The organism is Pseudoalteromonas sp. TAP-3C, assembly GCF_059888565.1.
This window is the reverse complement of record NZ_CM187618.1, coordinates 519,045-576,715: the sequence shown is the minus strand read 5'-3', so window position 1 is coordinate 576,715 and position 57,671 is coordinate 519,045. Positions and strand designations below refer to the sequence as shown.

The window sequence follows — 57,671 nt, the reverse complement described above, 5'->3', positions numbered from 1 at the left end:
TTAATCGGTAAGTAAAATACTGATCTCCCACAGATCAAAAAAGCCAGTGCATACGCAACTGGCTTTTTATAATAAATGCGATAGATCGCTATTATAGGCTCATTATTTTATTTTTGGATTTAGCTCACCGCTTAAGTATTTAAGGTGCATTTCATCCAATGAAATTGGCTTAATTTTACTTGCTTGACCCGCTGTGCCAAACGCTTCGTAACGGGCGATACAAATATCAGTCATCGCTTGTGTTGCAGCCGCTAAAAATTTGCGAGGATCGAAGTTAGATGGGTTCATCGCTAAATGACGACGAATTGCACCGGTAGAGGCTAAACGTAAGTCAGTATCAATATTTACTTTACGTACACCGTATTTAATCCCTTCAACAATTTGCTCTACTGGCACACCATACGTTTCAGGAATTTCGCCACCGTATTGGTTTATCACTTCTAACCACTCTTGCGGTACAGAAGACGAGCCATGCATAACTAAGTGGGTGTTTGGAATACGTGCATGGATTTCTTTGATGCGATCAATCGCTAAAATATCATCGGTTGGTGGGCGCGTAAATTTGTAAGCACCGTGTGATGTACCACAGGCAATAGCCAGTGCATCAACATGGGTTTTATTTACAAAATCAGCCGCTTCTTCTGGATTCGTTAGCATTTGCTCTGTGGTCAGTTTACCCTCAGCACCAACGCCGTCTTCTTCACCCGCTTCACCGGTTTCAAGTGACCCTAATACACCTAGCTCACCCTCAACTGAAACACCACATGCGTGTGCCATTTCAACTGTTTTACGTGTTACATCAACGTTGTAATCGTAGCTTGAAGGTGTTTTACCATCGCTCATTAACGAGCCATCCATCATCACTGATGAAAAACCTAACTGAATTGAACGTTGACATACACCCGGTGACGTACCGTGATCCTGATGCATAACAACAGGAATATGTGGCCATTCTTCAACTGCCGCTAAAATCATATGACGAATAAAAGGTGCACCGGCATACGCACGTGCGCCCGCAGAACCTTGCACAATAACAGGGCTGTTTGTTTTATCAGCCGCTTCCATAATTGCGCGCATTTGCTCTTGGTTATTTACATTAAACGCGGGTACACCATAACCATGCTCAGCGGCATGGTCCAGAAGTTGTCGCATACTGATTAAAGCCATTGGGTATTCTCCAATTTATCGGTAGTTATTTTACTACCTAGTTTGAACGGATTTGTTAGTTTGGCGCAATCACTGCGCCATGAATTAAAAGGCAAATGACCTAAAATTCATATGATTAACGACTAAATAAAAGTGAGAGGTACTTACTCGTTAATTGTAACCGATGCGCTATTAACGCATCGGCTTTACGGCTAGCTAATACCCAAAAGTATTATTTAGCGCGTGATTCTAACATGGCAACTGCCGGTAATTTTTTGCCTTCTAAAAACTCTAAGAACGCACCACCACCAGTTGAAATGTACGATACTTTATCACTAATGCCGTACTTATCAATTGCCGCGAGCGTGTCACCACCACCAGCAATAGAAAATGCGTTTGAATCAGCAATGGCTTTTGCAATAGCACGTGTGCCATTACCAAACTGATCAAATTCAAATACACCTACAGGGCCATTCCATAAAACGGTGCCTGCATTTGCAATAATTTTTGCAAGTTTGTTTGCGGTATCAGGGCCAATATCAAAAATCATATCGTCGCTGGTCACTTCGCTTACATCTTTAAGTGTAGCTACAGCTGATTCTGAAAACTCATTCCCCACAACCACATCAGTGGGTACCGGAATTTCACCGTTGTTAGCTTTAGCTGCAGCGCACAAGCGGTTTGCTTCAGCCATTAAGTCAGCTTCATAAAGTGACTTACCGACAGGATGACCCGCAGCGGCAATAAACGTATTAGCAATACCACCACCGGTAACAAGTTGGTCAACAATTTTAGATAACGAATCTAATACGGTTAATTTAGTTGACACCTTAGAGCCCCCCACAATCGCCACTAGCGGGCGTGCTGGGTTATTAAGTGCTTTACCTAGCGCTTCAAGCTCAGCTGATAATAGCGGACCAGCACACGCCACATCAGCAAATAAACCCACACCATGAGTCGATGCTTGCGCGCGATGTGCCGTACCAAAGGCATCCATTACATATACGTCGCATAATGCAGCTAATTGCTTTGATAATGTCTCGTCGTCTTTTTTCTCGCCTTTATTAAAACGCACGTTTTCAAACACAACCACTTCATTATCTGCAACATCTACACCATTTAGGTAATCTTTTTCTAGCCGAACGGTTTGCTCAAGTGCATCATTTAAGTAATCGACAACGGGTGCCAATGAAAACGCTTCTTCGTATTGCCCTTCCGTAGGACGGCCAAGGTGTGACATAACCATCACTTTTGCGCCTTTCTCTAACGCTAGTTTGATAGTAGGTAACGCAGCACGAATACGTGCATCTGACGTCACTTTTCCTGCTTTAACGGGTACATTTAAATCTTCACGAATTAATACGCGTTTGCCGTTTAAATCTAAATCTGCCATTTTTATGACCGACATGAACATCTCCTTAGTTAACGATACTGAACCTAAAATATACGTTTAGAATATTACTTAAATGCCATCATAGCACGCGCGGTGTCAATCATGCGATTTGCAAAGCCCCACTCGTTATCACACCAAACTAATAACTTTATCAGCCGTTTATGACTAACACGTGTCTGTGTGCCATCTATAATACAAGAATGGGGGTCATGATTAAAATCAACCGATACCAACGGCTCTTCGGTATAACTTAAAATACCTTCAAGGCGATCTTTAGCTTGTGCTTTAAGCGCGCTATTAACCGCACTTAAATCAACATCTGTATTTACCGTTACACTTAAATCCATTGCGGTCACATTAATGGTCGGAACACGCACAGCAATGGCCTCAAAGCGGCCTTTAAATTTAGGTAAAATTCGGTCGATACCTCGGGCTAATTTTGTATCTACCGGAATAATAGACTGGCTGGCAGCACGCGTACGGCGTAAATCATGATGATACGCATCTATCACTTGCTGATCGTTCATTGACGCATGAATAGTAGTAATAGCGCCTGACTCAATGCCAAAGGCATCATCAAGTACTTTAATTACAGGCACAATACAATTCGTTGTACACGAACCATTAGAGACAATAGTATGCTCGGATTTAAGCTCATCGTCATTTATACCGTAAACAATTGTGGCATCTACATCATTATCAGCAGGATGTGAAAACAATACTTTTTTAGCCCCTGCTGTTAAATGCAGCTGCGCATGTTCACGGGAGTGGTATACACCGGTACATTCAAGTACTACGTCAACATCAAGGGTATGCCAAGGTAACTCCAGCGGATTTTGTTCACAAAATAATGCAATGGTGTCATTGGCAACCACTAGGGTGTCTTCACCTAAGGTTACAGGGTAAGCAAAACGGCCATGAGAAGTATCGTATTTTAATAAATGGGCAATAGCGTCAGGGTCGGCTAATTCGTTAATCGCAACAATTTTAATCTCGTCACTCAAGCCTGATTCGTATAGTGCACGGACAATATTTCGACCAATACGACCAAAACCATTAATTGCAAGTTTGATTGCCATGAAATATAAGATCCACTCTAGTTACGTTCAGAGAAAGGCCATGTCGCCTTTAGATGGCGGTATTGTAATCGACCTTGCCTGTGATTATAAGAGCCAAGCATTAGAAACTTTAAATTAACGTCGTAAATAACCACATCGTACTTTATCGTTGGGTTTTGCTTCGCTCTACCCAACCTACGTCAAGACGGCTACTTTTAGTGCTTTACCAACACTTATTCGATGGCACTGGGCTAGTAGCAATTCAGCAGTTGCTTGTGCATCGGTTAGAGCATGATGACAATGATAACTCGGTAAATCGTATCGTTTACGGCATTCATGAAGGGTTAAATCGTCTAGTTTTATATCGCTACCTTGTTTGAGTAGGCGCTTTTTTTCTATTTGTAAAGTATCGAGAATTAGCTTAGGACGCTGACTAATACCCGCATTTTTAAGTGCTAATTTTAAAAAACCCCAATCGAGCATGGCATTATGAAACACTAAAATGCAGTCACTAAAATGAGCACTTAAAGACATTAAAATACTTTTCAGGCTTTGTCCTTGCGTAAGTGAATTACTGCTGATGCCGTGAAAAACGGGGCTTTGCTCTAAACTTTTTACCTCTTTATTAACTAAATGCTGCGACTGACTGTTTTTAATACATTGATTATCAACCACTACCCAGGCAACCGATACAATTTCATGCAATTTAGGATCAAGCCCAGTTAGCTCTAAATCAATCACCAGATAACGCTGCTTTAGCGCGTTTTGCGCAAGCGCGTGGCGGCGTTTTAAATAACGAGTAATTAATTGCTTAATCATTATTTTACAAACTCCCACGCGCAAATTTAAACGCCGCGCCCTGCTGTGCTTGTTTTACTAAATAAAACGCCTCTTTAAGTTGGTGACGCTCTAACGAATTGAGTTTATCTGGGTTAATACAGTTACTGGGTAAACCTTCCTCATTTATTTGTGTGCGCAAACGCAACTGAGTTAAAAATCGCCAGCAATCTTTTAAATTGTAAATGTCTTCTTTGCTCAACAGCGAATATTTTAATAACGCATCAAGGCGCTCTTGTGTGTTAGCGCGGCGAATACCTACTTTTAATGCATAAAGCCGCGCTAGATCGTTAATGATCACCACTCCGCGTTTTTTAAGATCAATGTATTTGTGATGTTGCTGCGTTTTTTCGGTTTTAAAATTATTAAATAAGCCAATTGGCGCACTATTGGTGTTTACATCGCTGGCCATTGCCGCATAAAAAAGATCATTGCGAGAAATATCGGTTAACGCTTCACAAAACTGACTGTATAACGAGTTTGATCCTTCAATAAAGCGCAGATCAAAAAATATTTTACAATTGAGCATCGCTTGGGGTGTCGGGCTGGTGATCCAGCTTAAAAAACGCGCACGCCAATCACTGATACTCATTCTGCATGAATCACTACTGGCCATAATATTACCTGGGCAACGGCGAATACCGCATTCAACTAAGTTTTCACAAACAAATTCACCCATGTGTTTAAAGTAGGCGTGCTGCTCATCATTTAGGTCATCGGGTAGTAATAATCCGTTATCTTGATCAGAGTGCAGCGTTTGCTCTTCGCGTGCTTGCGAACCAAAGCAAATAAAACTAAAACTCGTGGGCGCAATGCCATGCGTTTGTTGAAATAAAAAAATGAGCCGTGAGGTCAATGCATCGGTTAAACCACTGAGTAATTTTCCAATCAGCGAAATATCGTCAATATTATTTGAAAAGCCTCGTAATAAATCAGGGATCTCTTTCGCATAACGTTTTAAATCAGCCACATTATGGGCTTTATAAATGCGACCAATAAGCTGCACCGGATCGCTTTTTTGTTGGCGTAACAAATCGTTACTCGTAAGCATTCCCAGAGGTTTATGGTTCTCGTTGAGCACTGGTAAGTGATGTATATTGTGTTTTAGCATTAAGTGCAATGCTGAAAACACGCGGTTATTCTCAAATATAAACTTAGGCTTGGTGGTCATAATGCTGTAAACCGCTTTGTCGGGGTCAACGTCATCAGCAAGCACTCGATTACGTAAATCACGATCAGTCACCACCCCCACAAGATGATCATTTTCGATGATCATCATCGATGATACGCCCTGTTCTTGCATTTTTTTCGCACAATAGCGAATACTAGTATCAGGAGAAAGCGTAATCGCTTTACGGCTCATGATCTGTGATATTTTTCGCTCTGACCAAGTATCACTGTTGCTTTTATAATGCGATGACAACAACCTATTTGCGTGAGCGCGAACAAAATACTGCTCAAAGGCTTTGTATTCTCGGCGTAAATAATCAAAGTGCGTTTGGTCGAGCATATACACTATGCCCTCTTTTTGTACTTCTAAGTGATTTTGTATTGCATCTCCCGTTAATAAACACGGGTAACCAAAATAATCGCCTTGAGTTAATCGCGTGACTGTATCGCCTTTACCATCCACTAAATCATATAATCCAGAGCGAATTAAAAATAATTTAGGGTGTTCACTATTAAGCCATTGCGTTTGGTTTTCTCGGGTTAAATAAATACTGTCGAGATGGTTTACATAATAATTGCAGGCGCTGTCTTGAAGTGCAGCAAATGGTGCTTGCTTAGATACAAATTGTGCGACTTCCTGTTGCTCTTTACTCATAAATCACCTTTATTAATATATTTAATTAATGTAGTCATTTTTTGAACAAATAAAAAGCCCGACTAAAGTCGGGCTTTGATGTGTAGTTTCATAATGTGTGAAGATTAATGAGCATGCGCTTCACTAGACCCTAAAGGGTTACGAATGCCTTCCACCATTTCTTGAATTTCTATTGGTGTCGGTTTGGTCATTTTCATAACAACCGCAGCTACTACAAAGTTAATTACCATACCGACTAAACCAATACCTTCAGGAGAAATACCTAAGAACCAGTATTCTGGGCTGTTTAGCTCAGGGCTAACAAATTTAAAGTAAATGATGTAAACCGCAGTAAAGGTAATACCGGTTACCATGCCTGCAATCGCACCAAATTTGTTCATTGATTTAGAGAAAATCCCCATAATAATCGCTGGAAAGAAGCTTGCCGCAGCAAGGCCAAAGGCAAAGGCAACAACCGAGGCCACAAAACCTGGCGGGTTAATACCAAAGTAAGCCGATATTACAATGGCAACCATTGCTGCTAACCTCGCTGCAAGTAATTCTTGCTTGTCGGTTATATCAGGTTTAAGTGTTCGTTTAAGTAAATCGTGCGATACCGAGGTTGAAATAACCAAAAGTAAGCCTGCCGTTGTAGAGAGCGCCGCGGCAATACCACCAGCAGCAACTAAGGCAATAACCCAGGCTGGTAAATCAGCGATTTCAGGGTTTGCCAGTACCATAATATCGCGGTCAACGTTAACTTCATTAGCGCTGTTTGGATCATCAATCTTACCCGCCGTATAAAACATTTTGCCGTCACCGTTTTTATCATTAAAGGTAATTAGACCTGTACGCTCCCAGTTTTTAATCCATGTAGGTGCCTCAGCATACGCTGTGCCACTGCCATCTTTACCGTTAATTGTGTCAATCATGTTTACCCGTGCAAACGAAGCAACAGCAGGCGCCGTTGTGTAAACAATCGCAATAAACACCAGTGTCCACGCCGCTGAAATACGCGTGTCTTTTACGCGAGGTACAGTGAAAAAGCGAACAATTACATGGGGTAAACCGGCGGTACCGACCATAAGTGCACCTGTGATTGCAAATACATCAATCATGCTCTTAGAGCCTTCAGTGTACTGTGCAAAACCAAGTTCAGTACTTAAGCCATCAAGTTTATCCAGTACATACACACCAGAGCCATCACTTAGGGTGGCACCAAAACCTGTTTGTGGGAAGAAATGACCTGTTGCCATCATTGAAATGAAAATAGCCGGTACTAAATAAGCAAATACTAGTACACAATACTGCGCAACTTGCGTGTAAGTAATCCCTTTCATGCCACCGAGTACAGCATAAAAGAAAACAATAATCATGCCTATGTATACACCCGTTTCAATTTCAACTTCTAAGAAACGAGAAAACACCACCCCTACCCCACGCATTTGGCCAGCAATATAAGTAAAGCAGATAAAGATAGCACATAAAATAGCAACCATACGGGCAGTACGTGAGTAGTAACGATCACCAATAAAATCAGGGACAGTAAATTTACCGAATTTACGCAAGTAAGGCGCTAAACACATAGCAAGTAATACATAACCACCTGTCCACCCCATTAAGTAAACACTTCCATCGTAACCCGCAAACGAGATAATACCTGCCATTGAAATAAATGAAGCAGCGCTCATCCAATCTGCAGCGGTTGCCATACCATTAGCCAGTGGCGGTACACCCCCACCAGCAACATAAAATTCATTTGTAGACCCAGCACGGGCCCAGATTGCAATGCCAATATAAAGCGCAAAGCTTAAACCGACAATTATAAATGTGAGTATTTGAACATCCATTGCTTAGCTCCTATTCGTCTACGCCATATTTTTTATCTAACGTATTCATTTTGAAAACGTACACAAAAATCAAAGCTACAAAGGTATAAATCGCGCCTTGCTGGGCGAACCAGAAGCCAAGTTTAAACCCAAAAAAACGTACCTCGTTCAGTACATCAACCAGTAATATGCCAAAGCCAAAAGAGACCACAAACCAGACTGCTAATAACTTAAACAGTAATGAAATGTTCTCGGCCCAATAAGCTTTTGCTTGTTCTTCATTTTTAAAAGCCATTTTATTTTCCCCTTTAACCATCGCAGTATTACGATGGGTGGTTTTTTATATTCGTTTATCAATTTAGCAACGCTAAACAAATATTGAATTGCGACGATGGTCGTAACAACCTATTAACGTTTACGTAAACTGTGAGCAGGCAATTAATAAAAAATCAATGAACTACTTTATTTTCAGTAAGTTAATTAATTTATTGGCGAGGTGAGCACGTTATTTTTTGAATAAGCGGTGGGAATAAGACATTAGTCTAACTAAATAACTAAAATAAAATAAAGTAATATAAATCATAAACTTAATTTTATTTATAGATAATATAAATAAAATGTATACCCCCCGACTTAATCCACAGCAAGATTTGTAAATAGGGTATAGTGTATAGTTGCATGTAAATTATAAAAACACTCCACAAGGTTAATGAACATGACGGCTATATTACTCATTGTTGCTTTTGGCTACATAGGCGTGCTGTTTTGGCTGGCAAATTGGGGGGATAAAACCACGCCACTTGCCAAGCGTATTAGCCATCACCCATTTGTATATTCATTTGCACTGGGTATTTACTGTACCTCATGGACTTACTATGGCTCGGTAGGCACTGCAGCCACCAGCAGTTGGAGTTTTTTGCCTATTTTACTTGGCCCCGCCCTGCTGTTTTTTTTCGGCCAAGGTTTTTTACGTAAACTGGTATTGGTAAGTAAAAAGCAAAATATAACCACTATTGCTGATTTTATTTCAGCCCGCTACGGCAAGCGCCAAACCACGGCGGTAATGGTCACTATTATTGCCTTATTAGCCACCATTCCCTATATTGCGCTGCAATTAAAAGCGCTCAGTTCTAGTTTTTTACTCCTGCAAAATAGTAATCAAATATCGGGGGATATTTTAGCGCTATCGGCCACCTTAATGATGGCACTATTTGCTATCTTTTTTGGCACACGCAAAGTCGATGTAACCGAGTATCGCTCAGGATTAATGTTGGCTGTGGCGTTTGAATCGCTGATAAAACTGCTTGCCTTAGCCGCCGTGGCTGGGCTTGCAATAGTCAGTTTATTTAATTTACCCAAAGAAAGTGCCGCCCCAGTCAGCGAATCAATTTGGTTACATTGGGCGCAGTTCGATTTTTTTAGCTTTAACTTTATTGGCCAGTCACTAATGGCAGCCGCGGCTATTATTTGTTTACCCCGTCAATTTCATGTAACCGTGGTGGATAACCTAGATAAACGTCATTTATTTACAGCTCGCTGGGCTTTTCCACTGTATTTGTTATTAACCGCGGCCATGATTTTACCAATTGCTACCGCCGCAATTCATCCAGAAATAGGCCGTAGCTTTTCACCAGACAGCTTCGTTCTGGCCTTACCTATGCTGCATAGCAACGCCTTTTTAACCACCTTTGTATTTATTGGCGGGCTTTCTGCTGCTACCGCTATGATAGTAGTAGCAACGCTTACCCTCAGTACGATGATCTCAAACGATGTAGTATTGCCTTTAATGTTACGCCGTAAATTCAAACGTAATTTAATTACCAGCAGCTACAAATCTCGCATTTTATTAGTGCGCAGATTTACCATTGCAGGGGTGCTTATATTGGCGTATTTCTATCAGCAATGGTTTGGTAATGGCAGTGCACTGGCCAGTATGGGATTAGTGGCTTTTTCACTGGTATCGCAATTATTGCCTGCTATTGTCGGTGGATTATATTGGCGTAAAGGTCATGCCTATGGTGTTTATGCTGGGCTACTCGCTGGAATTATTTGCTGGGTATTGTTTTTAATGTTGCCCATTTTAGAGGCCCCTAATCCACTTAACAGTGAGCTACAACAAACCCTAATAACCCGAGGCACGTTAATAGCCCTATTCGCCAACATAGGCTGTTACATTAGCTTTTCGCTTGGGGCTGAAGAGCGCTTAATTGATAAAATTCAAGCAGCCGCATTTGTTAATCCAAAAGATCAAGCGATTTTATCTCGCCGCTTAAATAAAAATGTTAAAGCCACGGTTTACGACTTCAAAATTTTATTACAAACCTTTTTAGGCATTCAACGCAGCCAGCAAATTTTATCCCATTACGCACTACATCATGATTTAAACGATGATAACGCACATCCTCGGGCCGACTTTATTGCTTACTGCGAGCGTGCGCTTACTGGGGTATTAGGTGCCTCTTCTGCGCAAGCACTTATTCATACTGTGTCATCTGGTAAACGAATGGCGTTTGAAGAAGTGGTTAACTTTTTTGATGAAACCACACAAGCGCTACAGTTTAATCAAAACTTACTATTTACCTCGTTAGAAAACTTAAGCCATGGGCTATCGGTTGTCGATAAAGACCTAAAGCTGGTTGCTTGGAATAAGCGCTACAGCGAAATGTTTAACTACCCGGAAGGGTTTTTACAAGTAGGTCAACCGATTGAGGAAATAATACGGTATAACGCAAAGCGTGGTGAATGTGGCCCCGGCGAAATTGACCGCCATGTTGATAAACGCGTGCAGCATTTAAAAAATGGTAGCTCACATCACTTTATTCGTCATCGTCGTAACGGCCAAGTGTATGAGATGATAGGCAACCCACTTCCTGATGGCGGCTTTGTAACCAGCTTTTCTGATATAACCAACCACATTAGTACCCAAAACGCGCTCGAAGAAATTAATATGGACTTAGAAAACCGCATTGAAGCACGCACTCAAGAAGTACAAACGATTAATACTAATCTACAAGCGCAAATAGATAGCCGCGTCCAAACAGAGCAAGCACTCACTTTAGCCAAACGTGAAGCAGAGCAAGCTAATGATAGCAAAACCCGTTTTTTAGCACTGGCCAGTCATGATATTTTACAGCCGCTAAATGCAGCACGTTTATATCTCGCGGCGATTGATGAAACTAAGTTAGATGACACTAATAAAAATAACTTTAATAAACTGGGTGATAGCCTAGATTCAACCGTGCATTTAATGTCGGCCTTACTCGAAATAGCAAAATTAGAACAAGGGGCAATGACCCCAAGCCCTCGTCATTTTTGTATTGATGATATTTTAGACCCCCTTAAAAGTGAATATGCGATTTTATCAAGCGATAAAGGGCTGATATTCAAAGTGCGTTCAAATAAACAAATAGTACACAGCGACATCACTTATTTACGCCGAATACTACAAAACTTACTGTCAAATGCGATTAAATACACCGATAGTGGCCAGGTGTTAATTGCCTGTAGAAATAGAAAACATAGCTTGCGTATTGAAGTATGGGATACCGGCCCAGGCATTAGCGATAGTGAGCAGGCAAAAATATTCAACGACTTCTATCGAATTGAAGCGAGCGACAACAAAGGTGTGGGCTTAGGTTTAGGGGTGGTTAAACGTATGGCCGATTTACTGAGCCTACCAATTGATGTGCGCTCGTTACCCAATAAAGGCAGCCGATTTAGCATTGAAGTTCCCTATGGTGATGCTCAATTAGTACAACAAAAACAAACCAGCCAAAATATAGTCGACAACCGCGCCGCTATTAATATTATTGCTGTTGACGACGACCCAGAGAATCTTGCCGCCATGGCCAGCTTATTGAAAAAATGGCAAGCAAATTACACGTTATTTGATAACGTCAATGCGGTGTTAACTCATGCAAAGACACAAAATGCACCTGATGTTATTTTAATGGATTATCAATTAGGTAACGAGTGGGATGGTATTACCTTAATTAAAACACTAAGAGAGATTTGGCAAAGTGATGTTCCGGCTATTTTAATTACCGCAGTGCGTGACACTGAACTAAAACAAACCACCAAAAATGAAAACATTCATTATCTGAGTAAACCGATAAAGCCAGGCAAACTCAAGGCCCTGCTTAATCACAGTACGTAAAAGAGGTTAAACCATAAACCCGCAATTATTGGTAGGCTTATGGTTTTAAAAAACGTCAAGACGATCACATGCGTGAATTCATAATTATTATTTGCAAAACTATACTATAAGTGTACTAATAATCCAGCCAGCAACAACGAGTATTGTTAACGTAATCATCGCTTTTATTTTATGTTTACTAATAAGTCTCTCAGCTTGATTGCCAGCATAATACACCACTAACGCTAAGCCAAAATAACGTATAGAGCGAGAAATGGCAGAAGCAATTAAAAACAAGAGCAGTGAGTATTTAGTGGCGCCGGCAGCCAACATTGCAATTTGAAACGGAATAGGCACTATACCTAAGCTCAATACAAACCAAAAACCTTGGGCTTGCATTTTTTGCTTTACGTTTTCAAATTGCTCGGGGGATGAAAAAGTAGCAATAATCCAATCACCAATTACATCAAATAAATAATACCCCAAAGCATAACCAAATAATGCCCCCACAATACAACCAAGCGTTGCCATAAGTGCAATTTGCCATAGTTTTTCACGTCGTGCTTGCATTAATGGCACTAACACAGCCTCTAACGGAATGGGCACTATGGTAGATTCTAAAAACGAAGCAGCAGCGATACCACCTAACATATTTTTAGATTCAATAAATTGACGCGTTTTTTGTTTTAGCCTTTTTCGTATTGCCATAAACACTCTGTTTGTAACGAGGAAAGTGCATTATCATGCCACAATTAAGTTAATGCTACCTGAAAAGCTTGAGGTGCGCCATTAGCCGATTGCTTTGAATAAATTGCTATCTCATTCAAATTTAGCCAAAAAAACAATAAAGCAGCTGATAATACAGCTGCTTTATTGTCAGCGTTAAGCTAATTCAGATTGTGGTTTTTTATTAAACCTCAAGTGCACTAATTTATATAACGCAGGCAAGATTAATAAGGTTAATAAAGTAGATGAAATAATGCCTCCTACAACCACGGTAGCCAAAGGCCGTTGTATTTCAGCACCCGTGCCAGTATTAAGCGCCATAGGTATAAAGCCTAAACTGGCCACAAGTGCGGTCATCAGCACTGGGCGTAATCGCTGTAATGCCCCGCTGTGTATTGCATCGTATAAGCTTAACCCTTCGTTTCGTAACTGCTTAATAAACGACAGCATCACCACACCGTTTAATACTGCAACACCACTGAGCGCGATAAAACCCACACCAGCAGAAATAGATAACGGCATATCCCTAATTAATAAGGCAAGCACGCCACCGGTGAGCGCCAAAGGTACGCCACTAAAAATAATTAATGAATCACGTATTGAACCAAAGGCGCTATAAAGTAAGCCAAAAATAAGCAGCAGTGTAAATGGCACAACAATGGATAAACGTTGGCTCGCTGATTGTAGCTGCTCAAATGTACCGCCATATTCAAGCCAATAACCACTAGGTAGGTTAAGTTGTGCGTTCATTTTCGCTTGGGCATCACTTACAAAGCTGGCTAAATCGCGCCCTGTTACATTGGCCGTTACTACCACATTACGCTTACCACTTTCGCGATTTATTTGATTCGGGCCTTTTTCAATGCTGATTGTAGCCACTTCTCCCAGCGGTACAAATGCAAGCTCAGGGTTACTACTTTGAGGTAATGCGACAGGTAAACGCGCAAGCGCAGTTACATCACTTGACCAACGCTTATCTAAGCGTACTAATAACGAAAAGCGCTTATCGCCCTCATAAATGAGTCCTGTTTGCACCCCTCCAACGGCAGCGGCAAGAGTTTGTTGAATGTCGTTTACCGTTAATCCCAATAACGCCATATGGTCACGCATTGGGGTAACAGAAAGTGTAGGCAGCCCTTGTATTTGCTCTAAACGCACATCGGTAGCACCGGTAATATTTCGCATTAAACCGGTGGCTTTTTCGCCAAACTGTTTAAGTATGGCTAAATCGTCACCGTAAATACGCAGCGCTACATCGGCACGCACACCGGCAATTAACTCGTTAAAGCGCATTTCTATAGGCTGGGTAAATTCATAGTTATTACCCGGTACTTCATTCACGCGATGACGAATTTGCTGCACTAACGCGTCTTTACTGAGTGATGGATCAGGCCATTGCTCACGCGGTTTTAACATTAAAAAGGTGTCGGCAACATTTGGCGGCATAGGATCGCTGGCTACATCCGCAGTGCCAATCTTTGAAAATACGTTCGCAATCTCAGGTTGCGCTAATAAGGCCTGCTCCAACTGCTTTTGCATTTGCACCGATTGTTCAATACCGGTGCCGGTAATACGCAGCGCATGCATTGCAATGTCACCTTCATCTAGCTGCGGTAAAAATTCGGCGCCCATATTTTTAACTTTAAAACCAAGCACTAACACCAAAGCAGTGGCAATACTCACCATTACCCACGGTAATTTAAGCGATAAGTTAAGCAGTGGTTTGTAGATTTTTTTAACGCCACGCATTACTGCGTTTTCGCTTTCATCTACTTTACCACGCACAAATACGGCAATAGCCGCTGGCACAAAGGTGACAGCAAAAATGAGTGCACCTATTAACGCGGCAACCACGGTAAACGCCATGGGCTGAAACATTTTGCCCTCAACACCACTGAGCGCAAATAGCGGTAAATACACCAACATAATAATTAAAATACCAAATACCGCAGGGCTAAACACTTCTTTGGTGGCTGAAGTTACAACCTCTAAACGCTCACTGAGCGTAAGTAAGCGGCCATGTTTATGTTGAGCCATCCCTAATTGACGAAGGCAGTTTTCAACCACAATCACCGCACCATCTACAATTAATCCAAAGTCGATTGCACCTAAGCTCATTAAGTTACCTGAGACTCGATTGCCCACCATGCCAGTAATAGCAAATAGCATGCTTAGCGGAATAACCATGGCAGTAATAAGTGCACCGGTAACATTACCCAGTAACAACAGCAAAATAACGATGACCAATACCGCGCCTTCAAACAGGTTTTTTTGTACTGTGGCGATGGTTTTATCAACCAAATTGGTACGGTCATAGACAGGCTCAACGATAACCCCTGCAGGTAAGCTTTTTTGTACCTCTATCAGTTTATCTGCCATGGCTTTGGCAACCATACGGCTGTTTTCACCAATTAGCATCATCGCCGTGCCTAATACGGTTTCTTCGCCGTTATAGGTAGCCGCGCCGGTTCTGAGCTCTTTTCCTAAATACACATTTGCCACGTCTTTAATTCGCACGGGAGCATCATCTCGCTTGGCGATAACGGTGTTTGCTATATCCGCTAAGGTTTTTAGTTGCCCTGGCGAGCGCACCAAATATTGGCCGTCAAAGCGCTCTATATAACCGGCTCCACGGTTGCTGTTATTAAGCTCAAGTGCACTAATAACATCCTTGATTGTCAGCTTATAAGCGATGAGCTTTTCTGGCATGGGCGCCACCTGGTATTGACGCTCGAACCCTCCTTGGCTGTTTATTTCGGTTACCCCTTTTACTTTTAAAAGCTGCGGACGAATAACCCAATCTTGCAAAGTACGTAAGTCTTCGGCGTTATACGCCGTACCATCGCTTTTTAACGCATCTGGTTTTGCATGCACGCTATAGGTAAATATTTCACCCAAACCACTGGCAATAGGTCCAAGGTTTGGCTCAATATTATTAGGTAAATCGGCGCGAATACTTTGAATACGTTCACCAATTTGCTGACGCGCCCAATAAATATCGGTCCCTTCATCAAAAATAACAGTAACTTGCGAGAGCCCATAACGCGAAAGCGAACGGGTGTAATCAAGCTTAGGAATACCCGCCATCGCCGTTTCGACTAAATAAGTGATGCGCTGCTCGACTTCAAGCGGTGTAAAACCAGCCGCTTTAGTATTAATTTGCACTTGCACGTTGGTAATATCAGGTACAGCGTCTACCGCTAAGTTTTGGATGTTATATACACCAAACCCAGCAAATAAAAATGTCAGTGCCAGCACCATCATGCGGCGTTTTACCGCAAAAGAAACAATCCAGTTAATCATAATAACTCCTAGTGTGCGTGACTTGCGCCGCTTTTTAAAATATCGGCTTTGATCACATAACTGTTGGCAGTGACGTACTCGCTACCGGGACTTAAACCCGCGACAACTTCGACCCACTCGCTACTTTTCGCACCTAAAATAACCGGGCGTACTTCAAACACACTATTTTTACGCACAAACACACTCGCTATGCCGTTAAACTCCTGTATAGCCTCAGGCTTTATACGCACGCGAGCATTAACCTTATCGATACTGACATCACTATTAACATGCATGCCTGGACGCCAATGACCATCAGGGTTATTAAGCGCTATACGGGCACGTGCAATGTGCCCGCCGGTCATCATTGGCGCAATGTAAAATAACTTTCCCTGGGCGGTTAAATGATGGTGTAAATCGTACACTGTGGCGCTTTGACCAATGGCTAGATTTTCAATGTTTTCGGGAAAGGCTGAGAGCTCAACCCATACTTTATCAAGGTTCACGACCTGCATAAGCGCGCGGGTACTTGCCAGTTCGCCACGCTTTAAATATTGCTCGGTTACCACACCGCTAATGGGGCTTTTAATGCTGTAGTTTTGCAATGTTTCACGGTTGGTGACACTGGCCAGTACCTCACCTTTTTGAACGGTTTGACCAATGCTGACAAAAATATCGCTGATCAATCCGGTATATGGCGCCATAACTTCTACTGTGCCGTGCTGTGTCGGTGCAATAACACCAAACAGCGTGTCGGAAATATCAACCTCGCCACTTTGTGCTATCTGCGTTTTAATACCCGCACCTCTAATTGCTCGTTCGCTAAGTATCGTGCGGCCTTCATGTTGAGTGTATTCAAAGCTGACGCGTTCACCTTTGTAATTGGCAGTAATGAAAAGCGCAAACGAGTGTGGCTCATTTATGGATTGCGTGCTAACAAGGTACTCATTCTCACGCGTAAATTGTATTTTTTGCGGTGCTTCTACTAGTCGCTTTAAGTTCATTTCGATGCTTAAATCGTTTATATCTACCGGCTGATTTTGCTCAAAACCATATACGCGCAGCTCAACTTTATCAGCAAACTCTTGCAGCTTTAACTCAAGGGTTAGCTTTGCGTTTGTTAATAAAAAGCCGCCATGTGGCCCTTGTTTTTGGGATTGCTCTGTTTGTGCATGCTCTGCTGAGGCAAATACAGGCGTGCTTGTTAAGCTAGCTACAAACGAAATAAATATTAATAATGTGATAAACGTGTTGTTCATGATTGAAAAGTCTCAGTTAAAGATTGGCCAGTTAAACGCTCAAGAGTAAGGTGCGTCTGATATAACGCTGCATAGGTCTTAATAAGTGCGCGTTTAGAATCAAAAAGGGCTTGTTGAGCATCGAGCAATTGCAACACCGAAATTTGTCCGCGTTGATAGCTTTTTAAACTTTGCTCAATCAGTGTTTGCGCTTGTGGAATAACCTGCCCAGATAACAACTGCACCTGTAACGTTTTGCCTTGGTAATAGGCGTACAAGGTACGAACTTGTTGACGTAACTGAATCCGTAATTGCCCTTGCTGCTCACGTAACAATGCCAACTGACTGTTAGCGGCTTCAATATTACCGCTATTTGAGTTACTCAATTGCAACGGCATAGAAAACGAAAACAGCAACGAACTGGTATCGCTTTGCTGGTTGTAGCGCAAGCCTGCATCTACATTAATGTCGCTTTGCCCATTGGATTTTTGCAGCGTTAAGTTGGCCGCTTGCTGTAAGTATTGTTGCTGCAACATAGCAAACTCAGGTGCTTGGTTAACTGCATCAAGTAACCCTTGCTCAGATTTAAGCGGTATTAAGGTAGTCATATTCCCTGCTAAATTCGTGTAGTTATGTTGCTCATTCCACAGCTCATTAAGCGATAAACGCGCTCGCTCAAATTCGCTATTTAGCTTAGCTTTATCAAGCTCTACTTGGCTAAGCGCATAACGCATACGGGTAACATCGGCTTGCGATACAGCGCCGGCGTTAGCTCGTTGCTTTATTGCTTTAAGAGCTTGGCTTACAACCTGGTGTCGCTCGCTGTTAAGCGTAAGTAAGGTTTGAAATTTAAGCGCCTCGTAATATCGCTCACCAGTGGTCGCTAATAAAGCTAACCGAGTATTTTGATACTGTATTGCTTGGGCTTTAATGTTCGCCGTTGCATAATTGATGCGGCTTTGGCGTTTATCTCCAAGCTCTATAAGCTGGCTAAATGCTAAGGTTATTTCAGCGTCTTGCACACCACGCGCATCGTTTGTTCCTAATAGGTTTTCGGCTTTTACATTTAATACAGGATTAGGCGAAAGTGCCGCTTGAGATTTAAGCGCGCTGAGTATTTTTTGATGATAAGGGTAGCGCTTTAATAGCGGATTTTGTTGCTCGGTATTTATCAACGCTTGTTTTAGGGTTAATGTTTTAACATTTGCAAACGCACTAAAAGCAGGCAGCGCGCACAGCATAGCCACCAGCATAATTGTTTTTTTATTCATATAGCTTGTCCGTTTTAATAAACAGAGTTCACTTGCAAACCATTTACAACCTACGCAAAAAAATAGCGACGGTGTAAAATGCTCAGCAATCTAAACATGCCTATAACAGCCCATTAAACACTTATGTGTAGGCAGCTAAAAGCACAGTAATTAATTGAAATTAAATTAAAAACTAGCTAAATGAATTCGGTGGCGGTACGTCGGGTGGATAATGTAAGCCGTGATAGCAGTTCGCTAAAGTTGGTTTACTTTTCTCGGGAGTTATTGAGTAACTTGAGATATAGCTATAGCCACTATGGCAATGCTGATGGGCATGTATTTCTGCTGTTGGGGCGCTATCGCTATCATCAGCAGATGAATCTAGTTGCGATAATGAGCTATTTACGTGGTCAACGTCTTCTTGTAAATGGTACGCAGCACCATCACAGCTAATAAAGCTGTGCACAAGCACCAACAACATTACAATTAAAAAACGATTTGAACGCACAGTTAAGCGACTTTCCGATAATAAGATTTATAGTTACTTTCCAACAATAACATTAATCGGATATTTATTAAATAACACAACTGAATAAATATCCTAAGGCGTAATCATTAAAACTTCATATTAATTGTAAATCTATTGATTTATTCTACGTGATAATAGCGACGTTGATGTTCATCTCGTCGCCCTTTTGAAAACGCTGATACTCGCTTTAAATAGCCAATAACCCGAGTGCCATGGTCAATATTCTCGCTGTTGCAATGTTTACAGCGTTGACGGGTTACTTTATCTATTTGCTGGCAGTCATTACAAATGGTGCATTTAACGTTTATGCAAAAATAATTGCAGCCTGTTTGTGCTGCTATATCTAGGAGTTTTTCGTTTTGTTGTATGTCGAGCTTTTCAGCTAAATTTAAATGCAGTGCCGAACCACCATCTAAATATTGAATTATTTCTTTACCGTGTAAAACAAACTTATCAAGATGATTTACCTCCTCATCTTCAACAATATAAAAATACGAGTTATAGCAATCGCGGTTTACTTGATAGCCATCATCTTTATCCCATTTTGCGTTTTTTATACCGAGATTTTCAGCAGGCACAAATTCGGTGTTAAATAAGTAGCCGTAGTGTTGTTTTGCTTGTTTATTTGCGCTGTAAATTGTTTTTAAATGATTACTCACAAACGCTTTATATTGCGGGTTATTGCCCACTTTAATACCTTTAAATTCAGCCGCTTCAGCCATACCATTAATACCAATGGTTAAAAACTGTTTATCCATATTGATAAAACCAGCGTCATAAACACTCAAAATATTACTGTCGAGATAGTCTTGCATCAGTGCCCGATACGCAAGTTGGTAACGTTGCAGCTTTTTTATTTCGGTTTTTAATTCTCGACCATCTTGCTCTAAGCGATTCATATTTATGGTGATCACGTTAATCGATCCGGTTGATATTCCTCCTGCTCCTAAGGTGTACGAAAATTGATTATCGCTCATTTCACTGCGCAAACGACAACATGAGGCCAGTGAATCCGGGTCGTCACTCACATACATAAAAAAGGAATTACCTTTACTGAGCTGTGCAGCACAGAAGGTTTTAAACTCAGGGTCTTGAAAACCATGTTGTTGGGTTAATAATGCAGCTGTAACAACAGGAAAAGTAAGTACGGCTTTTTCGCGCTCTGTACCAAACCAATCCATAAAATACTGTTGTAATGCATTGATGCTGCAGTATTTAGGCCGACTACCATTAGGAAAAACAAAATCGCCAAATAAAGCCTGAAAATACGCAGCATCATATAAAGAAATATTCCAAAATACACTTTGATAACCCCGAGCGGCGGCTGGTTGATTAAGTGCATACACCACATGCTGTAAATGGTTGGCGATTTCGTTTGAGTGCTCTGTTAGGTAGTTATCGCCGTAATCTCTGCGAGCAAAGTGATCAAAATAGGTTAAAAATTCCACTGTCGCAATTGCGCCTGCAAATTGTGCACTAATAGCAAATACAAGGTTCACAAATGAGCCACAAAATGAGGCTAAATGCCGTGGGGCTTTCGATTCGCCTCCTAATTTAGTGAGACCGTCGAGCAAAAAAGGATACAGCGTTATTGAAGCGCAATACGGTTTTAGACTGGTTTCATCGTGTACATAAATTTCATGATTTGTTATTTGCCGTTCATACTCTTGTGCTAACGCTTTACCAAACATATCTGTTATTTTTTCTTTTATTACCGCTCTGTTTATTTGGATCAGCAGATCTTTACTGATCTCAGACTCCAAAGTCGCAATATTTTTACTGCTAACATTGGCGTTGCTATCAAAAACTGAGCCGTCAGCTGCATTGTCTGCTTTTAGATAATCATTAATGAAAGATGTTTTTTGTTGTAACTGCTGTGCATTTAACTGCAACATAATTAATCCTTAATAAAAAGAGTGTTAAGTATTTTTTGTTGGCCGAGGTTGATAAAGCGCTGATTGGTTTTTGGGTTATCTAAACCTCCTAGTTCGCTTTTCCAAGGGCCGGTTTTTAAATAAGTTAGCTGTGATTTTATGTGCCAATTCACATCATTACAGCCTGTGTAGAGACAGGTTTTTAATCCGGCTTTTTTACACTGAGATAAAAATAGCCTTAAGGTGTTTGCCTGCCATTCACCACCAAAAAACACCACACAACTGATCATGCCCTTATATTGATTTAGTAATGTAGCTAACCAACTACGAGTGAGTGGTTTGCCATTGTTAGCATCCCATATTTCAGGGCTGTGGCAGCCTTTACAGCCTAATTGACAGCCTGTAACCGTCAGTGCAAGCGATACTTCGCCAGGAACTTCTTGAAAAACAATAGTGGGTTCTAAAATATTAAACATACTATATATGGTGCTTTTTGTTTTATTTTAATCAATATATAGTGTTTATTGTTGAGGCCGCAATACCAATGAGGAGGTATAATATGAAATGTAAGCAATAAAAAACCGACATGCAATGTCGGTTGAAGTTGTTTAGTTAGAGGTTGTTTACTTAGAGATAATTAAATTAATTGGGAAGTAATTCGATTGGGTTATCTTGACGGTCAAATATAACGTAGCGAGCAATATTTTGCCCTGAGGTAATATCGTTGGTCATTTTATTTAAATAAGGGTCGGCATCTTCGGTGCTCGGTGGTTGCCCTTTTACACCTGATAAGCTCGAAATAAATACAAAATCCCACTCTTTAGAAATACCGTCAGCTTCTTTGATCAATGCTGAGTAATCGGCTATTTCGCTAGGTAATTTATCAACACACATGGTCGGCGTTATTGTACCTTTGGCATTTTTTTTGCTTTTTTTAGGGTTTTCTAATTCTGTTTTCGCGAATAAAAACAATAAGCGCTGCGGATCTGGCTGTTCTTTTGCGTAGCTCAATAAATCTTTAAAACGAGTGATCATAGTATATTCCAAAGTAGTAATGTAATACGTTTATTGTATGGGTATAAAGCGTGCTTACTATCCCTCTAAATAGGTAGAACACCTTTAAATTTTTGAATGCGGCCTTACATACAACCGCCACAACTACCACAGCGCCAGTCATCTTCATCAACTGCTTGATAAAACCAGCGCATATTTTGCTCACTCACCTCTATATTATGGGCAATAAACACATCAACGAGCCAATCGGCATTAGCGATGATCCAATCATCTTCAAGTTTTCCTTCGCAAAATTCAGGATCATCATCATAAATGGGATCGTAAACCCCCCATGTGCCCATATCGTTATTGAGCTGTTTATCGGGTAGCTCTAACGGTGTATCCAGGTAGCTGATGAACCAATGACCAAGGCACAACGAGTGCCCTTTTTTACTCCACTGGGCTTTAAATGGATTAGTCATTAGCTGCCTCCTTTATTGGATCAACGGTGACTCATTGGCTTTAAAAGTAAAGCCTTCAATACAGGCTTCATCCGCAAGTAATTGAATATATTGTGCAATTGCTTTATGTCTTACTTTTTCATTTAAATAGTCAGTGATTTTTTCTTGGACGTGTTCATAAGGTAATGCCCTACCGTCAATTTTACGGGCTATTTTAACTATATGATGGCCATAGCGGGTTTCGACTGGGTAATTGATCAACCCTTCTTTGGCTGCAAAAATGGCTCGTTCAAATTCTGGTACAGTTTGCCCTGTACTAATTTGCCCTAAATTACCCCCCTGCTCTTTTGATGGGCAAGCCGATAGTGAGCTAACAAAGTGCTTAAATTGGTTAGGATCGTCAGCTAATTGCAGTAAAAGCTGTTTAGCTTGCTCTTTACTTTCTTCGCGTTGCTCAAAATCCTTTGGATCTGATGCAATAAGAATATGGTTTACTTCAACAATTGGGCTTGAACAAAATTTTTGCTGATTGGCTGCAAAGTAACGTTGGCACTCTTCATCACTGGCTTCGGGTATGGCAACTTCTAAATCAATTAAACGGGTGATGTATTCATCATTTTCATCACTGACTGCAATTAAATCTAGCTCGCTTGCGCGTTGTTTAAATAGCGCTGCAATAATGAGTGCTTCGGTTGCGTGGATCATTGCTTCGCGGCGTGTTGCCGCCGGATGATATTGAATTTCGGCATCTATTAATGACGTCGGGATTTTTACTTTATTTACATAAACATCTGGTGTATTTAATAAGCTCATAAACGGCCCCTTGCAGTTCGGATAAACACGAATAAAGGCGATAGAGCTTAAGAGCTCCATCGCTGTGTTGGTGGTTTTATTTGTGGCGAACCACTTGATAGTTACGTTTTATATACCCTACTGGTACGCTCCAAATATGCACTAGGCGACTAAAAGGAAATATAACCAGAAGAGTAAGCCCGAAAAATATGTGGGCTTTATAGATAAAACCAACTGAGGATATTGCTTCAGTGGCTTCTTTGAGATCAAACGTGACAATGTTCTGTGCCCAACTCATCATTTTAAGCATTTCACTGCCATCTAAATGAGAAAACGAGAAGAAAATACTAATTAAACCTAAGATTAATTGAATATAAAGACTAATTAAAATAAGAATGTCCATAGTTGAACTGCTTGCTCTAACGCGAGGGTTTGTTAAACGACGTTTGATCAAAATAGTTAAACCATAAAAACAAATTAAACCAAAAAAACCACCTAAACCTATGGCTATTTTTTGCTTCAATGCAACTGTGACGTTTAAAAACTCCCACACTTGATGAGGCGTTAAGAGTCCCACAAAATGACCCATTAGCACCATGATGATGCCAATGTGAAAAGCTCGAGAACCTTTTTTCAACTGTTTACTTTCAAGTAACTGACTGGAGCCGGTTTTCCAAGTATATTGTTCGCGGTCATAGCGCACCAAGCAACCAACAAATAATACTGCAGCAGCAATATAGGGATATATCCCAAATAAAAGCGTGTCTAAATAACTCATAAATTCCCCCTTACGTGTTTATTTAAGTGACTGTTAGCTGTCGCATCAATAAATGAAATAGGCATTTCGTTACTGCGATTTTGTTCAGCTGATGGGCGACTTTGTGTTGTTGGACAGCCGCCATTGACGGCATCGCCGCCAAAGGTAACGGCTTCTTCTTCCCACACCTTATCGATGGCTTCTTTAGTGTCATCGCGTTTTTCATTGGCAATTTGTTGGTGAATTTCGTCAAGTTCAACGACTACGCCACTCAATGCTAATGTTGCAGAAAATACAGCTTCATAGTTGTTTTCGCGCTTTTGCAAACGAGCCGTTAACAGCGCCATAATATGCGCCACATCTTGTAACCAGCCTGCTTGTGCATCTATAGGTTGAGTAGCTACAAACTCTAAATATAACGGCACGTAATCAGGTAGTTCACGTACGTCAATATTTAAACCGGCCAATTTATATTGCGCAATTAAGTCAATCATGGCTTGGCCACGATCACGTGACTCGCCATGTACGTGTTCAAAAAACAATAATGATAATGAACGACCACGTTCAAATAGGCCGTCATATTCTGCCTGCCAATCAAGTAAATCCATTGATAAACGTGCTTCAATAAACTTACTTAGTTGTGCTTTTATGTCCTCTGGTAAACGTTCTTCATTTGCAACTAAGGCTAAAAAATCAGCTTTATGCTCATGCAATTGCTCACTGGGATAATCTATGAGTCGAGATAATAAACGTAAAATCATAATATTAGTCCTGTACTTCTACCGGAATGACTTGGCGAACACCTTGGCTTTTAGCGCCAAATAAGTTGCTTTCGCTGCTGCCATTACTACAGCCATTACCAAAGGTGAAACCACAGCTGTTTTTCATATCGTAGGCATCTGCGGCATAGGCTTTATGACTAGTTGGGATCACAAAGCGATCTTCGTAGTTTGCCAGTGCCATGATTTGATACATGTCTTCAACTTGTGCTTGGGTTAAACCCACTTGTTTAAGCACCTCTAAATCCTCTACGCCATCAACTTGCTCAGAACGTTTATACGCGCGCATTGCGAGCATACGTTCAAGTGCGATGATCACGGGGCCTTCTTCACCTGCGGTGAGTAAGTTTGCAAGATACTTAATTGGAATGCGCAACGATTTAAGATCTGGGATCACGCCGTTTACACCAATATGCCCTTGTGTTGCTACACTTTGAATTGGACTAAGTGGCGGGATATACCACACCATAGGCAGTGTTCTGTATTCTGGGTGCAGTGGTAGTGCTACTTTCCATTGCATCGCCATTTTGTAAATTGGCGATTGTATTGCTGAATCTAACCAGTTTTGTGGAATACCTTCTTTACGTGCAGCTGCTTGGACTTCTGGATCATGTGGATCTAAGAAAATATCACATTGTGCTTGATATAAATCTTGTTCGTTTGCAACTGATGCTGCCTCTTCAATACGGTCCGCGTCATACAACATAACTCCTAGGTAACGTATACGCCCAACACAAGTCTCTGAACATATCGTCGGTTGCCCACTTTCGATACGTGGATAGCAAAAAATACATTTTTCTGATTTGCCGGTTTTCCAGTTGTAGTAGATTTTTTTATACGGGCAGCCACTAACACACATCCGCCAACCACGGCATTTGTCTTGGTCAATCAGTACGATGCCATCTTCTTCACGTTTGTAAATTGCACCACTTGGGCACGATGCAACACACGCAGGGTTTAAGCAGTGTTCACATAAACGAGGAAGATACATCATGAAGGTTTTTTCAAACTGGCCATAAATATCGGCTTGAATATTATCGAAGTTTTTATCACGACGACGCTCTTCAAATTCAGTGCCTAAGATATCTTCCCAATTTGGTCCCCAATTAATTTTTTCCATCCGCTGGCCCGTTATTAACGAACGAGGACGTGCCACTGGCTGATGCTTACTTTCACCCGCGGTGTGCAAATGTTGATAATCAAAATCAAATGGCTCGTAGTAATCATCTATTTCTGGCAAATCTGGATTAGCAAAAATATTAGCTAATATACGGTGTTTACCCCCTTGTTTAGGGGTGATTTTTCCGCTTCTATGGCGCTGCCAACCGCCATTCCATTTCTCTTGGTTTTCCCATTCTTTTGGATAACCTACCCCTGGTTTACTTTCAACATTATTAAACCAAGCATATTCAACCCCTTCACGCGAGGTCCAAACGTTTTTACAGGTGACTGAGCAAGTGTGACAACCGATACATTTATCAAGGTTCAACACCATGCCTATTTGCGCTCTTACTTTCATACTGTGCCCCTTACTCGGTATCTAACCAATCTACTTTGCTCATTTTACGTACTACAACAAACTCATCACGATTACAGCCGACGGTACCGTAATAGTTAAAGCCATAAGATTGTTGCGCGTAACCACCTATCATGTGAGTCGGTTTCATCACTGCACGAGTCACTGAGTTATGAATACCACCTCGAGTTTGCGTTGTTTCAGCGCCTGGAATATTCACTATCCGTTCTTGAGCGTGATACATCATGCTCATACCTTCTGGTACTCGTTGTGAAACCACCGCACGTGCGACAAGCGCACCATTGACATTAAAGGCTTCTATCCAGTCATTGTCTTTAATATCTGCTTTTTTAGCGTCTGTTTCAGATATCCATACAATGGGTCCACCGCGAGATAGTGTTAACATCAACAAATTGTCAGAGTAAGTACTGTGAATACCCCACTTTTGGTGTGGTGTGATCCAGTTCAGCGCAATTTCTTTATTGCCATTTGGCTTTTTATTCATAATCGGCTGAACAGTTTTTAAGTTAATGGGGGGTTTGTACACACACATTGACTCGCCAAAATCGCGCATCCATTCATGGTCTTGGTAAAACTGCTGACGACCCGTCACAGTTCGCCATGGAATTTGCTCATGCACGTTGGTATAGCCTGCGTTATACGAAACATGTTCATCTTCAAGGCCAGACCAAGTCGGTGACGAGATAATCTTGCGCGGCTGCGCTTGAATATCACGAAAACGAATTTTCTCTTCTTCTTTTGGACGCGCTAAGTGGGTGTGATCAATACCAGTAAACTCGCCCAGTGCTTGCCATGCTTTAACGGCGACTTGGCCATTTGTCTCTGGTGCTAGCGATAAAATAACTTCAGCAGCATCAATGGCGGTTTGAATTTTTGGTCGACCATTGGCATCGCCATCTGTTCGTGCGCATTTATTTAATTCCCCTAAAAATGCAACTTCCTTTTTAGTATCCCAACTAATTCCTTTACCACCATTACCTTGCTCTTCAAGCAGTGGTCCTAACGAAGTAAAGCGTTCATATAAGTTAGGGTAGTCACGTTCAACCTCAACAAAATTTGGTGCAGTTTGCCCCGGAATTAACTCGCACTCACCTTTCCACCATTGTTTAACGCCAAATGGTTGGGCAATTTCTGCCGGAGTATCGTGCAAAATAGGCACTGAGACTAAGTCTTTTTCTTTCCCTAAATGACCCTCACATAATGATGAAAACCGCTGTGCAATCCCTTTAAATATTTCCCAATCAGAGCGCGCTTCCCATGCTGGATCCACAGCTTTTGACAGCGGGTGAATAAATGGGTGCATGTCTGAGGTGTTCATATCGTCTTTTTCGTACCACGTCGCTGTTGGTAGAACAATGTCAGAATATAAACACGTGGTCGACATTCTAAAATCAAGTGTAACCACCAAATCAAGTTTGCCCTCGACGGCTTCATCTTGCCATTTTACATCTTCTGGTTTAATGCCATCACTTTCACCTAAGTCTTTACCTAACAGACCATGCTTAGTTCCCAGTAAATGACGTAACATGTATTCATGCCCTTTACCTGATGAACCAAATAAATTTGAGCGCCAAATAAACATATTACGTGGGAAATTCTCTGGCTCATCTGGCTCTTCACTGGCAAATTTTAATGCACCAGATTTGAGATTTTTCACCACATAATCTTTTGGCGATAAACCTTCTTTAGCTGCGGTTTTACATAGCTCTAATGGGTTGGTATTGAATTGCGGTGCTGACGGTAACCAGCCCATTTTTTCAGCACGTACGTTAAAGTCAATGATAGAGCCCTGCCATTTTTCTTTATTGGCAACTGGCGATAAAATTTCATCCATTCGTAATTTTTCATAACGCCATTGACTTGAATGATTATAAAAGAACGACGTCCCGTTCATATGACGAGGCGGCTTTTGCCAATCAAGACCAAATGCTAAAGGTTGCCAGCCAGTTTGCGGACGTAATTTCTCTTGGCCCACATAGTGAGCCCAGCCACCACCTGACTGACCGATACAACCACACATCATCAGCATGTTAATAATGCCGCGATAACTCATATCCATGTGATACCAATGATTAAGTCCCGCACCGACAATAATCATTGAACGACCTCGGGTTTTATCTGCAGTTTGTGCAAATTCACGAGCAATTTGGATCACATCACCACGTGGTACACCGGTGATCTGTTCTTGCCATGCTGGTGTGTAAGGAATATCGTCATCGTAACTACTTGCCACATTTGGATCGTCATAACCATTATCAACCCCATAGTTAGCAACAGTGAGATCAAATACCGTAGTCACAAGAACTTGACTGCCATCTTTTAACGTAATGCGCTTTGCCGGCACTTTACGCGGTAAAATATCGTCATGAGTGGTATTTTGGAAATAACCAAATTCATGCTCTGCACCACCAAAATACGGAAAGTTAACCACTACGATTTCGTCATGATTGGCTTTTAAGCTTACTTGAAGCTTAACTTCATCGCCTGAGTGGCCATCAAGTTGTTTAATATTCCATTTACCTTTTTGACCCCAGCGATAGCCTACAGAACCTGTAGGAGAAACTAATTGGTTGTCGATTTCATTAATCGCAATGGTTTTCCATTCAGGGTTATTTTCTTGGTGTAAGTCATCGGCTAAATCTGAGGCACGTAAAAAACGCCCTTGATTTAATTGACCTTGCTGGTTTTCATCAAGCATAACCAGCATGGGGAAGTCAGTGGTGGTACGCACATATTCACTAAAGTAGTCACTGTGACCATCAACATGAAACTCTTTTAAAATAACATGCGCAAAGGCCATTGCCAGTGCTGAGTCTGTGCCTTGCTTAGGTGATAGCCAGTGATCGGTTAATTTAGATAACTCAGAGTAATCAGAGGTGATAGACACTACTTTAGTGCCTTTGTAACGTACTTCCGTTAAAAAGTGTGCATCCGGTGTTCTAGTTTGTGGAACGTTGGAACCCCAGGCTAAAATATAGTTTGAGTTATACCAATCGGCTGATTCAGGAACATCCGTTTGCTCTCCCCAAACCTGTGGAGATGCTGGCGGTAAATCACAATACCAATCATAAAAGCTCAGGCAGTGACCGCCCATTAATGACAAGTAGCGTGAACCTGCTGCATACGATACCATCGACATGGCTGGAATTGGCGAAAAGCCTACAACGCGATCCGGGCCATGTTTTTTCGTAGTATAAATATTAGCTGCGGCAATAATTTCGTTCACTTCTTGCCAATCAGCACGAACAAAACCACCTAAACCACGTTGTTGTTTGTACTCTTGGGTTTTTGCAGGATCTTCAACTATAGATGCCCATGCCAACACTGGATCAGCATGCAGTTGTTTTGCTGCACGCCAAAGTCTAATTAAACGTTTACGCACTTTTGGGTGTTTAAGTCGGTTTGCACTATAAATATACCACGAATAACTAGCACCTCGCGGACATCCACGTGGTTCATGGTTGGGTAAATCAGGACGGGTTCGTGGATAATCAGTCTGTTGAGTTTCCCAAGTAACGAGGCCATCTTTTACGTAGATTTTCCAGCTACAACTACCGGTGCAGTTTACACCATGTGTGGAGCGGACAATTTTATCGTATTGCCAGCGGCGGCGATAGCTATCTTCCCACTTGCGATCTTCATTGGTTGTCACCCCATGATTGCCAGCAAAAGGTTTTTTCTCAGTTTTAAAAAACTGTAATTTATCTAAAAAGTGACTCATTTTTTCACTCCAACATTGCAATTTCGTAGACTATTTAACTCGGTGACGATGAGCCAAAAGTACGTTCGTTTTAAAACGATAATAAGCAGTGTAAGGAATTAATTGTTGATATAGATCAAGGTAAAAAAGTTACAGACTAGCCAAGGAGTTAGCGAATACCTACAATGAGGTATATCGGTATTGCCTGTGCCCTTTATACTGGCTAGATAGCGCTTTGTAGGCCAGTATAAAAGCTGTTTTTAATGCTATTGAGATATTTTTGGGTAGTTGATTATTTTGAGTATCAAAATGTTAAAAAAAATAAAGCAGACCATTGTTTTTCGCATTTCAGTGATGTTGATAAGTGTTATTCTGATGGCGTTTACTAGTATTTTCTCTTCTATGTATATGTCGCAGTTAAGTGAATTTGATGGTGCTGCAATAAACTTAGCTGGTTCAATGCGGATGAAAAGTTATCAGCTAACCACTGAAATAGCCATGTATCAACAAAGCAAACAAAATAACCATTATCAAAAAGCGCTAATATTAATTGATGAATTTGCAGATTTTTTTAATAACCCACTATTAAAAAAAGATTTTTCATCAAAACAGTTGCAAGGACAAAAAGAAGATTACAATAGAATAAAAACACAGTGGCACAACAATGTAAAACCACTCTTAATAGATTCATTATCAAAAAATAATATTAATCTAGTTATAGAACCTGTAACTAGTTTTGTCGCCTCAATAGACAATTTAGTACAAGGCTATCAACAAATTCTTGAAAAACGTTTTGCGACCCTAAGAGTGATTCAAATATCGACGCTATTTGCCACTTTATTTTTTATTTTCATGTCACTATATTCAATACATCAACATATTGCAGTGCCGCTTAAAGAACTGACAGATATGGCACGCAACGCCTCTGCGGGGCTAACCCATCACTTTAAAGTTATTCGCAATGATGAACTAGGTTTGCTAGCCGGGGCTTTTAATACTTACAATGAACGCATTTCACGTATTTATGATGATTTAGAACAATGCGTTGATAAAAAAACACAAGAGCTCAAACGTAGTAATCAAATACTCACTTTGCTTTATCAAATAGCCCAAGAAGTGAATAAATCTCATACTGGTGAGTTAAATTATAACCGCATTATTCATCAAGTTAGCGACGTCAGCGGTTTAAGTAATATAGACTTATGTTTATTAACAGCAACAGGTGATGCTCCCTATAAACATATTATTACTGAAGCTGACCGTATAAGCCCCGAAACGTGTGCACAAAAAAGCTGTGTAGAGTGTTTGTCTGGAGAAAGTGCCTTCGCGACACTCGTAGATCAGCAACAAGTATTTCAACATCGCTTTATAATTAAAAAAAACACGGCGCATTATGGTGTGATTGTGGTCACTTTAGCACCAGCACAAAGAATTGAATTATGGCAACAGCAGTTACTCAAAAGTGTAGCAGAACAACTAGGATTAGCATTGAGCATGCGTAATCAAAGTGACCAACAACGGCGTATTGCGTTATTAGATGAGCGCTCAATTATAGCGCGCGAGTTACATGATTCATTAGCGCAGTCACTGTCATATTTAAAAATTCAAGTTACCCGGATTCAGCGAGCTGTCATAGCATATCCAGAAAACCAGTCCCTTAATGATCCTATTTTGGAGCTTAAAGATGGTCTCAGTTCAGCCTATCGTCAATTGCGAGAATTACTCACGACGTTTAGATTGCACATTGGTAGTGATGGCTTGCAAAGTGCCGTGCTGCAAACAATTCAAACCCTAGCGCAGCATAGTAAGATTAAGGTTAGCCTTGATTATAAAGTGGCACATATACCATTTACTCCCAATGAAGAAATTCATTTACTACAAATAACCAAAGAAGCATTACAAAATGCTCTAAACCATTCAAAAGGGAGTTATATTGATATTCATTTCATTGAGCACGCTGATCATCAAATACAAGTAGCGATTGTAGACGATGGGGTAGGACTAGGTGATAAAAAACAGCAATTAAACCACTATGGTACGGTTATTATGCAAGAGCGCAGCCACTCATTAAACGGTAAGTTTGTATTAGAAAATCGCCCCGAAAGAGGTGTGCAAGCAATTCTCACTTTTTACCCGAGCTGTATCACCACGACCATTGTTACAGATAAAATGAAAAAATAAATAAATTTAATGCAGGAGCTAAAAAATACCTATAAATATAAAGATAAATTACTTTTAAGCATACTACGATAACTTTAATTTTTATAAATTAATAAGTTACATTATTAAATTACCAATGATCACTACTTATTTAGAGGTAGTTTTTATGTGTTGTAAACTCATATAGGGGGAGATCAACCTATTGTTTTATGATGTGTATCAAATAAGCTTCATGAATAAGCCACCATCATTGAAAACGTTTAGTTGAGTTAGCAAAGGATTAAGATGAAAACGTCAATCGTACAAGCGAATTCAGTCACTGTGATGTTAGTAGATGACCATCCATTATTTCGTAAAGGGTTGAACCAACTAATTGAACTTGAAGATGATTTGCATGTAATTAGTGAACACAGTCATGGTCAGGATGCAATCAAAGCGGCACTTGAGCTTGATCCTGACATTATTATCTTAGATTTAAATATGCAAGGTATGGATGGTCTAGAAACAGTCAAACAAATGCGCAGTAAAGGCATCACATCACGCGTGATTATGCTCAGTGTGTCAGATAACGATGAAGATGTGATCACTGCAATTACCAACGGTGCCGATGGCTATTTACTTAAAGATATGGAGCCTGAAGATATTGTTGAACAAATAAAACAGGCTGCAACTGGCAGAATGGCAATTAGTGAAAAATTGACCCACATTCTTGCTATGGCATTGAGAAAACCTAATCGAAAACCCGAGAACCCGCTTAGTGGACTAACAAGTCGTGAACTTGAAATATTAAAACTGCTCGCCAAAGGGCTAAGTAATAAATTAATAGCGCGGGAGCTGGATATTTCTGATGGTACGGTTAAAGTTCACGTAAAACATTTATTAAAAAAATTAGATTTCCGTTCTCGGGTAGAAGCTGCCGTGTGGATGGTTGATCAAAAGCATTAGAGGTGAGTATGGATTGTGGTTGTGATGCGGTAAAAACACCGCTTTTAGCATTTGACGATGCCCTAGCAAAATTATTAGCAACGGCAACAGTTGTTAGTGAACAACAAACTATAAATGTGCAAGATGCATTGGGTCGAATATTGGCCGTTGACGTGATCTCAAATTTTAATATTCCTCCTTACGCTAATTCGGCGATGGACGGCTATGCATTCAATTATCAAGACCTGAATGATTTTAATCAATTAGAAGTCGTGACTACCTCATTAGCTGGACACCCAAGTAAGCACACACTTAGCACTGGTCAATGTGCTCGTATCATGACTGGTGCAATGATGCCAAAAGGTGCCGACACTGTCATAATGCAAGAGCAAGTAAATCGAGATGGTGAGCACATTAGTTTACAAGCTCAAGTAAAAGCTGGGGCTAATGTACGCGCGCAAGGCGAAGATATTGCCGCTGGTAATGTGGTGTTTAGTAAAGGTCACGTGATACAAGCGCGCGATATTGGCTTGTTGTGTGCTATTGGCGTGGCTAAAGTCAGCGTGTTACGTCAACTTAAAGTCGCGCTTATTTCAACCGGAGATGAGTTAGTTGAACCGGGTAATGCGCTTAAAGAGGGGCAAATTTTTGATTCAAACCGCCAGTTAGTTATGGCGATGTTAACGCCCTTGGGGGTAGATATTCGCGATTTGGGCATTATCGCTGATCAGCGTGAAGCGATTACCCATGCGATTACTCAAGCGACAAAATGGGCTGATATATTGATCACCTCAGGTGGTGTATCGGTGGGGGATGCCGATTTTGTGAAAGAGATATTAACTGAGCTTGGTGATATTAACTTTTGGAAATTGGCTATTAAACCAGGTAAACCGTTTGCCTTTGGTCAAGTTGGTCAATGTGCCTTGTTAGGTTTACCAGGGAACCCGGTGTCTGCGGCGATCACGTTTGATAGATTAGGGGTACCATTTATTAAATTGTGCCAAGGTCATCAACCAAGTAAAGATGTTGCGATTCAAGCTATAGCGCAAGATGATTTTAAAAAGCGTGTTGGTCGTACTGAATTTCAACGTGGCATCGCGACGCAAACAACTGATGGACAATGGTATGTTGAAAGCGCAGGGTTGCAAGGCTCGGGTATTTTATCGGCATTAAGTCGTGCAAACTGCCATGTGATTTTACCTGCTGATGGTGAAGGTGTGCTGCGCTCAGAACTTGTGCAGATTATTCACTACACTTACCTTTAAGTCGCTGGAAACGTCAAATATTCTGTATTTGACGTAAGCTCATATCAGTAAAAGGATTGTTGGTGAGGTTTAAATTGATAATGCCGTCGCTGATTTTTTGTAGCTCATCATCTACATGTGAAACATAAATTATTGGGATTGAAAAACGCTGTTTTAAGTCATTTAAATAATTAAGAATAACGATTTTATGCCTGTGCCCTATTCCCGTTAATGGCTCATCTAACATTAAAAAATGTGGCTTACTTGCTAGGGCTCTGGCAATAGCGACACGTTGTTTTTCACCACCTGATAAATTAACAGGCTTACGGTCGAGTAAGTGGCTAACATCTAGAGTTTCGATAATACGTTCAAACTCCAAACCATTACTAGCACGATTACGACCTTTAAACGCAATGTTTTGCTCAACACTAAGATGAGCAAATAATCGAGCATCTTGAAATACAAAACCAATTTGACGTTTGGCCGGTGCCGTAAAGTGCTGTTGTTCGGTATTTTGCCAGCGTTGCCCTGCAAATTCGACTCTGCCTTTAGCGCTCTTTTCAAGACCTGCAATAATCCGCAATAAGGTGGTTTTACCACAGCCAGAATCGCCCTTTATTCCCAAACAATTTATTTGGCTGGGAGTACTTATTTGGTAGCTTAATTGTTGCCCCGATAAAGCGAGCTGGCAATTAACATCTAGCATAGTTTTGCTCCCGGTTTTTTAGTAGGTTTATTGCAATTAAGGTGATCACTGCAAAGATCAATAATGCCGCAGATAAGTTATAGGCCTTACTATAATTCATTGTTTCAACGGCATCGAAGATGGCTACCGAAAGAACTTGCGTCTCGCCTGGAATATTGCCGCCTATCATTAAAATAACCCCAAACTCACCCACTGTATGGGCAAAGCATAATAGCGCTGCGCTAATAATACCGTGTTTACACAGTGGTAAAGTCACTCGAAAAAAAGCCTCTATAGGGCCCGCACCTAAGGAATCAGCTGCATCAAGCACTTTAGCGTCAAATTGTGCAAATGCAGTTTGTAGTGGTTGCATGGCAAACGGTAAAGAATAAAACAATGAGCCTAATAAAATACCAGAAAACGAAAAAGCTAATTGTTGCCCTGTTAATGCGGCAAATTTTTCACCTAATAAAGTGGTAGGAGAAAACGCCATTAATAAATAAAACCCCAGCACCGTGGGCGGTAATACCACAGGTAAAGTGACCAAAGACTCAATTAAGCGCGACCATAACGAGCGGCTTTTGGTTAACCACCAAGCTAATGGGATACATATCATCATTAATAATAAACTGGTTAATAGTGCCAATTTAAAGGTGATCCAAAAAGCCATCAGCTCGCTACTGCCAAAACTCATTGGCTAACACCTTGATAACCAGCTTGACTTATGATCAGTTGCGCATTGGGGCTTGCTAAATAACGCATAAATTCGTGTACGGCATCGCTCTGTTGCTGACGGTTTAATATCGCAACAGTCTGAGCAACTTGGTAACGCTCATCCAGTAGCTGAAATTGCGCCGCTGGAATATGTTGTTCAAGTATATGACTATACGCAACAATACCTAAATCGACAGTTTGTAACTGGGTAAACTGAAAGGCTTGTGCAATATTACTGCCCTTAATTAGCTGACATTGAGCTAAAACCGGCCTATCTGTGATGATCTTTTGCGCAGCAATACCGTACGGCGCGTAAGCCGGGTTTGCAATACCAATTCGGCATTGGTTAGGTAAAGTTTGTGGCTGATGGGCATAGTTAAATTGTGTTTTAGCGCTGTATAAAGCCATCCGACCATAGGCATATATTTGTGGATGTTGGGCTAACCCTTGTTTAACTAATTCGGCAGGCCTCAATTCATCAGCTGCAAAAAATATATCAAACGGCGCGCCTTTACTTATTTGATGATACAAAGCACCTGTAGATGCACTGGAAATCGTGATTGGGTAAGCGTGTAGACGTTTAAAATCAGCCACTAATTCGGCGAGTGTGGTTTTAAAGTTACTCGCCACAGCAATGCGTATTGGCTGCTCTGTATTGGACTGTGTTGCCTGTGCGTATGAGCATAGGTTAACTGCCAATAAAAGCACTGCGCTAAATATTTTACCTAGCGCGACATAAAATATGTTCACTGGTGTTCCCAGCGCTGTTTTGCGGCGATATCGCTAGGGTTGGCATCAAGCCAAACTTGTTGGCCATTTTGGTGTTCTTTTTTCCAAAATGGCGCTTCACTTTTTAAATGATCCATAACATATTCACAACAAGAAAATGCATCAGCACGATGCATTGCACTGACACCAACATAAACAATCTGGCTATTAAGTTCCAGCTCTCCTACACGATGAATAACATCAATATGATCCACTGAAAAACGAGCTTTAGCGCGGCTACAAATATCTGCCAATACTTTTTCGGTCATCACAGGATAGTGCTCTAAAAATAACGAGCTGACACTTTGCCCGTGATTGATATCACGTACGAAACCAACAAAATTAACGATAGCACCACTTTGTGGGCTTTTTTGTCTTAGTTCGTTGGTGAGTGTTCCAAGGTCAAAATCTTCAACGCATACTTTGATCATTTTAACCTCCGGTAACCGGTGGGAAAAAAGCCACTTCATTGCCTGCTGTTATAATTGTTTGCTCTTGTGCCATGGTTTGATTAACCGCCACTAAGGCATGTTGTGTTGCTGTGAACTCTTGCCACTTTGGGCCTTTATTACCGAGCATGTTCCTGAGTGTTGCCACGTCGACAGGATTTGAAAGTGAAAGTGATAACCGCTCACATGCTAATAATTCACGTAAACGGCCAAAAAATAATAGGGTGATCATAGCTACTCCAAAAACACTTGCTAGCTGTTCAATATAGGTACACAGGGAAAATATAATAGGGACTAAATATAACGTGCTATTACCAACGTTATGAATTGTCTTTATTTATGAAGTTACCTGACTTACCACCTTGCTTTTCAATAACTTGAATATCGCTTATCTGCATGCGCGGGTCAACCGCTTTACACATATCAAAGATAGTTAATGCTGCAATTGATACAGCTGTTAACGCTTCCATTTCAACACCCGTTTGCCCTGTTAATTTAGCTAAGGCAACAATATCAACACGGCAAGCTTGTTCATTTAAAGTAAAGTCAACGGCCACTTTCGACAGCATTAATGGGTGGCATAAAGGGATTAGATCCGAACATCTTTTGGCCGCTTGAATGCCTGCAATACGCGCAACTTGTAGCACATCGCCTTTTTTATGTTCATTATTGACTAGTAACTTAAATGTCGCAGAGGACATGCTAATACTCGCCCTCGCTCTAGCTTGGCGGCAACTTTGTGGTTTATCGCTAACATCAACCATACTTGCTTTACCGTGTTGATCAACGTGAGTCAGCATTATGCGCTCCTTGTGGTACATGCTGCCGTAGATGATTTTTTTACATGTGGGACAAAATTACATGGCCCATGCATACTGTTTAACTGTTCTTTTAAAATGCTCTCCCACGCAGTTTTACATGCATTGGTAGAGCCTGGCATAGCAAAAATAATAACGCTATTAGCCATACCTGCAATTGCACGAGATTGAATCGTTGAAGTACCAATTTGCTGATACGAAATGGCTCTAAATAACTCGCCAAAGCCGGTTACCTCTTTATCAAATAAAGGTACTAAGGCTTCTGGCGTTGAGTCCCGCTGGGTAAACCCGGTACCACCGGTAATTAAAATAGCTTGTATAGTATCACTGGCAATCCACTGTGAAACAATGGCGCGTATTTTATAGACATCATCAATAACAATGGTTTTATCAGCTAAGTTATGGCCGCTTTGGGTTAAACCTGCAACCAGTGTTTGCCCTGATGTGTCGTTTTCTTCGGTTCTGGTATCCGAAACGGTGAGCACTGCAATGTTTAATGGGGTAAATGTTTTTTCGTTTATGTGAGACATGATTTCTCCAAGATAATTATTTAAAAATAAGGGTTCTAAAAAAGCGTTCTCAAGTAACTTAACGCAGTACCTGATTATTTTGTGCCTGAAGCAGCTCGACCCATTGTTGCTGGGTGTTGGTATTGCATAATTTAGTGGGTTCAGGGTGATCAAGGTGTTCAGCTTTGGCAAAGCACAACATACTTTTGATTGAGTAATCCCCTGCTTCAGTTAATTGCTGCTCTATATAGTGACGCAGAGCGTTATTGACCTTAATTACGCACGGTAAAAAAGAGCTTGAATAACACACGCTACGTAGAGTGTTGGCACTGTAAGTTTGTAGCCGGATCAAAGATGCGCTGTCTAATAGTGGCATATCAACGGGTAAGACAGTCACTAAGCAATGTTCAGGTAGTTGTTGTAATACAGCATCAACCCCTCCAAGAGGGCCTTTATTAGGAAACCTGTCATGAATCCCCTGCTTATGATTACGACTGATCAAAACTTGTTCGCATAAACTGGCATGTAAGCGCTGCTGCATGTGCTGTAATAAAGTATGTTGATACCAAGGTAAATTGGCTTTATCTTGGCCCATACGAGATGACTTTCCGCCAGCGAGTATCATTCCAATTTGTTGCATATTACCCCCCTAGCATCGCTAAATCTGATGTTGCACCTGAATAACCTTGATGTAAAAAGTGTGAATCTGCTTTATGCGTTAAAAATTGGCTAATTGCATTATCAAGTATTACAGGAGAGTTGGGGGTCATAAATGGGCGTAGTTCATAGCCTGTATCGCCAAATAAGCATAAATGCAGCTTACCTTGCGACGATACTCTTAAGCGATTACAGGTATTACAAAAATCTTTACTGTAAGGGGCAATAAAGCCGATTTTACCTAGTGCGTCATGGTGGTAAAACTCTCGGGCTGGGCCTGCATTGTTTTCCCGAATAGATTCTAGCCAACCTTGTGAGATCAAATTTTTACCAACTGCATCGGCGCTAACATGGTTCTCATCAAAATAGGTTCTATTATCACCGGTTTGCATTAATTCAATAAAGCGTAAAGTAAGCGGTTTTTGTTTAGCCCAGTCAATTAATTGATCAAGTTGCTGATAATTGTATTGTTTCAGTAAAACAGTATTCACTTTAACCTGTTTGATACCCGTTGCAATGGCATCATCAATGCCTTGTAAAATAGCATCTAAATTATTGCGACCAATGATCGCTTCCATCATACGAGGATCTAAACTGTCGCAGCTGATATTGATTGCATCTAGGCCTGCATCTTGCCAGCTTTTAATATGTCGAGATAGCTGATAACCGTTGGTGGTTATGGCGACTTTTTCAATACCAGGGGTGGCTTTAATGAGTTCGATTATTTCACTAACATCACGACGTAGTGCCGGCTCACCGCCAGTAATACGTACTTTAGTGATCCCTTGGCGCGCAAATGACTGCACCAGAGCGGCTATTTCATCTAATGATAAATAATGTGCTTTATGGTCGCATTTAAAGCCATCAGGCAAGCAGTAGTTACAACGATAGTTGCATAAATCAGTGATCGAGAGGCGTAAGTAACTAAAGCTACGCCCTTGTGGGTCGAGTAACATAATCAACACCTTTCCAAATATCGGGAGGCTTAAAAATTTCTTTTTAAACCCGGTGGCTCAGCCACGGCTTACTCACCATGTTTTTGACGAAGGTGGAGCAGCTCGGAGTTGTATTTCTGCATAAAATAATAAGAACATTTACTGACTTAGGCTATACAACTGGTTGAGTAGTTAGTGAAGATGTAGCTACCCATTAGGGAGTATTTTTTATTTAATTTATTGATATTAAATGTTTTTTATATTTTCTAAAATAAACCATAACAACTAAAAGATGATCGAAATCAATATAATTAGTACTGGTACACAGGTGTGGTTGAATTTATATGTAAACCGCCGTATAACCCAAATTAGTTATTAATGATAAACACAACAGTGAACCCCTATGAGTGATAACCACCAACCATTACTGCCACAGCTTAATGATAAACAATCATTGCGCTACTGCCGGCATATTTTATTGCCACAAATTGATTTTGAAGGCCAAGAAGCATTGCTGAACGCGAAAGTACTTGTGATTGGCTTAGGAGGTCTTGGCAGTAGTTGCGTCCCATACTTAGCAAGCTCAGGAATTGGACAACTCACTTTAGTAGATTTTGATAACATTGAAATTACTAATTTACAGCGTCAGATTATTTATCAAGAATCACAGTTACAGCAAAATAAGGCATTGGCTGCTAAAGCGTTTATAAAAGGCTTAAATAGTGAATGCAAAGTAGACGCTATTTGCACAAAACTTACTGACAATGAACGCGAAGAACTGGTAAAAAGCCATGATGTAGTTATTGATTGCACTGATAACCTAGCTACTCGCCAACAATTAAATCAAAGTTGTTTTAATCATAAAACGCCATTAGTTTCAGGAGCTGCAATTCGATTTGAAGGCCAAGTGACTAGTTTCAATTATGCGCCAAATACGCCATGTTATAATTGTTATGCACATGGTTTTGGTGAGCAGCAATTAAGCTGCGTAGAAGCGGGGATTTTTGCGCCTTTAGTTGGCGTTGTTGGTTCTTTGCAAGCACTGGAAACCCTAAAAATTATAACGAAAGCGGGTGAGCCATTGTTTGGCTCATTGCTATTAATTGATGGCTTAACGTCGCAGCAGCACCGTTTTGCTTATCAGCAAATTGAACACTGCCCGGTATGTGGCTAGTTAACCCGCACTGAGGTTAGTTTATTTGCATACCGGCTATTTGGTGCCAATAACCATTACATTCATTTTCTGTATCGAGCGTCATAGGATAATGGCCGTCATCGTTAGCACGAAAGCGATCAATCATGATCAAGGTTTGCTCAGATTCTGGACTTAGCCTTACAATATCGACCAAACCTTGCATACTTTCTTGTTCATTGATCAAGTTATAGCGCAGCCCAGATTGAGTTTGTACGCCGTTAATCACAAAAATCTGTTGTTGATCTTGGGTTTTTACTTGTCGCCCATTAGGGTGATCAATACAGCATAATTGGCAGTCATCTTTAGAGCGATTAAGCGAACGCGCCGTAAAGCACCTTGATGAGTAAGCCAAAGGTAAGTGACCATACGCAAACACTTCGACCTCTAATGGCAATGTTGCGACCTGTTGATCATGGCGAATATCACTTAGCCAATCACGGGAAAGCTCTACTGGCATCACCCAACGCTGCATACCTAAGTTATGTAAAAATGCGACTGTTTCGCTGTTATAACAATTGATTGCAGCGCCTGTGATAAAAGGTATTTGGTGTTTAGATAAGTGCTCTACTGCAGCCAAATCATTGGCTTCGACAGTAAAACCTAAATTATCGCAATAGCGCCTAAGCATAAATAAATCGGAGTGATTTTCCAGTAATGCCATCGTTGATAAGCATACTTCTTTACCGGCTTTTTTTAAGTTATGAGCGATGCGCAACCAATCTTTAAGTTTGAGTTCTCGTCGCTTTGAACATACTGTTTCACCTAAATAAACAATATCAGCACTGCTATCTGCTGCTTGTTCATAAAACGCTTCAACTTTTGCTTTTGGCCAATAGTATAAAATGGGTCCAAGTGCGTATTTCATTATATATACTCCTATTTCCATTGTTTATGATAAGCACCGAGCGTCGTTTGAGATCCTTCGCTGTATGCACTTAAGCAGCTTTTCATCGCTTCAGTAGGGTTAAAGTGTTGTGGTTGAGCACAGCAAGCGTCTATCGCACTTCGCCAAGTTTTGGTGATATCGCGAACGTAAACGGGACTGCGTTGGCGGCCTTCAATTTTTATTGCTTTGACGCCTAAGCTATATAATTCAGGGAGTAGCTCCATACTATTGAGCGAGGTGGGTTCTTCGAGTACATGATACAGCTCGTCATCTATGGCAAAACGCCCTTTGCATAATGTGGGATAGCCTGCGTGTTCATGCTCTGCAAAGCGATCGATTAGCACCCCATTTAAACGGCTTTCTAATATCTGTTGGTTGTTGTCATTTTGCGTTTGATAATCAACAAATTTAGCCGGTGAACAGACTCCTGCAGTATTGGGAGATTCAGCGGTTAAATACGACGATAAATAACACCGCCCTTCGGCCATAATACATAAACTGCCATAGGCAAATACTTCAAGCTCTATATTAGTTGTACGGGCGAGTTGGCGAATTTGATGAATTGATAACACCCGTGGCAATACCACGCGGGTAACATTAAATTGTTGTTGTAAAAAATCGATAGCCCCTGCATTTGTTGCTGAGACTTGCACCGATGCATGAAGCTCAACATGAGGATAATGTTTGGCGCAATACGCTAATACTGATAAATCAGCCATAATCAGTACATCAGCTCCTAAGGCAACCGCTTTATCGACTGCATTTTGCCAGCGTTTGGCCTGATTAGGATGAGCAAAGGTGTTAATTGCAATATGTAACCGTTTGTTATGGGCATGAACGTACTGCACGGCCTGTTGTAATTGCTGATCTGAAAAATTTAATCCGGCAAAATTACGCGCATTGGTTTGATCGCTAAAACCTATGTACACGGCATCGGCTCCATGTTCAATAGCCATTTTAAGCGATTTAAAACTGCCCGCAGGGCAAAGAAGTTCCATACTTAGCTCCGTTTAAAAAGAGCAATAAGCATAGTTTTAGCTAATAAGAAAACTTTGATCTAGATTAACTTTTACAACATGATGCGACCCCTTACCTAGTAATTGTCATTTCACAAAAAACCCTATCTCCAAAGAAATAGCACTAAAAACCTTAGTGGTAATTTTGCATTAGTAGAGTATTAATTGATTTAGAATAAAATGAAGTGACCTTAGCAACGCTAATTTAACCGTATTTGGCATAAGGATTAAATAATGACCATATATTTCAATGAGTATAAAGAACAGGCAATAACAACAGCTGTTAACAATATCCCCCGTTGTACGGCTCATCTTTTAAAGCTATTACCTAGCTTTCTTGTAAATACTAGCTTAGCGCAATTACTAAATCGCATCTTTAGAGACGAATTAGCCAATGGCCAGCTTGATTACTTACAAAAAAAATGGCTAAAGCTTGAGATCAGTGATTTACAACATTGCTGGTTTATTAGCTGCAATCAACAAGGTTTTATTGTGCAATCTCAAGCACAACAAAGTGTCACCTTTACTGGTAAATTTAATGATTTTAGTTTGTTAGCCGCAGGTGAAGCAGATCCAGATATGTTGTTTTTTAATCGTCGTTTACACCTTAGTGGGGAAACTGAACTGGGCTTATTGATCAAGTCAACTCTGGAAAACCTTGAGGTTGAACGACTACCAATGGCAATAAACTTTATTAATCAACTGCACAGTCGTTTATTACAAAAATATGAAGAACCCAATACTCTTAAAAACCGCTAGGTACGCATATTTAACTGTTGATACCAAGTAAAAATATTGCATAACCACATAGTAAATAAATGGTTATGCATAGAGATTTACAGTCTATTTATTGACATGAACCACAGCAAAAGTCTTTTCCATGTGCTGGTACCTCGATTTTTTGCTCAACAAACAATACATTATTTTCTAAATGAATATGTTCATGTAAATCGTCTTGCAACTCTTTTAATCCGCTATAGAGTAATGTCCATGTACCACAAGCTCCATCAGGTAAGATTAAATTATTAGTCAGCTCATTTATTTTATTAATTTCATTTTCATGTTGCAGATGCTCTTCTTCCATGACTGAAATAGGACCACTAGGATAAATGCCTCGCGATAACATAGGAAAGAGAATTTGTTCTTCCTTCATCATATGGCTTTCAAGCGCTTGCAGCATATTATCAAGGTGGGTAGCTAAACCATTAGGGACCTTTTCGTGATCACTATGGGCTTGTTCAACACGCATCGCTAAATGTTTTAATTCAGGTAGTTGCTCACGATGGCGCTGATGAAAGCGTGTGTAAATATATTCTATTAATTTTTGGACAGGCGCATCTTGCCATTGCTGTTTAGCTAGGTGTAAACGTTCATTTAAATTATTCATAAGGTAACTCCTATTAACTAACTTCAAACTAACCATCGTTATGTCACGGTTAATACTCTTTCTGTTGTTGCTAAGTGCAACAACTGAGCCAAGTTCTACCCCCTCGTGATTATTGACTCTACAAGGTAATAAGGTACTATCAACCCAATTAATTAAGGGTATTTTTAACCTATAAAGTCAATTTAACCATGTTACAAGCAAGCCTTTTAGCAGATATGCTCACCGAGCAGCCTGCAGCGATTCGGTTACAAAATGTAGTTAACACATTGCGCCACCATTTTCATTGCGGTGCAGTGGTGTTACTTAAATTAGATAATGGCGCACTTCAACCGATAGCTATGCAAGGCCTTGTTAAAGAGGCGCTTGGCCGTCGTTTTATGGTCGCTCAGCATCCACGATTAGCAACTTTACTGGCGTCGCGTAGTGCCATTAGATTTGCATATGACTGTCCATTACCCGATCCTTATGATGGTCTTCTTTTCGAGAAACCAGACACCGCGCTAGCAGTTCATGACTGTATGGGGATTAGCCTGTATTTAGAAAATAAATGCTGGGGCGTACTAACATTAGATGCACTGCAACCAGGGACTTTTAGCGACGATACGATACTTCAATTACAGACGTTTAGTTTATTTGTTGAAACCGCTATTCGTATTGGCCAGTTAGAACAAAATGTCAGAGCATTACGACAAGGGCAGCAACATGTTATACCTCAAGCTGGAAGATACGAAAGCGATGACTCAGAAATCATAGGTCAGAGTAAAGTTATTAAGAATGTATTAAAAGAATTGCGAGTCGTTGCAAGTACCGATTTACCTGTGTTATTGCTAGGAGAAACAGGTGTCGGTAAAGAGCTTTTTGCTCGCCAATTGCATTTATTATCTCAGCGCAGCGATAAAGCGCTTATTTATGTTAACTGTGCAGCGTTACCTGAATCACTGGCAGAAAGTGAGCTTTTTGGCCATGTAAAAGGCGCCTTTTCCGGCGCAATTGGAGAGCGCGCTGGACGTTTTGAGGCCGCCCATGGCGGTACTTTGTTTTTAGATGAAGTAGGAGAGTTACCTTTATCCATACAGGCTAAGCTGCTTCGTGTATTGCAAAATGGTGAAATTCAGCAACTGGGTTCAGACAAGTACCGTAAAGTCGATGTTCGATTAATCACAGCAACTAACCGTAACTTGCGGCAACAGGTTGGTAATGAAACCTTCAGAGCTGATTTATATCATCGTCTGTCTGTATATCCATTACCTATTCCACCGCTGCGTGAACGCGAGGAAGATATCTCTATTTTGGCTGGTTACTTTCTTGAACTTAACCGGACTCGTTTAGGGCTTCGCGCTCTGCGTTTATCGCCAGAGTCAGAGCTGGCAATACAACAATATCAGTGGCCAGGTAATGTACGTGAACTAGAACATGCAATAAGTCGTGCCGCAATAAAACTGCTTAGCCATGGCGTTGAAAAAACAGACATTGCAACGATTGAACCGCAGATGCTAGATTTAGAAGTACAATTACCACTTTCCAATGCTGAAGCTACCAATGCAGCTGAAATTGTCAATGAGTTAACTACACGAGGTATCTCAATGAAAGAAGCGGTGGAGTATACGCAACGAAAAATGATCACTGCCGCACTAAGTCGTCATAACAATCGCTGGAGCCAAGCCGCTAAAGATTTGCAATTAGATGCTAGCAACTTGCACAAAATGGCAGTTAGACTAGGAATGAAATAATGTCTTCTCTACTGAGGACCTTGTTTTGGCGCATACTTGCGGTACTGTTTATTTTATTAGCGGTTATAGGCATTGCTTTACCTATTATGCCAACAGTCCCGTTTTTGATTGCAGCTCTATGGGCTGCTAACAAAGGTTGGTTACAACTTGAGACCTACCTAATAAATCACCCTAAATATGGAGCAGATATACAAGCTTGGCGTGATAATAGAGTAATTAAACCTCGCTCTAAAATAATCGCCTTAACAATGATAGCAACTAGCTATGCCGCGTTATGGCGGTTTGTTCCGCAATTATCTTATTGGTTAAAAGGGGGAGTTGCTGTTATGTTAATAATAATCAGCATTTGGTTAGTAACACGTCGTAGCTTTGTAACTAATCATAATAAAAACCTATCATAAGGACTTATGCTTCATTTAGCATGCTACTGGCTTTTGTGTACTTAGCCAGCAGCTTAATACTATCCTAACTTAACCTAGGTTACCGTCTGCACGTGGTGTAGTTAGTACATTAAAATAAACAACTACATAAATACCATAAGCCAAAACCCAGCTTAATGTGCTAAACATAAACCATTTACTGATCATCTCGGGCACTAACCAGGCTAAGAATACGCGCATTAATGCAGCTAAAATAATCAGTAAAAAAGCACCCACCATAATTAACTTAAGTTGAAGTGGCCGACCACTATGTCCCAAAGATACACGGGCTATCATACTGAGGATCATACCACCCATAGCACCGGCAGTTAGTGCGTGAATAGCAATGCTTTGGGTTAATTGAAATCCGACATAATGCAGAGAAAATAACGCCATCCCTATCGGAATAAACCAATAAGCGATGTGCAGTGACCATAGTAAAGGAACTTGCCAAGTGAGCCATATTTTCCATCGCGCTCCTCGAATGCTAGTAGCTAATGCAGCAACAGCAAATAAAAATGCCATAACTAAATTTGGTAAATGAATATGAAGATTCAAAAAGTGAACGACAAAAATAAGCCATAAACTTACTAGTGTAATACGCTCTAGCCATAAAATGGGCTGCACTTTAGCAGTCATTGTGCCATTGGCAGTAAACATTGGCATCACTCGCCCGCCAATAATTGCCATTAATATAGTTATCAAAAATACCGTATTATAAGCACCCAGCAGTTGCATATAATAGTGTTGAAAATGTAGTCCATAATGCATTTGCAAATTACAGACTGTCAGTAACAATAAGATTGGTACAAAGAATAAATTTCGCGTTTGCTTGACCTTCAGTACCATGCGCCCAAATAAAAAAGCTGCAACAGGTAAAAGACTGATATCAACGACAACGACAAACCACCAAGGCAGTTGGCTACCAAACAAAAAGCAGAGTCTTGCTGCTCCCCATAAAACACACAGGATCAATAAAATGTTACCATGCGGCGCTCTATGCCCGGTCCAGTTTTGTACGGCGGTAAGTAAAAAACCCAATACAATAGCAACAACAAAACCAAATAACATTTCATGGCTGTGCCAAAATATACTATTACCATACACTGGTAAGTTGATTTTTCCAGCGAGGGTTAAGCCCCACAATAAAATAGCCAGTGCGCTAAACCCTGCCCCCAATAAAAACAGGGGTCTAAAAGCTTGTCGCAAAATGGGGATTAACTGCTCTTCTTTTTGTCTGTCTGTGATTTGCATCGTGGTTACTACTTAATTATTAGGGTATCTCAATACAATATATCGTGTCTTTACTGGAAAATCGACTCATCTAGCTTTGAAAACAAGCTATTACCCCTTCGTTGTTACTATTGTTTTTTTAACTGCAAATAATTACTCATTAATTGGTACACTCCTTTACTTTACAAGGCATTAAACAGTTATAGCAACTACCCTTAAAGTGGCATTACCCAGTTCTTTTTGTTATTTATAGCTTTTTGATAGTAAAGCATTTTATTACGCATAATAGTAAAGTTTGGCTATCTAATTTAATAGATCTAACTGGAGGTCTTGCATGAACCAACCCTTGTCTGTGACAGGTGGCCAACGTAACAGAGCGCTCGTTTTTTCGACATTAGCGTTTACGCTTTGTTTTGCGGTTTGGACCATCTTTTCAATCATTGGTATTCAGATAAAAACTGACTTTAACTTAACGGATACTCAGTTAGGTTTATTGATGGCAACCCCGATTTTAACGGGGTCAATTAGCCGATTATTTCTTGGGATCTGGACCGACCGTTACGGTGGTCGTAAAGTCTTAGCGCTGTTAATGTTATTAACCGCAGGTTGTGTATTTTTACTCACTTTTGCAAATAGCTACACGATGTTGTTGGTCGCGGCATTAGGCGTTGGCTTGGCTGGTGGGTCATTTATCGTTGGTGTGACGTATACCGCAGCATGGTTTAATGATGCAAAAGAAAAGCAAGGCACCGCACTGGGGATTTTTGGTGCGGGTAATGTCGGCTCTGCGGTCACCAATTTTTGTGCTCCGTTTTTGCTGATAGCACTTGGCTGGCAAGGAACTGCGCAAATCTATGCAATTGTGTTGGCAATTGCTGGGATTATGTTTCTTTTGTTAGCAAAAGAAGATCCATTAAAAGAAAATCGTCAGCAGTTACAGCAACAAGGGTTTTGGCAACAACTGTCCCCATTGGCTGATGTACGCGTTTGGCGTTTCTCACTTTATTACTTTTTTGTGTTTGGTGCTTTTGTATCGTTGGCTTTATGGTTGCCGCATTATTTAATTGGTGTTTATCAACTTGATATTAAAACAGCCGGTATGATTGCTGCTTTATATACTATACCTGCGTCGCTATTTCGTATCTTAGGTGGCTGGATGTCAGATAAATACGGTGCACGTAGAGTGATGTATTGGACATTTATCGCATCCGTTATTTGCACCTTCTTATTAAGCTACCCAAGCACTGAGTATGCGGTTAAAGGTGTTAATCAAACTTATAATTTCCATTTTGAAATCACCTTAGTTGGGTTTGTTTTTCTTACTTTCGCTCTGGGCTTTTTTATGTCACTAGGTAAAGCGGCTGTATTTAAACATATCCCAGTTTACTATCCAAAAAATGTGGGGGCTGTAGGTGGTGTCGTTGGCATGATTGGTGGCCTTGGTGGTTTTTTACTCCCATTAACTTTTGGCATGCTAAATGATGTGATCGGCGTTTGGCAAAGCAGCTTTATGCTGTTATTTGTGATTGCGAGTGCCGGACTTGCTTGGATGCATTTTGCCATTATCAGAGCTGAACGAGTTGAACTACGAGAAGATCGCCAAGAACAGGATTTGCCTGAACTATCAACTCCTAATTCAATGGTATTGGATGATTGGCGTCCGGAAGAGCAAACCTTTTGGGCCGAAAAAGGGAAACGTATTGCTACTCGTAACTTATGGATCTCGATCCCTAATTTGTTTTTGGCATTTGCGGTATGGACTATCTGGAGTATTTTAGTAGTAAAAATGCCAGGGCTTGGTTTTCCTTATAGTTCAAATGAACTATTTTGGTTAGCAGCCTTACCAGCGCTATCGGGTGCTACCTTTAGAATATTCTACAGTTTTATGGTGCCGATATTTGGTGGCCGGCGCTGGACCGCAATATCCACCGCGTCACTACTAGTGCCGTGTATCTGGATTGGCTTTGCTATTCAAAACACGGAAACGTCATACACGGTGATGTTGATCCTTGCATTATTATGCGGCTTTGGTGGCGGTAACTTTTCTTCTAGTATGTCCAACATCAGCTTTTTTTATCCACAAAAAGAAAAAGGTGGCGCACTGGGTATGAATGCGGGGTTAGGTAACTTAGGTGTGTCTGGCATGCAGTTATTAGCACCGTTAATTATTGCTGCGAGTGTATTTGGTGGCATGGGCGGCGACCCGCTGGTTATTCAAGAAGGTGCAAATGCAGGCCAGCTGGTGTGGCTGCAAAATGCAGCTTTCTTGTGGATCCCATTTATTATCATCGCCTCGGTAGCGGCGTGGTTTGGTATGAATGATATTTCTTCTGCAAAAGCATCGTTTAGTGATCAGGCTGTAATTTTTAAGCGTTCGCATAACTGGATTATGTGTATTCTTTATTTAGGCACTTTTGGCAGCTTTATAGGCTTTGCCGCAGGCTTTCCGTTGTTATCAGGTATGTTGTTCCCGAAAGTGGACCCTACCGCTTATGCATTCCTTGGTCCGTTAGTTGGTGCATTAGCACGTCCCGTAGGTGGTATTATTGCAGATAAATTAGGCGGTGCACGAGTTACCTTTTGGAACTTTTTACTGATGATCGTTGGTGTTGTTGGTGTAATGTGCTTCTTGCCAGAGGCTGGCACTGAGGGGGATTTCTGGGGCTTCTTTGGGGCATTTATGTTGCTGTTTATCGCAACCGGTATTGGTAATGGCTCGACGTTCAGAATGGTTCCGGTGATTTTCTTAAATCAACGCAAGCGTGAACTTGGAGAGACTGATGAAGCAATTAAACAGGGTAATAAAGAATCGGCAGCAGTAATTGGATTTATTTCTGCCTTTGCAGCCTATGGAGGTTTTTTTATCCCTAAAGCTTATGGTTCATCTATTAATATGACGGGCAGCGTATCTGCGGCGTTAATAGCGTTCATTGTTTTCTATGCTATTTGCAGCGTCGTTACATGGTGGTTCTATTCACGTGAAAATGCTCCAGATCCTTGCTAAGCTTATTTAGTAAAACTGAAAAGCCTCGATAATTCACAGATTAGTCGAGGCTTTTACTGTACTGTTGGTCATTAAGCTGGATTATGCTATTTGAATTTTTACAAATTAAGCAACAGCTTGCTCTAAAATCTCACGGCTTTCTTTTAAGGTAATCGCTTGGTTTTCACCAAGGGCAAGCATGCCATGCGCTTCAAGTTTACCGATAATGTTATCAATCGCTGCGGCTTTTTCATTGCCATGCTCAGTTAGCTGTGTTGCTACATCTAAGCTGTGGTAAAACGCTTCAATGGCTTGAATTGTTTGCTCTGCTAAATTGTCTGTTTGCTCAAGGCCAAATACGTTTGTACCCATTTGTTCTAGTTTTGCTTTTTTAACTGCAAATTGGTGGCGTAGTAAAGAAGGCTGAACAATCGCGAGTGAACGGGCATGGTCAACACCGTATGCAGCAGTGAGCTCATGACCAATCATGTGAGTGGCCCAATCTTGTGAAACACCAGAACCAATTAAGCCATTAAGTGCTTGGTTAGCGGCCCACATAAGGTTTGCACGCCATGCATCGTCTTGGTTTGCAAAATTATCGCCGAGTGTTTTAAGCGCTTTTAACAGTGCCTCTGCGTAACCTTCTTGAACCAATGCGCCTTCAGGGAACGTAAGGTATTGCTCACAAGTATGCACCCACGCATCAACTAAGCCATTTACAAGCTGGCGCTGAGGTAATGTTTTCATTACATCTGGGTCCATAATGGCAAATTTTGGCAATACTTTTGGTGAGGCAAACGGCAGTTTTTCTTTAGTGGCTTCTTTACTCACCACTGAGTTTTGATTTGACTCAGAACCTGTAGCAGGCAAAGTTAAAACGGCACCGATTGGTAATGCGCTGGTAATTGTATGCTTACCAGTAGGAATGTCCCAACCTTCGCCATCGTATACTGCAGAAGCCGCAATGTATTTAACGCCGTCTATTACAGAACCGCCACCTACACCTAATACAAAGTCGATATCTTGTTCTTTACAAATTTTCACCGCTTGATCAAGTACTTCAATTGTTGGGTTAGCACCCACGCCCGAGAATTCCACCCAATCAAACCCTTTAAGTGCAGCAGCAACTTGGTCGTACACACCATTTTTTTTAATTGAGCCGCCGCCATAAACAACTAATACTTTTTGATCTTTTGCGATCAAGTCACTAAGTGCGGCAATTTGTTGCTGACCAAATTGAATTAAAGTGGGATTTACATAGCTAAATTTCATTATTTCGCTCCTGATGGGACGGTTAATTGCTGATAGCTTTATTAAATGATAAACAAATAAAGCTTTAGTAAATGCATAATAATGGCAATAAAGAGATATAAAAAGCCTAATAACTAGCAAAAAATTGCCTAAAACTACCAAGGTTGGTATTTTATACTAAATACTATTAATTTGAGCCACACTGATGCGAAGTATTGCCACATTATTACAACAATACGCTGAGCATAATCAATTACTCAGTTTTGAAGGCACCATGGAAACTATTATTTCTGGGGTATACTTTCATCGCGCCAGCAAAAGCTCACCGCGCCAGCCGCTTATTTATAACTCTGGCATTATTATTGTTGGTCAAGGACATAAAATAATTCACTTTCCTGAACACCAGATAAAATATGGTGCAGGTGATTATTTAGTGTTGGGTGTTCCGGTACCATTAGAATGTGAAGCGTTTACTGACAATGATTTACCGGTAATGGGAATAGCGATTGATATAAACCCAGCTATGTTGCACACGCTAGTTAATCAAATGATGCAGCATAAACTGGTTTCCTCACCTTTAACTCATAGCGCAGCCGTGCAAACTGCCACTTTAGATTTAGCTATGGAGAAAGTTATTTATCGGCTATTAACTGTATTAAACCAGCCACTTGAGGCTGATATTTTTGGTGATGATATAGTTAAAGAGTTGGTATATCGAGTATTGTGCGGCCCTCAAGGGCACACTTTAATAGGGCTTGCAATGCACGACGGGCATTACGCTCGAATAGCACGTACTTTATCGACATTACATAGTGATTACGCAAGCCCGATTACCGTTGAGCACTTAGCCGAAGAAGTAAATATGAGCGTGTCATCTTTTCATCGCGCCTTTAAACAAATCACCTTTGAATCGCCATTACAATACTTAAAAAAAGTACGCTTGGTTAAAGCAAAAGAGTTAATAACCACCTCTGGTAGTAAAGCAAACGAGGCTGCTTTTAAGGTAGGCTACACCAGTGCCTCACAATTTAGCCGTGAGTTTAAGCGCCACTTTAATAAAACCCCTAGTAAAATAAAGTTATAAAAATAACATTGACTCAACGCTGCGCTATATCAAACTTTAATACTAATATTAGCTAGTAAAGCTAAAGAGCTTTGGTAATATAAAGTAATTGCTACTTTTATACCCCAATTATGCTTAATACCATTGCAAAAACGAAGAACCATTTACCTGCACCCATCCTATATAATAGGATAATCGGCGTTGTATTCGCTGTTATTGTTTTGGTAATGAGTGGTGCCGTTTTTGCAAAAGATAGCTGCAGTTTAAAATCTACCACAGATAATGTTTCAACCCCTTTATCTCAAGGTGTCGCAGCAGATATAAAGCTAAAAAAAGGCATTAACCAATTTGAATTGGTATGTGTGCTGAACCAAAGCGGTGTTTTTACGTTTACCCGCCCTGCGCTTGAAAGCTTTTCGTGGCAACAAAATGACGTTTTAAAAGCCCCTCTAAAAACAAATCAAATGGCAATTTTAATGGAGCAAGGCCGCTTTAATGCAAAGCTAACTTTAACCACTACAGCCAGCTATAACCCCCGGTTTACTTGGCTAGGTTCACAGCAGTTTATTGAAAAAATTCAGTTTTATAATCTAATTTTTGGAATATTTTATGGATTATGCGCAACGCTTATTTTTTATGTTTTAATAATTGGTTATGGCATAAAAGATTCTATTTTTAAACTCTATGGTGTCTACCTTTTTTGTATTGCCAGCTTTATTTTCTTTCAAGAAGGGCAACCCTATTTATTCACTGAACGACACTTTTCTAAGTTTGTTAGCCATCTTTATATTTTAAGTATTGGCTTAACTATTGTCAGCGCTACCTGGTTTATGAGCGCAATATTGGAGCTTCCTGAGTACTTTTTAAAGCTGAGCAACACATTGAAAGTCACAGCCTTGTGTGTACTTACTCTTTGCTTACAAAAAATAGCGCTCGACCTACCACTTATCACTAATATTACTTCTGCGGTAATGGGCTATTTATCATTATTTATTGTTATGACTATTTTTATGCTCAGCGCCATTCAAACAAAAAACGGCGTCAATGAAGCCAGTTTAGTATTTGTGGCCTTAAGTTGTGTGTTTATCAGTATGATTTTTAGAGTGCTATTGACTGACTATAGCCCATTTATTCAACGCTATGGATTTGTCATTGCGTTTACCATTGAATCCTTATTATTAGCCATTGCAGTAGGTCGGCGAATTCAACGGCTCAGCTATGCAAAAAAGGAGGCTGAACAACAGGCCAACTTTGATCATTTATGCCATATATACAATCGTCGTGGTTGGAGTTTAAAAGCAAATGAGTTACTTGCTCAACATAAACAACTTGGCGGCGTGTTGTGTTTTTTATTTATAGATTTAGATCGCTTTAAAGCCATTAATGATACTTACGGACACGATGTCGGTGACCAAGTACTGTGTAAAGTAGCAGAGTCAATTAGTCAGCATATACGCAGTGAGGACGCGGTTGGACGCTTAGGCGGAGATGAATTTGTGGTTATGGCATTATTTACTAGCAACGAAAAAATTAACCAGCGAGTTACCACCCTTGAACAGCAATTAAACCGGTTAACCATAGAATATCAAGGTCATACAATCCCCATCTATGCCAGTGTTGGGCAAACAAGTTATACTCAGCCACCTGAAAACTTAGATGTACTTTTGAAGGCCGGTGATGAAGCGATGTATCAAAAAAAATTACAAGCCCTAAAAAAATGAGCTAGTCGGCGACTAGCTCAAACAATTAACTTTTTTTAAATAAGACTTCAGGGTTAACCATGGTTTTCATTTCAAGTACGTTACCGTTGGGATCTTCAATAAAAAACGTTTCTTGCTCAAATTCATCACCCACAAAACGGCGGTAAGGCTTATCTAAATATTCAAGGCCGGCATCGGCAATGCGTTGTTTTAAACCTTGAAACTCGCTTTCTGATAAATGAATGCCAAAGTGCGGTACCGCTACAGCGCCCATATCAACATCATGACGAACTGTAGGTAAGCGCTCTGTGCTTTGGTGAAGCGTTAACTCGTTACCCCAAAAATCAATATCTACCCACCGTCCTGCTTCACTATTGCCCGTTTTACAACCAAGTAAATCACAGTAAAACACTTTTGCTTTTTCAAGATCGCCAGCTGGGATAGCCAAATGTAAACAGTTAGACATAAATTACCTTAGGTTATAACTTTTAATATATGAAATATGCCACATTATACATAATTTACAATTTATAGAACATTAACCGCGTTATTTTTAGTCATTCATTGCGTACAATTAATTATGACAACTTTAATCCCTCTTTTTAGCGGTGATATATCGATTTTAGCAATTTTAACTACTAAAGCTAAAATTGAACCTTTATGATGTGCGTGCTATGACTAAATTCATTTTTTTAAAATTCATCACCTTTTTTATCGGCTGCTTATCGTGTTTTGTAATGCATACTACATTAGCATTACCTATCGTTGTGTCTGCAGCTTTAACTGGACTTATTGGTTCGTTTATTCCCTTTCCTGCACATTACAAAAACCATCCTTATGCCTCAATTTATGCAGGTAGTTTTGCCGGTATGTGCTCCACCAGCTTGATTAATAACTACTGGGAAATCGCCATTATTTCTGCTATTGGCGCAATTTTATATACATTCACCATTAACGTATTTGCAGGATTTGGCGGGCGACTAGGCAGCATTGCGTTCGCCAGTGTCGCTATATTTATGTTGGCCAAAGGGTTAATAATATGACTATTGCTTATCCATTGCCTGCATTGTTAGGTGCATTTTTAACTTTTTATTTGGCAAAGCATAATCGCTTTGATGCTATAAGAGCCTCAGCTGCACTCTCAATTATTGCGTATTTAATATTTGCACAATTAAGCCTTAACGCTGAGCTATATAGTGTGGTGTTTTTTGGCGGCACCTTTATCGGCATGAGTGCCCCACATCGCTTTGGTGTTTATACGCTTGCTAGTTCAGCAATTATATTCTCACTATTTTTTATTTATTTGGTGCCCATTCTTGATGGTTTTGGTGGTGCTTTAGGAATAAGTGCATTTTTATCGGTATGTATTTGTCATATTTTTATCCTGCTCGGCGCACCTCGAAGTAAAAAACCCAACGTTTAAAGTTTACTTGAATAAAAATTCAATAAAATCTTACATCTATTAATTAGTACAAAAATAATACTTGTTTTTTTGATCAACAATACCTGCCGCCTCGTAATGCTCACAAGTCTGTAACACTGTAACATTCTATTAAAGGAAAAATTATGAATAAAGTATTTAAGCTCGGTGCTATCATACTTCCCTTGTTACTCATTCAAGGTTGTAGTAGCGACGACGATAACAACGCCCCTGTAATTGTAGATCCACAACCAGCCGTTTCTGTTTTTGATGCCGCCCAAGGTTCTGGAGAATTCACCACCCTTGTTGCAGCTTTAGAAGCAACAGGTCTAGATGAAACCCTCGATGATTTAACTAACAGCTACACCGTTTTTGCTCCTACCGATGATGCGTTTGCGTTACTAGGTGAAGAAACAATCAATAATTTATTAGCTGATCCTGACACTCTAAGCTCAATTTTAACTTACCATGTGATCTCAGGCAGAGTAGATGCACAAGCAGCAATTAGCTTGGCAGGGTCAACCGTTGAAACAGTAAACGGACAAAGCATTGCTTTGTCTTTAAATGGTGAAAGCTTATTAGTTAATACCAGTACAGTAACAATGACCGACATTAAAACCGACAACGGTATTATTCATGTTATTGACGCAGTACTCACACCCAAAACAGTGTCAGAGACAGCACCAACCAACAATATTATTGAAACAGCTCAACAAGCAGGCGACTTTAGTACTTTGCTTGCCGCTCTTGACGCTGCAGGCTTAACATCCGCACTGGCGGATACGTCGAAAGAGTTCACCGTTTTTGCTCCAACCGACGCTGCATTTGAAGCAATTGGTAGTGGTTTTTTAAATACACTGCTTGCTAACCCTACCGTTTTAGGGGATGTTTTAAAGCAGCATGTGCTTGTCGGGTCAGTTGATTCAGTCACTGCAATGTCTTTAAATGGCCAATCAGCTGAAACACTATTAGGCAATACACTTCCAATCACGATAAACGCAGATACAAATAGGTTGTCGTTTGGCGGTGCAAACATCACTGTTAAAGATATTATGACTTCTAACGGTGTTATCCATGTAATCGATTCGGTTATTATTTCTGATGTAAATTTACCGCAAAGTGCAGGAACAATTGCTGATATAACAAGTGCTAATGGTAACTTTACTACGCTTCTTGCTGCACTAACGGCAACAGGCTTAGATACGTTGGTTGCTGATCCAGATAATACTTTTAGTGTATTTGCTCCTACAGATGATGCATTTGCAGCGCTCGGTCAGGATACAATTAATGCGCTGTTAGCTGATACAGATACGCTTCGTAATATTTTGCTTTACCATGTATTCCCTGACGCCACTGTTTTATCTGATGATGCAGTAACCATTGCTAATAGCAATAGTAACAAAGT

Annotated in this window: 50 protein-coding genes and 1 riboswitch (1 of these 51 only partly in view); of the genes, 14 read left to right on the top strand and 36 right to left on the bottom strand. The window is 40.6% G+C overall.

The features are described 5' to 3' along the window. Positions 1-102 precede the first annotated feature (102 nt). From fba to AC6H44_RS02610, 7 genes are all read right to left on the bottom strand, one after another. Entirely contained in the window at positions 103-1,167 is a 1,065-nt protein-coding gene (fba, locus tag AC6H44_RS02640; protein WP_008111197.1) for a class II fructose-bisphosphate aldolase, read from the bottom strand. A gap of 211 nt (positions 1,168-1,378) precedes the next feature. After that, a complete protein-coding gene (locus AC6H44_RS02635) occupies positions 1,379-2,554 on the bottom strand; it encodes a phosphoglycerate kinase (protein ID WP_500737339.1) in 1,176 nt (391 codons plus the stop codon). Between the two features lie 50 nt (positions 2,555-2,604). Then, on the bottom strand, positions 2,605-3,618 hold the full coding sequence (epd, locus tag AC6H44_RS02630) for an erythrose-4-phosphate dehydrogenase (protein WP_500737337.1): 1,014 nt from the start codon (positions 3,616-3,618) through the stop codon (positions 2,605-2,607). A 174-nt stretch (positions 3,619-3,792) separates the two neighbouring features. After that, a complete protein-coding gene (locus AC6H44_RS02625; RefSeq protein WP_500737335.1) occupies positions 3,793-4,416 on the bottom strand; it encodes a 3'-5' exonuclease in 624 nt (207 codons plus the stop codon). A gap of 4 nt (positions 4,417-4,420) precedes the next feature. Continuing rightward, positions 4,421-6,259 carry a DUF294 nucleotidyltransferase-like domain-containing protein gene (locus tag AC6H44_RS02620; RefSeq protein WP_500737333.1) on the bottom strand — a complete coding sequence of 613 codons (1,839 nt, stop codon included), beginning with the start codon at positions 6,257-6,259 and terminating at the stop codon, positions 4,421-4,423. Positions 6,260-6,363: 104 nt separating this feature from the next. Then, positions 6,364-8,088, bottom strand: a complete 1,725-nt coding sequence (locus tag AC6H44_RS02615; protein WP_500737332.1) for a sodium:solute symporter family protein — start codon at positions 8,086-8,088, stop codon at positions 6,364-6,366. Between the two features lie 10 nt (positions 8,089-8,098). After that, positions 8,099-8,362: a DUF4212 domain-containing protein gene (locus AC6H44_RS02610; RefSeq protein ID WP_008464847.1), complete on the bottom strand. Its 264-nt coding sequence runs from the start codon at positions 8,360-8,362 to the stop codon at positions 8,099-8,101. 420 nt (positions 8,363-8,782) lie between these two features. Here AC6H44_RS02610 and AC6H44_RS02605 point away from each other — a divergent pair, with 420 nt between their 5' ends. Then, positions 8,783-12,223 carry a PAS domain-containing hybrid sensor histidine kinase/response regulator gene (locus AC6H44_RS02605; protein ID WP_500737331.1) on the top strand — a complete coding sequence of 1,147 codons (3,441 nt, stop codon included), beginning with the start codon at positions 8,783-8,785 and terminating at the stop codon, positions 12,221-12,223. A 99-nt stretch (positions 12,224-12,322) separates the two neighbouring features. Here the strand turns inward: AC6H44_RS02605 and AC6H44_RS02600 are convergent, their stop codons facing one another. The 14 genes from AC6H44_RS02600 to AC6H44_RS02535 form a co-directional block, all read right to left on the bottom strand. Continuing rightward, a complete protein-coding gene (locus AC6H44_RS02600) occupies positions 12,323-12,910 on the bottom strand; it encodes a YqaA family protein (RefSeq protein WP_500737329.1) in 588 nt (195 codons plus the stop codon). Positions 12,911-13,084: 174 nt separating this feature from the next. After that, entirely contained in the window at positions 13,085-16,231 is a 3,147-nt protein-coding gene (locus AC6H44_RS02595) for an efflux RND transporter permease subunit (protein ID WP_500737328.1), read from the bottom strand. 8 nt (positions 16,232-16,239) lie between these two features. Next, positions 16,240-17,469: an efflux RND transporter periplasmic adaptor subunit gene (locus tag AC6H44_RS02590; protein ID WP_500737327.1), complete on the bottom strand. Its 1,230-nt coding sequence runs from the start codon at positions 17,467-17,469 to the stop codon at positions 16,240-16,242. Further along, positions 17,466-18,719 carry a TolC family protein gene (locus tag AC6H44_RS02585; protein ID WP_500737326.1) on the bottom strand — a complete coding sequence of 418 codons (1,254 nt, stop codon included), beginning with the start codon at positions 18,717-18,719 and terminating at the stop codon, positions 17,466-17,468. Before AC6H44_RS02585 ends, AC6H44_RS02590 begins: the two co-directional genes overlap by 4 nt. Before the next feature lie 172 nt (positions 18,720-18,891). Then, positions 18,892-19,206: a hypothetical protein gene (locus AC6H44_RS02580; protein WP_500737324.1), complete on the bottom strand. Its 315-nt coding sequence runs from the start codon at positions 19,204-19,206 to the stop codon at positions 18,892-18,894. Between the two features lie 140 nt (positions 19,207-19,346). Further along, positions 19,347-21,122 (bottom strand): anaerobic ribonucleoside-triphosphate reductase, encoded by a 1,776-nt coding sequence (gene nrdD / locus AC6H44_RS02575; protein WP_500737323.1) that lies wholly within the window; start codon positions 21,120-21,122, stop codon positions 19,347-19,349. Between the two features lie 2 nt (positions 21,123-21,124). Further along, entirely contained in the window at positions 21,125-21,577 is a 453-nt protein-coding gene (gene nrdG / locus AC6H44_RS02570) for an anaerobic ribonucleoside-triphosphate reductase activating protein (RefSeq protein ID WP_500737321.1), read from the bottom strand. A gap of 166 nt (positions 21,578-21,743) precedes the next feature. Then, on the bottom strand, positions 21,744-22,136 hold the full coding sequence (locus AC6H44_RS02565; RefSeq protein WP_500737319.1) for a ribonucleotide reductase subunit alpha: 393 nt from the start codon (positions 22,134-22,136) through the stop codon (positions 21,744-21,746). Between the two features lie 104 nt (positions 22,137-22,240). Further along, a complete protein-coding gene (locus AC6H44_RS02560; RefSeq protein WP_500737318.1) occupies positions 22,241-22,576 on the bottom strand; it encodes a PM0253 family protein in 336 nt (111 codons plus the stop codon). A gap of 12 nt (positions 22,577-22,588) precedes the next feature. Further along, positions 22,589-23,368, bottom strand: coding sequence for a peptidylprolyl isomerase (locus AC6H44_RS02555; protein WP_500737316.1), 780 nt, complete (start codon positions 23,366-23,368; stop codon positions 22,589-22,591). A 76-nt stretch (positions 23,369-23,444) separates the two neighbouring features. After that, positions 23,445-24,125: a respiratory nitrate reductase subunit gamma gene (gene narI / locus AC6H44_RS02550; RefSeq protein WP_500737314.1), complete on the bottom strand. Its 681-nt coding sequence runs from the start codon at positions 24,123-24,125 to the stop codon at positions 23,445-23,447. Beyond that, positions 24,122-24,865 carry a nitrate reductase molybdenum cofactor assembly chaperone gene (narJ, locus tag AC6H44_RS02545; RefSeq protein ID WP_500737312.1) on the bottom strand — a complete coding sequence of 248 codons (744 nt, stop codon included), beginning with the start codon at positions 24,863-24,865 and terminating at the stop codon, positions 24,122-24,124. The genes narI and narJ overlap by 4 nt, the downstream gene beginning before the upstream one ends. A 4-nt stretch (positions 24,866-24,869) precedes the next feature. Beyond that, on the bottom strand, positions 24,870-26,402 hold the full coding sequence (gene narH / locus AC6H44_RS02540) for a nitrate reductase subunit beta (protein ID WP_500737310.1): 1,533 nt from the start codon (positions 26,400-26,402) through the stop codon (positions 24,870-24,872). A gap of 10 nt (positions 26,403-26,412) precedes the next feature. Further along, positions 26,413-30,141, bottom strand: coding sequence for a nitrate reductase subunit alpha (locus tag AC6H44_RS02535; RefSeq protein ID WP_500737309.1), 3,729 nt, complete (start codon positions 30,139-30,141; stop codon positions 26,413-26,415). 288 nt (positions 30,142-30,429) lie between these two features. Between AC6H44_RS02535 and AC6H44_RS02530 the strand changes: the two genes are divergently transcribed. The 3 genes from AC6H44_RS02530 to moeA all read left to right on the top strand — a co-directional run bounded on the left by AC6H44_RS02530 (position 30,430) and on the right by moeA (position 34,469). Further along, complete coding sequence (locus tag AC6H44_RS02530) at positions 30,430-32,301, top strand: histidine kinase (RefSeq protein ID WP_500737308.1); 1,872 nt, start codon at positions 30,430-30,432, stop codon at positions 32,299-32,301. 264 nt (positions 32,302-32,565) lie between these two features. Next, entirely contained in the window at positions 32,566-33,225 is a 660-nt protein-coding gene (gene narL, locus AC6H44_RS02525) for a two-component system response regulator NarL (RefSeq protein WP_500737307.1), read from the top strand. Positions 33,226-33,233: 8 nt separating this feature from the next. Continuing rightward, entirely contained in the window at positions 33,234-34,469 is a 1,236-nt protein-coding gene (gene moeA, locus AC6H44_RS02520; RefSeq protein WP_500737306.1) for a molybdopterin molybdotransferase MoeA, read from the top strand. A 13-nt stretch (positions 34,470-34,482) separates the two neighbouring features. Here the strand turns inward: moeA and AC6H44_RS02515 are convergent, their stop codons facing one another. From AC6H44_RS02515 to moaA, 9 genes are all read right to left on the bottom strand, one after another. Further along, positions 34,483-35,154 carry an ATP-binding cassette domain-containing protein gene (locus AC6H44_RS02515; protein ID WP_500737305.1) on the bottom strand — a complete coding sequence of 224 codons (672 nt, stop codon included), beginning with the start codon at positions 35,152-35,154 and terminating at the stop codon, positions 34,483-34,485. Continuing rightward, complete coding sequence (gene modB, locus AC6H44_RS02510) at positions 35,141-35,827, bottom strand: molybdate ABC transporter permease subunit (RefSeq protein WP_500737303.1); 687 nt, start codon at positions 35,825-35,827, stop codon at positions 35,141-35,143. The genes AC6H44_RS02515 and modB overlap by 14 nt, the downstream gene beginning before the upstream one ends. Continuing rightward, entirely contained in the window at positions 35,824-36,597 is a 774-nt protein-coding gene (gene modA, locus AC6H44_RS02505) for a molybdate ABC transporter substrate-binding protein (protein WP_500737301.1), read from the bottom strand. The genes modB and modA overlap by 4 nt, the downstream gene beginning before the upstream one ends. Further along, the gene (locus tag AC6H44_RS02500; protein WP_500737300.1) at positions 36,594-37,046 is read right to left on the bottom strand and encodes a molybdenum cofactor biosynthesis protein MoaE; all 453 of its coding nucleotides are present in this window, start codon (positions 37,044-37,046) and stop codon (positions 36,594-36,596) included. The genes modA and AC6H44_RS02500 overlap by 4 nt, the downstream gene beginning before the upstream one ends. Before the next feature lies 1 nt (position 37,047). Then, positions 37,048-37,296, bottom strand: a complete 249-nt coding sequence (locus AC6H44_RS02495; protein WP_500737298.1) for a MoaD/ThiS family protein — start codon at positions 37,294-37,296, stop codon at positions 37,048-37,050. A gap of 88 nt (positions 37,297-37,384) precedes the next feature. Then, complete coding sequence (moaC, locus tag AC6H44_RS02490) at positions 37,385-37,864, bottom strand: cyclic pyranopterin monophosphate synthase MoaC (RefSeq protein ID WP_500737297.1); 480 nt, start codon at positions 37,862-37,864, stop codon at positions 37,385-37,387. Beyond that, entirely contained in the window at positions 37,864-38,412 is a 549-nt protein-coding gene (moaB, locus tag AC6H44_RS02485) for a molybdenum cofactor biosynthesis protein B (RefSeq protein WP_500737295.1), read from the bottom strand. The genes moaC and moaB overlap by 1 nt, the downstream gene beginning before the upstream one ends. 58 nt (positions 38,413-38,470) lie before the next feature. Then, the gene (mobA, locus tag AC6H44_RS02480; RefSeq protein ID WP_500737294.1) at positions 38,471-39,031 is read right to left on the bottom strand and encodes a molybdenum cofactor guanylyltransferase; all 561 of its coding nucleotides are present in this window, start codon (positions 39,029-39,031) and stop codon (positions 38,471-38,473) included. A gap of 1 nt (position 39,032) precedes the next feature. Further along, on the bottom strand, positions 39,033-40,004 hold the full coding sequence (gene moaA, locus AC6H44_RS02475) for a GTP 3',8-cyclase MoaA (protein WP_500737292.1): 972 nt from the start codon (positions 40,002-40,004) through the stop codon (positions 39,033-39,035). Then, a riboswitch (molybdenum cofactor riboswitch) is annotated at positions 39,995-40,124 on the bottom strand. Its footprint overlaps the gene before it by 10 nt. A 262-nt stretch (positions 40,125-40,386) precedes the next feature. On the opposite strand from moaA, the gene moeB reads away from it, so the two are divergent. Then, positions 40,387-41,157: a molybdopterin-synthase adenylyltransferase MoeB gene (gene moeB / locus AC6H44_RS02470; protein WP_500737291.1), complete on the top strand. Its 771-nt coding sequence runs from the start codon at positions 40,387-40,389 to the stop codon at positions 41,155-41,157. 16 nt (positions 41,158-41,173) lie between these two features. Here moeB and AC6H44_RS02465 read toward each other — a convergent pair whose 3' ends face one another. Together AC6H44_RS02465 and ubiU are read right to left on the bottom strand one after the other, a co-directional pair. Beyond that, a complete protein-coding gene (locus tag AC6H44_RS02465; protein WP_500737289.1) occupies positions 41,174-42,043 on the bottom strand; it encodes a U32 family peptidase in 870 nt (289 codons plus the stop codon). An 11-nt stretch (positions 42,044-42,054) separates the two neighbouring features. Next, on the bottom strand, positions 42,055-43,062 hold the full coding sequence (gene ubiU / locus AC6H44_RS02460; RefSeq protein WP_500737288.1) for a ubiquinone anaerobic biosynthesis protein UbiU: 1,008 nt from the start codon (positions 43,060-43,062) through the stop codon (positions 42,055-42,057). 252 nt (positions 43,063-43,314) lie between these two features. Between ubiU and ubiT the strand changes: the two genes are divergently transcribed. Beyond that, complete coding sequence (ubiT, locus tag AC6H44_RS02455) at positions 43,315-43,839, top strand: ubiquinone anaerobic biosynthesis accessory factor UbiT (protein ID WP_500737286.1); 525 nt, start codon at positions 43,315-43,317, stop codon at positions 43,837-43,839. An 88-nt stretch (positions 43,840-43,927) separates the two neighbouring features. Here the strand turns inward: ubiT and AC6H44_RS02450 are convergent, their stop codons facing one another. Further along, on the bottom strand, positions 43,928-44,467 hold the full coding sequence (locus tag AC6H44_RS02450) for a hemerythrin domain-containing protein (protein ID WP_500737284.1): 540 nt from the start codon (positions 44,465-44,467) through the stop codon (positions 43,928-43,930). A gap of 188 nt (positions 44,468-44,655) precedes the next feature. Here AC6H44_RS02450 and norR point away from each other — a divergent pair, with 188 nt between their 5' ends. Both norR and AC6H44_RS02440 read left to right on the top strand, forming a co-directional pair. Continuing rightward, positions 44,656-46,197, top strand: a complete 1,542-nt coding sequence (gene norR, locus AC6H44_RS02445) for a nitric oxide reductase transcriptional regulator NorR (protein WP_500737282.1) — start codon at positions 44,656-44,658, stop codon at positions 46,195-46,197. Continuing rightward, positions 46,197-46,598, top strand: a complete 402-nt coding sequence (locus AC6H44_RS02440; protein ID WP_500737280.1) for a YbaN family protein — start codon at positions 46,197-46,199, stop codon at positions 46,596-46,598. Before norR ends, AC6H44_RS02440 begins: the two co-directional genes overlap by 1 nt. A 69-nt stretch (positions 46,599-46,667) precedes the next feature. On the opposite strand, the gene AC6H44_RS02435 is transcribed toward AC6H44_RS02440, so the two are convergent. Then, positions 46,668-47,870: an NnrS family protein gene (locus AC6H44_RS02435; RefSeq protein ID WP_500737279.1), complete on the bottom strand. Its 1,203-nt coding sequence runs from the start codon at positions 47,868-47,870 to the stop codon at positions 46,668-46,670. A gap of 313 nt (positions 47,871-48,183) precedes the next feature. Between AC6H44_RS02435 and AC6H44_RS02430 the strand changes: the two genes are divergently transcribed. Then, the gene (locus tag AC6H44_RS02430; RefSeq protein WP_500737277.1) at positions 48,184-50,853 is read left to right on the top strand and encodes a nitrate/nitrite transporter; all 2,670 of its coding nucleotides are present in this window, start codon (positions 48,184-48,186) and stop codon (positions 50,851-50,853) included. A gap of 105 nt (positions 50,854-50,958) precedes the next feature. Here the strand turns inward: AC6H44_RS02430 and AC6H44_RS02425 are convergent, their stop codons facing one another. Further along, complete coding sequence (locus AC6H44_RS02425) at positions 50,959-52,104, bottom strand: iron-containing alcohol dehydrogenase (RefSeq protein WP_500737276.1); 1,146 nt, start codon at positions 52,102-52,104, stop codon at positions 50,959-50,961. Positions 52,105-52,288: 184 nt separating this feature from the next. Between AC6H44_RS02425 and AC6H44_RS02420 the strand changes: the two genes are divergently transcribed. Together AC6H44_RS02420 and AC6H44_RS02415 are read left to right on the top strand one after the other, a co-directional pair. Then, a complete protein-coding gene (locus AC6H44_RS02420) occupies positions 52,289-53,167 on the top strand; it encodes an AraC family transcriptional regulator (protein WP_500737275.1) in 879 nt (292 codons plus the stop codon). A gap of 206 nt (positions 53,168-53,373) precedes the next feature. Continuing rightward, complete coding sequence (locus tag AC6H44_RS02415; protein WP_500737274.1) at positions 53,374-54,867, top strand: sensor domain-containing diguanylate cyclase; 1,494 nt, start codon at positions 53,374-53,376, stop codon at positions 54,865-54,867. Between the two features lie 25 nt (positions 54,868-54,892). On the opposite strand, the gene AC6H44_RS02410 is transcribed toward AC6H44_RS02415, so the two are convergent. Further along, a complete protein-coding gene (locus tag AC6H44_RS02410) occupies positions 54,893-55,312 on the bottom strand; it encodes a VOC family protein (protein ID WP_500737273.1) in 420 nt (139 codons plus the stop codon). A gap of 271 nt (positions 55,313-55,583) precedes the next feature. Here AC6H44_RS02410 and AC6H44_RS02405 point away from each other — a divergent pair, with 271 nt between their 5' ends. The 3 genes from AC6H44_RS02405 to AC6H44_RS02395 form a co-directional block, all read left to right on the top strand. Beyond that, positions 55,584-55,889: a hypothetical protein gene (locus tag AC6H44_RS02405; protein WP_500737272.1), complete on the top strand. Its 306-nt coding sequence runs from the start codon at positions 55,584-55,586 to the stop codon at positions 55,887-55,889. Then, complete coding sequence (locus tag AC6H44_RS02400) at positions 55,886-56,269, top strand: hypothetical protein (protein WP_500737270.1); 384 nt, start codon at positions 55,886-55,888, stop codon at positions 56,267-56,269. The genes AC6H44_RS02405 and AC6H44_RS02400 overlap by 4 nt, the downstream gene beginning before the upstream one ends. A 143-nt stretch (positions 56,270-56,412) precedes the next feature. Continuing rightward, positions 56,413-57,671, top strand: partial view of a fasciclin domain-containing protein gene (locus AC6H44_RS02395; protein WP_500737269.1) — the 5' portion only. It continues 931 nt past the right edge of the window; the window shows 1,259 of its 2,190 coding nt (coding positions 1-1,259); the start codon lies at positions 56,413-56,415; the stop codon falls past the right edge of the window.

Excerpts from the sequence above, each read along its gene's own strand:
- fba (WP_008111197.1), bottom strand. The coding sequence starts at position 1,167 with ATGGCTTTAATCAGTATGCGACAACTTCTGGACCATGCCGCTGAGCAT.
- moeA (WP_500737306.1), top strand. The coding sequence starts at position 33,234 with ATGGATTGTGGTTGTGATGCGGTAAAAACACCGCTTTTAGCATTTGAC.
- AC6H44_RS02465 (WP_500737289.1), bottom strand. The coding sequence starts at position 42,043 with ATGAAATACGCACTTGGACCCATTTTATACTATTGGCCAAAAGCAAAA.
- AC6H44_RS02400 (WP_500737270.1), top strand. The coding sequence starts at position 55,886 with ATGACTATTGCTTATCCATTGCCTGCATTGTTAGGTGCATTTTTAACT.
- AC6H44_RS02595 (WP_500737328.1), bottom strand. The coding sequence starts at position 16,231 with ATGATTAACTGGATTGTTTCTTTTGCGGTAAAACGCCGCATGATGGTG.
- narI (WP_500737314.1), bottom strand. The coding sequence starts at position 24,125 with ATGAGTTATTTAGACACGCTTTTATTTGGGATATATCCCTATATTGCT.
- AC6H44_RS02560 (WP_500737318.1), bottom strand. The coding sequence starts at position 22,576 with ATGACTAATCCATTTAAAGCCCAGTGGAGTAAAAAAGGGCACTCGTTG.
- AC6H44_RS02555 (WP_500737316.1), bottom strand. The coding sequence starts at position 23,368 with ATGAGCTTATTAAATACACCAGATGTTTATGTAAATAAAGTAAAAATC.
- AC6H44_RS02610 (WP_008464847.1), bottom strand. The coding sequence starts at position 8,362 with ATGGCTTTTAAAAATGAAGAACAAGCAAAAGCTTATTGGGCCGAGAAC.
- narJ (WP_500737312.1), bottom strand. The coding sequence starts at position 24,865 with ATGATTTTACGTTTATTATCTCGACTCATAGATTATCCCAGTGAGCAA.
- AC6H44_RS02620 (WP_500737333.1), bottom strand. The coding sequence starts at position 6,259 with ATGAGTAAAGAGCAACAGGAAGTCGCACAATTTGTATCTAAGCAAGCA.
- AC6H44_RS02415 (WP_500737274.1), top strand. The coding sequence starts at position 53,374 with ATGAGTGGTGCCGTTTTTGCAAAAGATAGCTGCAGTTTAAAATCTACC.
- norR (WP_500737282.1), top strand. The coding sequence starts at position 44,656 with ATGTTACAAGCAAGCCTTTTAGCAGATATGCTCACCGAGCAGCCTGCA.
- AC6H44_RS02430 (WP_500737277.1), top strand. The coding sequence starts at position 48,184 with ATGAACCAACCCTTGTCTGTGACAGGTGGCCAACGTAACAGAGCGCTC.
- AC6H44_RS02615 (WP_500737332.1), bottom strand. The coding sequence starts at position 8,088 with ATGGATGTTCAAATACTCACATTTATAATTGTCGGTTTAAGCTTTGCG.
- moeB (WP_500737291.1), top strand. The coding sequence starts at position 40,387 with ATGAGTGATAACCACCAACCATTACTGCCACAGCTTAATGATAAACAA.
- ubiU (WP_500737288.1), bottom strand. The coding sequence starts at position 43,062 with ATGGAACTTCTTTGCCCTGCGGGCAGTTTTAAATCGCTTAAAATGGCT.
- AC6H44_RS02500 (WP_500737300.1), bottom strand. The coding sequence starts at position 37,046 with ATGATCAAAGTATGCGTTGAAGATTTTGACCTTGGAACACTCACCAAC.
- AC6H44_RS02635 (WP_500737339.1), bottom strand. The coding sequence starts at position 2,554 with ATGTCGGTCATAAAAATGGCAGATTTAGATTTAAACGGCAAACGCGTA.
- AC6H44_RS02605 (WP_500737331.1), top strand. The coding sequence starts at position 8,783 with ATGACGGCTATATTACTCATTGTTGCTTTTGGCTACATAGGCGTGCTG.
- modB (WP_500737303.1), bottom strand. The coding sequence starts at position 35,827 with ATGAGTTTTGGCAGTAGCGAGCTGATGGCTTTTTGGATCACCTTTAAA.
- AC6H44_RS02450 (WP_500737284.1), bottom strand. The coding sequence starts at position 44,467 with ATGAATAATTTAAATGAACGTTTACACCTAGCTAAACAGCAATGGCAA.
- AC6H44_RS02585 (WP_500737326.1), bottom strand. The coding sequence starts at position 18,719 with ATGAATAAAAAAACAATTATGCTGGTGGCTATGCTGTGCGCGCTGCCT.
- AC6H44_RS02625 (WP_500737335.1), bottom strand. The coding sequence starts at position 4,416 with ATGATTAAGCAATTAATTACTCGTTATTTAAAACGCCGCCACGCGCTT.
- epd (WP_500737337.1), bottom strand. The coding sequence starts at position 3,618 with ATGGCAATCAAACTTGCAATTAATGGTTTTGGTCGTATTGGTCGAAAT.
- moaB (WP_500737295.1), bottom strand. The coding sequence starts at position 38,412 with ATGTCTCACATAAACGAAAAAACATTTACCCCATTAAACATTGCAGTG.
- AC6H44_RS02530 (WP_500737308.1), top strand. The coding sequence starts at position 30,430 with ATGTTAAAAAAAATAAAGCAGACCATTGTTTTTCGCATTTCAGTGATG.
- AC6H44_RS02440 (WP_500737280.1), top strand. The coding sequence starts at position 46,197 with ATGTCTTCTCTACTGAGGACCTTGTTTTGGCGCATACTTGCGGTACTG.
- AC6H44_RS02420 (WP_500737275.1), top strand. The coding sequence starts at position 52,289 with ATGCGAAGTATTGCCACATTATTACAACAATACGCTGAGCATAATCAA.
- narH (WP_500737310.1), bottom strand. The coding sequence starts at position 26,402 with ATGAAAGTAAGAGCGCAAATAGGCATGGTGTTGAACCTTGATAAATGT.
- AC6H44_RS02435 (WP_500737279.1), bottom strand. The coding sequence starts at position 47,870 with ATGCAAATCACAGACAGACAAAAAGAAGAGCAGTTAATCCCCATTTTG.
- AC6H44_RS02600 (WP_500737329.1), bottom strand. The coding sequence starts at position 12,910 with ATGGCAATACGAAAAAGGCTAAAACAAAAAACGCGTCAATTTATTGAA.
- nrdD (WP_500737323.1), bottom strand. The coding sequence starts at position 21,122 with ATGTTGCAGTTAAATGCACAGCAGTTACAACAAAAAACATCTTTCATT.
- AC6H44_RS02535 (WP_500737309.1), bottom strand. The coding sequence starts at position 30,141 with ATGAGTCACTTTTTAGATAAATTACAGTTTTTTAAAACTGAGAAAAAA.
- nrdG (WP_500737321.1), bottom strand. The coding sequence starts at position 21,577 with ATGTTTAATATTTTAGAACCCACTATTGTTTTTCAAGAAGTTCCTGGC.
- AC6H44_RS02495 (WP_500737298.1), bottom strand. The coding sequence starts at position 37,296 with ATGATCACCCTATTATTTTTTGGCCGTTTACGTGAATTATTAGCATGT.
- AC6H44_RS02410 (WP_500737273.1), bottom strand. The coding sequence starts at position 55,312 with ATGTCTAACTGTTTACATTTGGCTATCCCAGCTGGCGATCTTGAAAAA.
- narL (WP_500737307.1), top strand. The coding sequence starts at position 32,566 with ATGAAAACGTCAATCGTACAAGCGAATTCAGTCACTGTGATGTTAGTA.
- moaC (WP_500737297.1), bottom strand. The coding sequence starts at position 37,864 with ATGCTGACTCACGTTGATCAACACGGTAAAGCAAGTATGGTTGATGTT.
- moaA (WP_500737292.1), bottom strand. The coding sequence starts at position 40,004 with ATGTTACTCGACCCACAAGGGCGTAGCTTTAGTTACTTACGCCTCTCG.
- AC6H44_RS02565 (WP_500737319.1), bottom strand. The coding sequence starts at position 22,136 with ATGATCACTCGTTTTAAAGATTTATTGAGCTACGCAAAAGAACAGCCA.
- AC6H44_RS02590 (WP_500737327.1), bottom strand. The coding sequence starts at position 17,469 with ATGAACAACACGTTTATCACATTATTAATATTTATTTCGTTTGTAGCT.
- AC6H44_RS02405 (WP_500737272.1), top strand. The coding sequence starts at position 55,584 with ATGCATACTACATTAGCATTACCTATCGTTGTGTCTGCAGCTTTAACT.
- mobA (WP_500737294.1), bottom strand. The coding sequence starts at position 39,031 with ATGCAACAAATTGGAATGATACTCGCTGGCGGAAAGTCATCTCGTATG.
- AC6H44_RS02425 (WP_500737276.1), bottom strand. The coding sequence starts at position 52,104 with ATGAAATTTAGCTATGTAAATCCCACTTTAATTCAATTTGGTCAGCAA.
- AC6H44_RS02515 (WP_500737305.1), bottom strand. The coding sequence starts at position 35,154 with ATGCTAGATGTTAATTGCCAGCTCGCTTTATCGGGGCAACAATTAAGC.
- ubiT (WP_500737286.1), top strand. The coding sequence starts at position 43,315 with ATGACCATATATTTCAATGAGTATAAAGAACAGGCAATAACAACAGCT.